At 48.7% G+C, this 57,671-nt stretch carries 55 protein-coding genes and 1 pseudogene (1 of these 56 running past the window's edge); 40 read left to right on the forward strand and 16 right to left on the reverse strand.

Annotation, left to right across the window (positions count from 1 at the left end):
- Nucleotides 1-40: 40 nt before the first annotated feature.
- From MNQ98_RS03990 to MNQ98_RS04000, 3 genes are all read right to left on the reverse strand, one after another.
- Nucleotides 41-1,321 (reverse strand): ArsB/NhaD family transporter, encoded by a 1,281-nt coding sequence (locus MNQ98_RS03990; RefSeq protein WP_241932022.1) that lies wholly within the window; start codon nucleotides 1,319-1,321, stop codon nucleotides 41-43.
- A gap of 310 nt (nucleotides 1,322-1,631) precedes the next feature.
- Nucleotides 1,632-2,111, reverse strand: coding sequence for a GAF domain-containing protein (locus MNQ98_RS03995; RefSeq protein ID WP_241932023.1), 480 nt, complete (start codon nucleotides 2,109-2,111; stop codon nucleotides 1,632-1,634).
- A 377-nt stretch (nucleotides 2,112-2,488) separates the two neighbouring features.
- Nucleotides 2,489-3,469, reverse strand: a complete 981-nt coding sequence (locus MNQ98_RS04000) for an alpha/beta hydrolase (protein ID WP_241933840.1) — start codon at nucleotides 3,467-3,469, stop codon at nucleotides 2,489-2,491.
- A 299-nt stretch (nucleotides 3,470-3,768) separates the two neighbouring features.
- On the opposite strand from MNQ98_RS04000, the gene MNQ98_RS04005 reads away from it, so the two are divergent.
- From MNQ98_RS04005 to MNQ98_RS04030, 6 genes and pseudogenes are all read left to right on the forward strand, one after another.
- Nucleotides 3,769-4,359 carry a GNAT family N-acetyltransferase gene (locus MNQ98_RS04005; RefSeq protein ID WP_241932024.1) on the forward strand — a complete coding sequence of 197 codons (591 nt, stop codon included), beginning with the start codon at nucleotides 3,769-3,771 and terminating at the stop codon, nucleotides 4,357-4,359.
- A 28-nt stretch (nucleotides 4,360-4,387) separates the two neighbouring features.
- Nucleotides 4,388-5,146: an energy-coupling factor transporter transmembrane component T family protein gene (locus MNQ98_RS04010; RefSeq protein ID WP_241932025.1), complete on the forward strand. Its 759-nt coding sequence runs from the start codon at nucleotides 4,388-4,390 to the stop codon at nucleotides 5,144-5,146.
- A gap of 147 nt (nucleotides 5,147-5,293) precedes the next feature.
- Entirely contained in the window at nucleotides 5,294-5,872 is a 579-nt protein-coding gene (locus MNQ98_RS04015; protein ID WP_241932026.1) for an ECF transporter S component, read from the forward strand.
- A 4-nt stretch (nucleotides 5,873-5,876) separates the two neighbouring features.
- Nucleotides 5,877-6,551: pseudogene (locus MNQ98_RS04020) on the forward strand (energy-coupling factor ABC transporter ATP-binding protein); the annotation flags it as partial.
- 312 nt (nucleotides 6,552-6,863) lie between these two features.
- Nucleotides 6,864-7,718 (forward strand): energy-coupling factor ABC transporter ATP-binding protein, encoded by an 855-nt coding sequence (locus MNQ98_RS04025; protein WP_241933841.1) that lies wholly within the window; start codon nucleotides 6,864-6,866, stop codon nucleotides 7,716-7,718.
- A 558-nt stretch (nucleotides 7,719-8,276) separates the two neighbouring features.
- On the forward strand, nucleotides 8,277-9,797 hold the full coding sequence (locus tag MNQ98_RS04030; protein ID WP_241932027.1) for an MDR family MFS transporter: 1,521 nt from the start codon (nucleotides 8,277-8,279) through the stop codon (nucleotides 9,795-9,797).
- Nucleotides 9,798-9,970: 173 nt separating this feature from the next.
- Here MNQ98_RS04030 and MNQ98_RS04035 read toward each other — a convergent pair whose 3' ends face one another.
- Complete coding sequence (locus MNQ98_RS04035) at nucleotides 9,971-10,438, reverse strand: MarR family winged helix-turn-helix transcriptional regulator (protein ID WP_208920745.1); 468 nt, start codon at nucleotides 10,436-10,438, stop codon at nucleotides 9,971-9,973.
- 241 nt (nucleotides 10,439-10,679) lie between these two features.
- Here MNQ98_RS04035 and MNQ98_RS04040 point away from each other — a divergent pair, with 241 nt between their 5' ends.
- From MNQ98_RS04040 to MNQ98_RS04050, 3 genes are all read left to right on the forward strand, one after another.
- Nucleotides 10,680-12,008: an MFS transporter gene (locus MNQ98_RS04040; RefSeq protein ID WP_241932028.1), complete on the forward strand. Its 1,329-nt coding sequence runs from the start codon at nucleotides 10,680-10,682 to the stop codon at nucleotides 12,006-12,008.
- A 96-nt stretch (nucleotides 12,009-12,104) separates the two neighbouring features.
- Complete coding sequence (locus tag MNQ98_RS04045) at nucleotides 12,105-12,830, forward strand: ABC transporter ATP-binding protein (RefSeq protein WP_241932029.1); 726 nt, start codon at nucleotides 12,105-12,107, stop codon at nucleotides 12,828-12,830.
- Nucleotides 12,831-12,846: 16 nt separating this feature from the next.
- Complete coding sequence (locus MNQ98_RS04050; RefSeq protein ID WP_241932030.1) at nucleotides 12,847-14,118, forward strand: ABC transporter permease; 1,272 nt, start codon at nucleotides 12,847-12,849, stop codon at nucleotides 14,116-14,118.
- 98 nt (nucleotides 14,119-14,216) lie between these two features.
- Here the strand turns inward: MNQ98_RS04050 and MNQ98_RS04055 are convergent, their stop codons facing one another.
- Nucleotides 14,217-15,494 (reverse strand): BaiN/RdsA family NAD(P)/FAD-dependent oxidoreductase, encoded by a 1,278-nt coding sequence (locus MNQ98_RS04055; protein ID WP_241932031.1) that lies wholly within the window; start codon nucleotides 15,492-15,494, stop codon nucleotides 14,217-14,219.
- Between the two features lie 205 nt (nucleotides 15,495-15,699).
- Here MNQ98_RS04055 and MNQ98_RS04060 point away from each other — a divergent pair, with 205 nt between their 5' ends.
- From MNQ98_RS04060 to MNQ98_RS04150, 20 genes are all read left to right on the forward strand, one after another.
- Nucleotides 15,700-17,388 (forward strand): two-component system sensor histidine kinase NtrB, encoded by a 1,689-nt coding sequence (locus MNQ98_RS04060; protein WP_241932032.1) that lies wholly within the window; start codon nucleotides 15,700-15,702, stop codon nucleotides 17,386-17,388.
- Between the two features lie 308 nt (nucleotides 17,389-17,696).
- A complete protein-coding gene (locus MNQ98_RS04065) occupies nucleotides 17,697-18,131 on the forward strand; it encodes a BrxA/BrxB family bacilliredoxin (protein ID WP_208915847.1) in 435 nt (144 codons plus the stop codon).
- 100 nt (nucleotides 18,132-18,231) lie between these two features.
- A complete protein-coding gene (nadE, locus tag MNQ98_RS04070) occupies nucleotides 18,232-19,041 on the forward strand; it encodes an ammonia-dependent NAD(+) synthetase (protein ID WP_241932033.1) in 810 nt (269 codons plus the stop codon).
- Between the two features lie 140 nt (nucleotides 19,042-19,181).
- Complete coding sequence (locus MNQ98_RS04075) at nucleotides 19,182-19,373, forward strand: helix-turn-helix transcriptional regulator (RefSeq protein WP_208915845.1); 192 nt, start codon at nucleotides 19,182-19,184, stop codon at nucleotides 19,371-19,373.
- Between the two features lie 41 nt (nucleotides 19,374-19,414).
- Complete coding sequence (locus MNQ98_RS04080; protein WP_241932034.1) at nucleotides 19,415-19,825, forward strand: hypothetical protein; 411 nt, start codon at nucleotides 19,415-19,417, stop codon at nucleotides 19,823-19,825.
- Between the two features lie 185 nt (nucleotides 19,826-20,010).
- Complete coding sequence (gene acpS / locus MNQ98_RS04085; RefSeq protein ID WP_241932035.1) at nucleotides 20,011-20,403, forward strand: holo-ACP synthase; 393 nt, start codon at nucleotides 20,011-20,013, stop codon at nucleotides 20,401-20,403.
- A 35-nt stretch (nucleotides 20,404-20,438) separates the two neighbouring features.
- Complete coding sequence (gene mutY, locus MNQ98_RS04090; RefSeq protein ID WP_241932036.1) at nucleotides 20,439-21,635, forward strand: A/G-specific adenine glycosylase; 1,197 nt, start codon at nucleotides 20,439-20,441, stop codon at nucleotides 21,633-21,635.
- Between the two features lie 177 nt (nucleotides 21,636-21,812).
- Nucleotides 21,813-21,941: a hypothetical protein gene (locus MNQ98_RS29605; protein ID WP_277883726.1), complete on the forward strand. Its 129-nt coding sequence runs from the start codon at nucleotides 21,813-21,815 to the stop codon at nucleotides 21,939-21,941.
- Between the two features lie 173 nt (nucleotides 21,942-22,114).
- Nucleotides 22,115-23,347 carry an MFS transporter gene (locus MNQ98_RS04095; RefSeq protein ID WP_241932037.1) on the forward strand — a complete coding sequence of 411 codons (1,233 nt, stop codon included), beginning with the start codon at nucleotides 22,115-22,117 and terminating at the stop codon, nucleotides 23,345-23,347.
- Nucleotides 23,348-23,559: 212 nt separating this feature from the next.
- Nucleotides 23,560-24,096, forward strand: coding sequence for a DUF2249 domain-containing protein (locus tag MNQ98_RS04100; RefSeq protein WP_241932038.1), 537 nt, complete (start codon nucleotides 23,560-23,562; stop codon nucleotides 24,094-24,096).
- A 13-nt stretch (nucleotides 24,097-24,109) separates the two neighbouring features.
- Nucleotides 24,110-25,339: a hypothetical protein gene (locus MNQ98_RS04105; protein WP_241932039.1), complete on the forward strand. Its 1,230-nt coding sequence runs from the start codon at nucleotides 24,110-24,112 to the stop codon at nucleotides 25,337-25,339.
- Nucleotides 25,340-25,390: 51 nt separating this feature from the next.
- Nucleotides 25,391-25,708 carry a metal-sulfur cluster assembly factor gene (locus tag MNQ98_RS04110; protein ID WP_241932040.1) on the forward strand — a complete coding sequence of 106 codons (318 nt, stop codon included), beginning with the start codon at nucleotides 25,391-25,393 and terminating at the stop codon, nucleotides 25,706-25,708.
- A 25-nt stretch (nucleotides 25,709-25,733) separates the two neighbouring features.
- The gene (locus tag MNQ98_RS04115) at nucleotides 25,734-26,705 is read left to right on the forward strand and encodes a multicopper oxidase domain-containing protein (RefSeq protein ID WP_241932041.1); all 972 of its coding nucleotides are present in this window, start codon (nucleotides 25,734-25,736) and stop codon (nucleotides 26,703-26,705) included.
- Nucleotides 26,706-26,983: 278 nt separating this feature from the next.
- A complete protein-coding gene (locus tag MNQ98_RS04120; protein ID WP_241932042.1) occupies nucleotides 26,984-28,018 on the forward strand; it encodes a LacI family DNA-binding transcriptional regulator in 1,035 nt (344 codons plus the stop codon).
- Nucleotides 28,019-28,111: 93 nt separating this feature from the next.
- Nucleotides 28,112-28,762 carry a histidine phosphatase family protein gene (locus tag MNQ98_RS04125; protein ID WP_241932043.1) on the forward strand — a complete coding sequence of 217 codons (651 nt, stop codon included), beginning with the start codon at nucleotides 28,112-28,114 and terminating at the stop codon, nucleotides 28,760-28,762.
- A gap of 29 nt (nucleotides 28,763-28,791) precedes the next feature.
- Nucleotides 28,792-29,415 carry a histidine phosphatase family protein gene (locus MNQ98_RS04130; RefSeq protein WP_241932044.1) on the forward strand — a complete coding sequence of 208 codons (624 nt, stop codon included), beginning with the start codon at nucleotides 28,792-28,794 and terminating at the stop codon, nucleotides 29,413-29,415.
- Nucleotides 29,416-29,448: 33 nt separating this feature from the next.
- A complete protein-coding gene (locus tag MNQ98_RS04135) occupies nucleotides 29,449-30,735 on the forward strand; it encodes an extracellular solute-binding protein (protein WP_241932045.1) in 1,287 nt (428 codons plus the stop codon).
- Nucleotides 30,736-30,822: 87 nt separating this feature from the next.
- Nucleotides 30,823-32,124 (forward strand): carbohydrate ABC transporter permease, encoded by a 1,302-nt coding sequence (locus MNQ98_RS04140; protein ID WP_277883727.1) that lies wholly within the window; start codon nucleotides 30,823-30,825, stop codon nucleotides 32,122-32,124.
- Nucleotides 32,124-32,966 carry a sugar ABC transporter permease gene (locus MNQ98_RS04145; RefSeq protein WP_241932046.1) on the forward strand — a complete coding sequence of 281 codons (843 nt, stop codon included), beginning with the start codon at nucleotides 32,124-32,126 and terminating at the stop codon, nucleotides 32,964-32,966. The genes MNQ98_RS04140 and MNQ98_RS04145 overlap by 1 nt, the downstream gene beginning before the upstream one ends.
- Nucleotides 32,967-33,048: 82 nt before the next feature.
- Nucleotides 33,049-33,756 carry an MgtC/SapB family protein gene (locus MNQ98_RS04150; protein WP_241932047.1) on the forward strand — a complete coding sequence of 236 codons (708 nt, stop codon included), beginning with the start codon at nucleotides 33,049-33,051 and terminating at the stop codon, nucleotides 33,754-33,756.
- A 71-nt stretch (nucleotides 33,757-33,827) separates the two neighbouring features.
- On the opposite strand, the gene MNQ98_RS04155 is transcribed toward MNQ98_RS04150, so the two are convergent.
- Both MNQ98_RS04155 and MNQ98_RS04160 read right to left on the reverse strand, forming a co-directional pair.
- Nucleotides 33,828-34,874 carry a LacI family DNA-binding transcriptional regulator gene (locus MNQ98_RS04155; protein WP_241932048.1) on the reverse strand — a complete coding sequence of 349 codons (1,047 nt, stop codon included), beginning with the start codon at nucleotides 34,872-34,874 and terminating at the stop codon, nucleotides 33,828-33,830.
- Nucleotides 34,875-35,311: 437 nt separating this feature from the next.
- A complete protein-coding gene (locus tag MNQ98_RS04160; protein ID WP_208915830.1) occupies nucleotides 35,312-35,920 on the reverse strand; it encodes a superoxide dismutase in 609 nt (202 codons plus the stop codon).
- 339 nt (nucleotides 35,921-36,259) lie between these two features.
- Between MNQ98_RS04160 and MNQ98_RS04165 the strand changes: the two genes are divergently transcribed.
- The 9 genes from MNQ98_RS04165 to folE all read left to right on the forward strand — a co-directional run bounded on the left by MNQ98_RS04165 (nucleotide 36,260) and on the right by folE (nucleotide 46,604).
- A complete protein-coding gene (locus tag MNQ98_RS04165; protein ID WP_241932049.1) occupies nucleotides 36,260-38,824 on the forward strand; it encodes a hypothetical protein in 2,565 nt (854 codons plus the stop codon).
- A gap of 28 nt (nucleotides 38,825-38,852) precedes the next feature.
- The gene (locus tag MNQ98_RS04170; RefSeq protein ID WP_241933843.1) at nucleotides 38,853-39,620 is read left to right on the forward strand and encodes an ABC transporter ATP-binding protein; all 768 of its coding nucleotides are present in this window, start codon (nucleotides 38,853-38,855) and stop codon (nucleotides 39,618-39,620) included.
- Nucleotides 39,617-40,987: an ABC transporter permease gene (locus MNQ98_RS04175; protein ID WP_241932050.1), complete on the forward strand. Its 1,371-nt coding sequence runs from the start codon at nucleotides 39,617-39,619 to the stop codon at nucleotides 40,985-40,987. Before MNQ98_RS04170 ends, MNQ98_RS04175 begins: the two co-directional genes overlap by 4 nt.
- Before the next feature lie 36 nt (nucleotides 40,988-41,023).
- The gene (locus MNQ98_RS04180) at nucleotides 41,024-42,175 is read left to right on the forward strand and encodes an efflux RND transporter periplasmic adaptor subunit (protein WP_241932051.1); all 1,152 of its coding nucleotides are present in this window, start codon (nucleotides 41,024-41,026) and stop codon (nucleotides 42,173-42,175) included.
- Nucleotides 42,176-42,505: 330 nt separating this feature from the next.
- Nucleotides 42,506-42,931 (forward strand): GNAT family N-acetyltransferase, encoded by a 426-nt coding sequence (locus tag MNQ98_RS04185; protein ID WP_208915827.1) that lies wholly within the window; start codon nucleotides 42,506-42,508, stop codon nucleotides 42,929-42,931.
- A 195-nt stretch (nucleotides 42,932-43,126) separates the two neighbouring features.
- Nucleotides 43,127-43,729: a signal peptidase I gene (lepB, locus tag MNQ98_RS04190; RefSeq protein WP_241932052.1), complete on the forward strand. Its 603-nt coding sequence runs from the start codon at nucleotides 43,127-43,129 to the stop codon at nucleotides 43,727-43,729.
- Nucleotides 43,730-43,757: 28 nt separating this feature from the next.
- On the forward strand, nucleotides 43,758-45,599 hold the full coding sequence (gene queG, locus MNQ98_RS04195) for a tRNA epoxyqueuosine(34) reductase QueG (protein WP_241932053.1): 1,842 nt from the start codon (nucleotides 43,758-43,760) through the stop codon (nucleotides 45,597-45,599).
- A 128-nt stretch (nucleotides 45,600-45,727) separates the two neighbouring features.
- Nucleotides 45,728-45,961, forward strand: coding sequence for a YneF family protein (locus MNQ98_RS04200; RefSeq protein WP_241932054.1), 234 nt, complete (start codon nucleotides 45,728-45,730; stop codon nucleotides 45,959-45,961).
- 49 nt (nucleotides 45,962-46,010) lie between these two features.
- The gene (gene folE / locus MNQ98_RS04205; protein WP_241932055.1) at nucleotides 46,011-46,604 is read left to right on the forward strand and encodes a GTP cyclohydrolase I FolE; all 594 of its coding nucleotides are present in this window, start codon (nucleotides 46,011-46,013) and stop codon (nucleotides 46,602-46,604) included.
- A gap of 88 nt (nucleotides 46,605-46,692) precedes the next feature.
- Here folE and MNQ98_RS04210 read toward each other — a convergent pair whose 3' ends face one another.
- A complete protein-coding gene (locus tag MNQ98_RS04210; RefSeq protein ID WP_241932056.1) occupies nucleotides 46,693-47,874 on the reverse strand; it encodes a Fe-Mn family superoxide dismutase in 1,182 nt (393 codons plus the stop codon).
- Between the two features lie 150 nt (nucleotides 47,875-48,024).
- Complete coding sequence (locus MNQ98_RS04215; protein ID WP_241932057.1) at nucleotides 48,025-49,026, reverse strand: alpha/beta hydrolase; 1,002 nt, start codon at nucleotides 49,024-49,026, stop codon at nucleotides 48,025-48,027.
- Between the two features lie 212 nt (nucleotides 49,027-49,238).
- Between MNQ98_RS04215 and MNQ98_RS04220 the strand changes: the two genes are divergently transcribed.
- Nucleotides 49,239-49,979 (forward strand): IclR family transcriptional regulator, encoded by a 741-nt coding sequence (locus MNQ98_RS04220; protein ID WP_241932058.1) that lies wholly within the window; start codon nucleotides 49,239-49,241, stop codon nucleotides 49,977-49,979.
- A 55-nt stretch (nucleotides 49,980-50,034) separates the two neighbouring features.
- Here the strand turns inward: MNQ98_RS04220 and MNQ98_RS04225 are convergent, their stop codons facing one another.
- The 5 genes from MNQ98_RS04225 to MNQ98_RS04245 all read right to left on the reverse strand — a co-directional run bounded on the left by MNQ98_RS04225 (nucleotide 50,035) and on the right by MNQ98_RS04245 (nucleotide 53,795).
- A complete protein-coding gene (locus MNQ98_RS04225) occupies nucleotides 50,035-50,217 on the reverse strand; it encodes a DUF2524 domain-containing protein (protein ID WP_241932059.1) in 183 nt (60 codons plus the stop codon).
- 91 nt (nucleotides 50,218-50,308) lie between these two features.
- Nucleotides 50,309-51,112 (reverse strand): phosphonate ABC transporter, permease protein PhnE, encoded by an 804-nt coding sequence (gene phnE, locus MNQ98_RS04230; RefSeq protein WP_241932060.1) that lies wholly within the window; start codon nucleotides 51,110-51,112, stop codon nucleotides 50,309-50,311.
- Entirely contained in the window at nucleotides 51,109-51,900 is a 792-nt protein-coding gene (gene phnE, locus MNQ98_RS04235; protein ID WP_241932061.1) for a phosphonate ABC transporter, permease protein PhnE, read from the reverse strand. Before phnE (MNQ98_RS04235) ends, phnE (MNQ98_RS04230) begins: the two co-directional genes overlap by 4 nt.
- Nucleotides 51,897-52,670: a phosphonate ABC transporter ATP-binding protein gene (gene phnC, locus MNQ98_RS04240; RefSeq protein ID WP_241932062.1), complete on the reverse strand. Its 774-nt coding sequence runs from the start codon at nucleotides 52,668-52,670 to the stop codon at nucleotides 51,897-51,899. The genes phnE (MNQ98_RS04235) and phnC overlap by 4 nt, the downstream gene beginning before the upstream one ends.
- A 138-nt stretch (nucleotides 52,671-52,808) precedes the next feature.
- Complete coding sequence (locus MNQ98_RS04245; protein ID WP_481856757.1) at nucleotides 52,809-53,795, reverse strand: phosphate/phosphite/phosphonate ABC transporter substrate-binding protein; 987 nt, start codon at nucleotides 53,793-53,795, stop codon at nucleotides 52,809-52,811.
- 215 nt (nucleotides 53,796-54,010) lie between these two features.
- Between MNQ98_RS04245 and MNQ98_RS04250 the strand changes: the two genes are divergently transcribed.
- Complete coding sequence (locus MNQ98_RS04250; RefSeq protein ID WP_241932063.1) at nucleotides 54,011-55,600, forward strand: bifunctional metallophosphatase/5'-nucleotidase; 1,590 nt, start codon at nucleotides 54,011-54,013, stop codon at nucleotides 55,598-55,600.
- An 18-nt stretch (nucleotides 55,601-55,618) separates the two neighbouring features.
- Here MNQ98_RS04250 and MNQ98_RS04255 read toward each other — a convergent pair whose 3' ends face one another.
- Together MNQ98_RS04255 and acnA are read right to left on the reverse strand one after the other, a co-directional pair.
- Nucleotides 55,619-55,783 (reverse strand): hypothetical protein, encoded by a 165-nt coding sequence (locus MNQ98_RS04255; RefSeq protein ID WP_241932064.1) that lies wholly within the window; start codon nucleotides 55,781-55,783, stop codon nucleotides 55,619-55,621.
- A 201-nt stretch (nucleotides 55,784-55,984) separates the two neighbouring features.
- Nucleotides 55,985-57,671 carry the 3' portion of an aconitate hydratase AcnA gene (gene acnA / locus MNQ98_RS04260; RefSeq protein WP_241932065.1) on the reverse strand. Its footprint extends 1,034 nt past the window's final position, so 1,687 of the gene's 2,721 nt are visible here — the last part of the coding sequence; its start codon lies off the right edge, out of view; the stop codon is at nucleotides 55,985-55,987.

Genomic DNA, 57,671 nt, shown 5'->3' on the forward strand with positions numbered 1-57,671 from the left:
GCCCAAAGGTTAGTAAACCTGTTGGACACCCCATTTTCTATTACATCAAATACCGAATGAATATATAAACCGATGAGATTACGATGGACAATATCATAAGCGGAAAGCCGTATTTTAAATACTCCATAAACTTGATCGGATGCCCTTCTTTCGCTGATAGGCCTGCCGTGACAAGATTAGCGCTTGCACCGATTAGTGTTCCGTTGCCGCCGAGGCAGGCACCGAGAGCAAGGCTCCACCATAAGGGTTCAAGATTGCTTATTCCGCCCTGGCCCATCTCCTGAATGAGAGGGATCATAGTAGCCACAAACGGAATGTTATCAACGAATGCAGATGCGATACCACTGAGCCATAAGATCAGCATAGAAGAGGCTGTAAGATTGCCTCCAGTCCATTCGAGCGCTTGTTCAGCCAATCGGGCGATGACGCCAGTTTCAATCAGCCCTGAGACGAGTACGAACAATCCTACAAAGAAAAAGATGGTTGTCCACTCCACTTTTCCGATGGCCTGTTCCATCATATGTTCTCCTGTCAGCAGCAATAGAATGAATGCACCTGTGAGAGCAACTGTGGCAGATTCCAGATGAATCAGCTGATGCAGAAAAAAACCAGCGATGGTGAGCGCAAGTACGGATACCGACTTTATGAGCAGCTTTCGGTCGGTGATCATATCTTTCTCATTTAGCTCCATCACCTGGCGCATAAGCTCGGGTGTTGTCTTGATCCGTTTGCGGAACATGAGCACAACCAGGGGCAGTATAGTCGCCATAATGAGGATGATGATAGGTGTTAAGTTCTGGATGAAGGCCATAAAGGTCAGTTCCGGAACCCGGCTGCCGATCATAATATTCGGCGGGTCGCCAATCATGGTTGCCGTCCCGCCGGTATTCGAAGCGATGATGATAGCAATCATGTACGGAATGGGGTCGACGCGTAGTTGGCGTGTAATGCTATATGTAACGGGTACCATGAGCAGCACGGTCGTCACATTGTCGAGAAAGGCAGAGCCCACCGCAGTGATAAGTGATAAATAGATCAGAATTTTGACCGGATGACCTCCGGCTTTTTTGGCTGACCAAACAGCCATGTACTTGAAGAGTCCTGTCTCCGCCGTAATATTAACAATAATCATCATACCGATCAGAAGCCCAAGGGTGTTAAAGTCGATATGGTGCAGAGCGGTTTCCTGATCCACTATACCAAACATGACCATGAGTACTCCGCCCAGCATGGCCGTAATAGTCCGGTGTATTTTTTCACTAATAATGATGGCATATACGATTAGAAATATGGCAATGGCCAAAATAGCTTGCTGTTCCATAAAGCGCCTCCAATAAGAGTTCAGGGTAATCTAGACGACAAAAGGAGCCTGCAAACAGGCAGGCCCTCTTACGTATTTCTTCGCCGAACATCGTTTGTGTCCATGATTATACGCCCAGACTTTTTCTTTGTAAAGAAGCTGTCGGGCTGTAAAAAAGTTATGCTGGATATCATCCACAGCTGGTAGATTTTTTGCGTGACGGTATCAAAATTTATGAATATCATCAGCTATAATACTAGATAACATGATGAATCATTTACAGAGTGAAAGACAAAAGACGCCCATCATTAGAGCTGTCAAAAGACTAAGACTATAATTGACCTTCCAAAATTTGAACAAACTGCTCCAAAAATTCGCGGTCTTCCTGATCGAAGCGCTTTACGAGTGGACTGTCGATATCCAGTACGCCGTATAGCTGTCCATCCTTTACTACTGGGACAACAATTTCACTATTGGATGCAGCGTCACAGGCGATATGGCCGGGAAAGGCATGTACATCCTCTACAACGAGTGTTTTCAGTTCAGCTGCAGCGGTTCCGCATACACCGCGGTTTAGCGGGATACGAATGCAGGCAGGGAGGCCTTGGAAAGGTCCAAGAACAAGCTCTTTCCCGTCATAGAGATAGAAACCGACCCAGTTAATATCTTTCAGAAAATGATTCAGCAAAGAAGAGGCGTTGGCCAGATTGGCTACAGCATTCGGCTCATCATGTATAAGTGCCTTTAACTGATTGAGCACCTGGGCGAATTGTTCGTTGCGGGTACCTTCATAGGGTATATTTTGAAACATGGGCGATCCACCTCTCTTACGTTTGATTCTCTATTAATTTTATTAAGATAGTACAAGGCCGGAACTCCGTCAAGCTTCACGGTCGTTTCGAACCAGGCTATGGCTAAAAATGGATGATGAGTGCAGATGTGAAAAACTTGTTTATTGGCATCCATTTGCTCTATCACGCCCATCAGCGGGATTTCACAATCAGTGATATACAACCCAAAACCAGAGTAAGACGAAGGAATTGTGCAGCGAAGTGCTTAAGCCAGTACAACGGAAGTAAGCAGATACCATAGCATAAAGAAAACAGGTCTGCGGACAGAGGTCCATAGCAAAAATAGCCTCCGGAGTGAGCGTCATACACCTCTCCGGGGGCTATTTTTTATACGGGATTATACGGATTCAAGGGAATTGTCCTTAAAAAACTCGAGCCGTGTTGGTTCAGTAGCAGTCTTTATTTCGGGTTTCCCCATATGTTCGTGCAGGAAAGATCGGATTTCCTGACGATATTTTTGGGGATCGATATGATAAGCATTGGCGTGAATAGCGCCTTGGATCAGAACAAGCTTTTTGGGCTCAGGCTTCGCATCGTACATCTCCTGGCTCATATAGGTTGGTACGTAGGTGTCGTTCGTTCCATGAATGAACATGACCGGAAGATGGCTTTCCCGTACGGAACGGATCGGGCTGACCTGCTCAAAGCTGAAGCCAGCTTTTTTACGGATCCGGTTATGAACCCAACGGAAAAAAGGTACGGCGGGAACTTTGTTAAGTTTCGTTATTTGGTATTTCATCAGATCTGTGAGATCAGAATAAGGACAGTCCGCAATAACAAGTTTAACCTGCGGAGCAGCGATAGAAAGATATTCTAGAACAGTTCCGCCACCAAGGGACTGACCGTGGAGGCCGATCTCGGTATCCTTGCCGTGCTGTTCGACAAGCCAATTAACCCATGTCTGAACATCATATTTTTCATAAAATCCATATGTGGTGTAGCGCCCTTCACTCCGTCCGTGACGACGCTGATCGATAAGCAGCACATTATAGCCTTCGTCCGTAAACATATCGATAAATTGGGTGGAGAAGGCGCGGGAGCCAGTATATCCGTGTACGATGATCATCCAGCGTTTGGAGTCCGGATAAAGCTCAATCGCAGCTCCGCTCAGCTTTAGTCCGTCGACGCTTGAGAGGATAATTTCTTTTTTGACCAGAGCTTCGTAGCGATCCTGGCTGTACAGACCAAGACTTTCAAGTACGGTGAACAGGCTGAGGTCATTCTTGACTTTCATTTGTGTGATCTGCAGGAATCCAAAATGCGTAATACCTGCCGCGAGAATGGCCAAAAACAACAGTATTATGATCGTGATATACATCAAGAATACTCCTCCTCTTCTTCCGTTTTACTTCAGCGGGGTGGAGGGATCTAATATTGACGGGAATGTGCCGCGTGACTCAATATAGAAGCATCTGCCCCGGTGACTGACCCATGAATCATGCAAATTCAAAACGATCAAATGTAACTATATACATGATCGTAGTATCACCTAAAAGGTCAAGGATAAGTCAAATTTTTTAAACACACAAGGCTTTCATTGAACCACCAAGCTGGCTGGCTGCTGTTTAGGGGGATTGTGCTTTGTAGTTGAAATTGGAGGACAGGAGTGACTTTCTTATGTACCAGTGCAAGGGTATTATCCCCGAGCTAAGAGGGACAACCGTACGACTGAGAAAAATGTCTCCCCGCGATGCCGATGATCTGTATCAATGTTGGTCCGATGAGCGGACAGCAAGATATTTGTATCTTCCATCCATGAATGGAAGACATGATGCAGAAGCTCTAATCCTGCTGCTCAATGAGCTATCGGAGTCTGAAGATTCGTTACGATGGGGAGTTGAACATCTGGACAGCGGCATAATGATCGGTAGCTGCGGATTCAATGGGTGGCAGATTCAAGGGGCTTTCCGGGGAGAATTCGGCTGTGAGCTTGCGAGTTCGTATTGGGGTAACGGATATATGCGAGAAGCGGCTGCGATGGCACTCGAATACGGATTCCGTGTAATGGGCTTAAACCGAGTGGAGGCTTTTTCGGATATACACAATGAAAGAGGTGCCGAATTTTTTCGGAAAATCGGCTTTGAGTACGAGGGAATTCTTCGGGAATACAAGCATACTTCGACAGGCTATATAGACGTTAATATATTTTCGCTGCTCCGACGGGACTGGAATCGTGAGAATATTAGTGATCAGGATATTCGGGGATAACCAAAATGTTGAGGAAGGAAGCGGATGAATGTTAATTCAATATGAACAGGGAAACTCACTTCTGCATCGGTGGGACCCATTAAGCAAGCTGGCTGTCCTGATGTGTACCGCTGTAGTGGCCATGCTATGGGACGGAGCCCTTTTACAAGCAATTCTTCTAGCAGGGTGTATCATCGCGGCGAGATGGGCTGGAGGATTATCTTTACGTCATTTGCTCCGGGGAATCAAGCTTATTGCCGTGGTTGCTATCCCTTATTTTGTCTTAACGTCTCTGACTGTGCCTGGAGAGACGGTATGGTTTCAGTGGGGACCTATAAGATTGACGGCTGAATCGGTTAATCAGGCAGGCGAGATGAGTCTGAGGATGATCACCTTATTTTTGTCATCGCTAGCTTATATCGTAAGTACAGATCCGCAGGAGCTGGTAGCTGAAATGGTTCGAAGGCTGCGGATACCGTACCGTTTTGCCTTCGGGATTTCGGCGGCACTGACGTTTCTTCCTACACTGGAGGAGGAGGGGGCGAGCATTCGCGCTGCCCAGCAGGTTAGGGGGCACCGGCCTCCGAAGGGGATTGCTGGTAGGTTGTCATGGTGGGGCAGATTTGTTGCTGCGGTGCTGCTTAATAGTTTACGAAGGGTTCAGCAAACCGCTGGAGCGATGGAATCGAAAGGCTTTGGAGCCTACCCGAAACGTACGTTCCGAAAGGAAGTCGTTGTACCTTTTTGGGGACCTGCAGCAGCCATAATAGCGGTCGTTCTTACCGCATGGTCGTGGTGGACCGTCTAAATTGTTAACCATGTTACAATAAATTTTGGTTGACGAATTGCTGGCAAGAAGGCAAAATATGATCATGGCCCATTCGGCGAGAGATGTTAATGCTCTCTAATGGGTCTCCCGCACAATATTATTTGGTTATCGAAAGAGAGGGTTCTCATGAAAACATCATCCCGCAATCGATTCACAACACAGGACATCGTGCTAATGGCCATGCTTGCTGCCGTCAACGCCGTACTCACCGTGTATCTTGGCCCGGTCAACAAGCTTCTCGGCAGTTTGGGCGGTCCCATAGCTACCTCCGTCACGACAGGATTGTACATCGTTTACGGTTTGCTAGCTTATTACATCATTCGTAAACCTGGCACTGCAGCGATTACATACGGTATTGGAGGAACGATCCAGGCACTGACCGGTCCGGTATATGGAATAGCGTCATGTTTTGTCGCAGCGGCTTGTTATATGATTGTCGCGGAAGCTTTGTTCGCTTTCTTCCGGTGCAAGCGGTGGGGGACGGGAGTATTGATGCTCGTAGGAGGGGCGATGGTACCTTTATGGTTTCTGTTTGCCGCTAATATGTTCGGATATACGGCTTGGCCGACCAGTGTGCTCATCATTGCGCTGCTCGTCCGCATCCTAAGTGGTGTACTGTTATGCGGCCTTCTGGTCAAGGTTTTGGGGGACGCATTGAAGCGTACGGGTCTTTTACGCCGATTCGCCCTTGGTATGAAGGTGTAACCAGATGACGGGAACGAGAGTGACCTGTGAAGATATAACGTATATCTATGAAGGTGAAGATCTTCCCGCAGTAAAACATATTTCCTTAGTGATTCCGGCTGGCCAGTGGACCGCTGTAATTGGCGCGAGCGGCAGCGGTAAGTCGACGCTATGTCAGCTTCTGAATGGTCTCCTTCCACGCAGCGGAGGCGGGAGCAGGGAAGGAATATTGCTGCTGGACGAAATGGATCCGGCGGGAGCAGCGTTGGCAGAGGTCACTCAGGCCGCCGGCGTCCTGTTTCAGGATCCGAACGCCCAATTGGTCCAAGGGGTCGTAGAGGACGAGGTCGCCTTCGGTCCCGAGAATATGTGTGTGCAGCCGGCGGAAATCGAGCGCCGGATTGTGAATTCTCTGGAGGCCGTCGGCTTGACCGGCCGTCGCCGAGATCATGTGCGCAGGCTGTCCGGCGGACAGCGTCAGCGCACCGCTATAGCCGCCGTGCTGGCACTCCAGCCGCGGCTTTTCGTCTTCGACGACGCCTGCGCCAGCCTGGATGCTGCGGCGCAGGCGGACTTCCTGCAGCTATGCAGAGCGCTGCAGGGGGAGGGCCGGACGGTGGTCACCGCGTCCGGCCGCTTTGACGATGCCGCGCGCGCAGCGCAGCGCGTCATCGTCATGGACGGCGGCACCGTCGTGCTCGACGGGCCGCCGGAGGCGCTGCTGCGCCGCTGCGGTGAGCAGCTGGCGGAGCTGGGGCTGCTGCCTCCCCAGCGGGGGGAGGCAGGGGCATGGCCCGCACTTGGCGAAGCGCTTGCGCTCGCCAATCCATCCGCACCCGCCAAACGGCCCTCAGCTAGCGATCGGTCCGTGCTCACCGAGGCGCCTGTACCTAGCGAAGCGCCCGTACCCGCCAAACGGCCCTCAGCTAGCGATCGGTCCGTGCTCACCGAGGCGCCTGTACCTAGCGAAGCGCCCGCACCCGCCAAACGGCCCTCAGCTAGCGATCGGTCCGTGCTCACCGAAGCGTCTGTACCTAGCGAAGCGCCCGCACCCGCCGAACCGTCCTCGCCCGGTAATCCGCCCGTGCTCGTCGAACCGCCCACGCCGGCTGCCTTTCCAGCCGCGCGCGCTGCGCTTACAGCACAGGACTCCGCCGCCATCTCCCCTAGCAGCACACTGCTGGAGGTGAAGTCGCTCGACTTCACCTATCCCGGGGGCAGGCAGGCGCTCCAGGACGTTCATTTTAGCCTGCGCAGCGGCGAGTGGGCACTCCTCACCGGAGCGAACGGCTCTGGCAAAACAACGCTAAGCCGCCTCTTGATGGGTCTGCTGCCCGCACCCAAAGGATGTATAACGTGGCAGGGAGAAGACACAGCCGGCGTTCCAGTTTACCGTATGGCTGAGAAAATCGGTTATGTCTTTCAGCAGCCGGAACATACCTTTACCGCCCCAACAGTGTGGGAAGAACTCACTTACAGTCTGCACGGCGGACTTCCGCAAGCCAGGCGCCCGGAACTTACGGCAGATGAGAAACGGCGTGCAGATGATCTGCTCCGGACTGCCGGTCTTCATCATAAGAACGATGTGTCGCCTTATCTGCTCAGCGGCGGGGAGAAAAGGCTGTTAAGCGTCATCAGTCAATTGATCGTACCCAAAGAGCTTTATATTCTGGATGAACCGACGTCCGGGATGGACTATGCGGGGATAGCCAGACTGATCACATTGTGTCGTTCAACTTGCAATCAGGGCGCGGCTTTGCTAATGATCACACATGATCCAGAGTTGGTGGAAACCGAAGCTGATACCTTGTTGAAATTGCAGGATGGAAAAATGATGTCTGTCCTTCTTGCATCCGAACTACTATAATAGAAATGTTGCGCAAGAAAAAATTCTCTTATTTTTGAAGGGCTTATCCCAAAAATAAGTGCTTGACGATTATAAATTGAATGGGCTACTACAATGATCAAATATGATGTGATATGTAATTTTGTATGTTATACAACATGGGATGAACAGAATGCTTGAATCTATAGATATTGTTGTAGATTTTACAACAATCCTTCATAGGAAGAGGTGAATAAACGATTCCCTCTCCCTATTATTGTATTGCATACAACAATTCGTCTTTCGTCGCTATATCACGGAACAATGTTGTACTTTATACAAAATTCACAGTGTTTGATGATATGAGTAGTCACAGTCACATTCCAAACGTATAGAGGTTCATTCAAGTACCGATATGTCTTAAACATATGGACCGCTGCCATCGTCAGCACTATATTTCGAGTAGAGCCTTGACAAGGAGTCTTTATACTTTCCATTACTATGAGAAGGTCTTTTTACTTGCGTTGTTTCAACAGCCGCTCTTTTTCGAATTTACGAAATACCGAGATGGCTGTTCTTATAGTAAAGGGGACTCATCTAGTGAATACTTTAAACCAGACTAAACGCAGCTATATTCTTGCAGGCATACTGCTGTCGACGTTTCTTGCGGCGATTGAAGGCACGGTTGTGGGACCCGCAGGCCCTGCTATTATCGGTAATTTCGGCAGCGTCAGCCTGATGAGTTGGATTTTCACCTCCTACCTGCTGACGATGGCAGTAACAACTCCGATATTCGGCAAAATCAGCGATTTGTACGGCCGGAAACCTGTATTTTTGTACGGCTCTATGCTGTTCTTGCTCGGTTCTCTACTGTGCGGATTTTCGCAAAGCATGACCCAGCTAATTGTGTTTCGGGCAATTCAGGGTATTGGCGCAGGTGCGGTCATTCCCGTAACCTTTACGATTATAGGGGACATTTATAAACTGGAGGAGCGGGGTAAGATTCAAGGTCTTCTCAGTTCGGTATGGGGGATATCTTCATTGGTAGGCCCGCTGCTTGGAGGCTATTTTGTAGATTACTTGTCCTGGCGCTGGATTTTTGGATTTAACGTGCCGTTTGGGCTCGTTTCCATTTGGCTGATATATCGTTATCTCGATGAAAAGAGGGAGCATCGGCGCGTATCGATCGACTACGCGGGAGCCGGATTGTTTACGGTCGGAATGACTTTGCTGCTCTTCGCTCTAGCAGCTGGCGGACAGACGTATCCATGGTCTTCGCCAATGATGCTTAGCATTATTATTACATCGGTTGTACTGCTGACGGCCTTTCTGTTCGTTGAAGCGCGGGCGAAAGAGCCGATGGTGCCTTTGAAACTGTTCCGAATCCGAGATATCTCGGTGTCTACTCTCGCGAATTTGCTGGTCAGTGCACTGCTGATCGGTCTGACTACCTATTTGCCACTTTGGATTCAGGGTGTCAGGGGCGGTAACGCAACGTTGTCGGGATTGACGCTTGCTCCGATGTCTATCGGTTGGCTAATTGGATCTGTGGCAAGCGGAAGGCTTATCATGAAGGCGGGGTCACGCAAAACAGCTCTCATCGGCGTGATCGGACTTGCCGCAGGCGCTACGGGTCTTGCCTTTACCCATGAGGGAACTCCATTGGTAGCCTTGCTGCTGTATACCTTTGTATACGGTTTGGGCTTCGGTTATATTTCTACGTTGTTCTCGATCATCGCCCAGTCCTCCGTCGGTTATGAGCTGCGTGGAGCTTCCACGGCGCTTAACACGTTCATCCGGACATTGGGGCAGACTGTAGGGGTTGCCGTGTTCGGTACTTGGCTTAACAGCGGTATTGCAAGAAGGATTGCCGAGGAGCCGGCAGGAGCCGGAATCAGCAGCGACGATATTAACAAACTGCTTTCGCCGCATGGCGAGATGAGCCTTCCGGCAGAATCCGGAGGCTTGGTGAAGCAGGTGCTGGAGAGCAGCCTGAACTCGCTTTTTATTTTAATGGCAGTCATTGCACTCGTCTGCTTTGTCATTGTTGCCCGTTACAATAATAGGCCTCCTGAGCCTGAGGACAACACCGAAGAAATCAGAGCTTCAGCCGCTCTCTGATTCAGAATATTATTCATGTAGAAAGGCCGATCCTCTAATTCCTGATTTGGAGTTTAGAGGATCGGCCTTTTGTATGTAATGATAGCGAATTGCTCCTGAAAGCAGTAACCTTTTATGAACAAGCAGTGCCAAATCCGGCGAGGATTCCCCGCCGGTTTGGTTTGTGTATTTTTTCACTTACGCAGTAATGGTGACAATTTTTCCGCCTGTTTCCCAAGTCTTTTCAGAAGGTGGATCATTTGATCCTTCTCTTCTTCAGATAACCCGCTGAGTGCAAAATGAATCCGTTCCGCATACTGAGGGTATTGTTCGTTCATCAGCGCTTCCCCTTCAGGAGTCAGCTCGGCATAAATCACTCTGCGGTCCTTAGGACAAGGCCTACGAAGCAGGTACCCGCGGCTTTCTAGTTTGTCGATTACATAAGTGACGTTTCCGCTTTGCAACAGCAGTTTAGCACCAATTTGTTGAATGGGTTGGGGCCCTTTGTAATATAGCACTTCCATAACCGCAAAAGCTGTTGGATTAAATCCTTCGATTTTGCTGCCGGCTACGGCATGCTCACTTACACTTTTAAATGACTTGGCAAAAACCCGATATAGGTGCAATGACAGCTGTGTATCGCGTTCATGTGACAGAATCATGCTTCTTCCCGCCTTTTTGGTCATGCCATAGATTTCTTGAATATAGATTACTCTAATCTTGGGAATAGAAACATGTGATTTATCACAATTAGACTCTATTTTAGTATTTAAAAATAGAAAGGCCTCATTCCATTTCATTCCTCCGGTCGGTAACAACCTCCTTCCCGAGACCGATCCAAAGTCAGATGTCGATTCATATAATGACATTATTGGTGTTAGAAACGGCAGGGAGAGAAGAATAATGAATCCAAATCTACAAGGGACTGTTAAAGGCGGGCTTACCCGCAATCGAAATTATATGATGCTGATGGCAGCACAGCTCATATCTAATCTGGGAGAGTGGTTATATATTATAGCTCTTCTGACCATGGTAGGATTCAAGTGGAATGCGACCCCGTGGGAGATTACGGCGATAACATTAAGTATGGCGATTCCTGTGCTCATCGGCGGTCCGGTGGCGGGAGTCATCGGTGACCGGTTTGACCGCAAAATGCTGATGATCGTCTCCGATTTGACCCGAGCGCTGATTTTGGTAGGTATCATGTTCTCCGGAAATCTGTGGCAGATTTACGTTCTTCTCGTTCTTAAAGGCATGATGGACGTTCTGTTCTCGCCGGCGAAGAGCGGTAAAGTGAAAGAAGTCGTGCCACCTCAGCACTTGGAGCAAGCCGTAACGATCAGTTCTTCGATGGAGCAGATGATGAAGATAGTAGGGCCGGCACTGGGCGGACTGGTGATGGCGGCTTTTGGGATACAGCAGTGTTTTGTGGTGACTTCCATCACCTTTGTGATATCGGCACTGTTTTTGATCGGAGTTCAAGGGAAGAAGAAGGGCGAATCTTCAGATCTGTCAGCCAATACTTCAGGATCTGAAACCACATCCCATGAGAAGAAGACGTTCCTGCAAGAACTCAGCACTGGTCTATCCGTCATTTACAGTATGCCGCTTCTTCTGAGTGGTCTTGTTACTCTTTGTTCCGTTATGCTGGTGCTTCAGATGGCGGACACCCAGACAGTTACACTGTTCCGAATCATTCCTGGTGTTTCCGATGATCTTCTGGGGTACTGCATTTCAGCTAGCGGATTCGGTACACTGCTCGCGGCACTCATCGTCCGTAAAATATCATGGAGTACGCTGAATAAAATGGGTGTCGGAGCGGCCGCAACAGGTATCGTGTTTGCTTTAGCGGCAGTAGCCGTCGTATCTTCTTTGCCGGAAATGATGGTGTACGTGATTCTCTTTACTGCGTTCTTTCTGGCTGGAGCAGGGGGCGGATTCGTATTTATCCCGTTTCAAATGCTGCTGATGAAGCGGACTCCTGAGCATATGACAAGCCGTGTGTTCGGCACAGTGGGGAGTCTTACGAGTGCAGCTGTCATTGTGGGACCGATGCTTGGAGGCATGCTGGTTACAATGTGGGGTCCGGTCACAACGTTCATCATTTCAGGTTTGGGGACTGCGCTTTTGGGCATGACGCTGCTGATATTAAAAGGACGGATCGAACAGAGAGACCATTCTACCACGAGTGAAAGAAGCCCGCTTCAGGCGGTTACAGAGTCATCACTTTAACTTTTGTTGTAACCGGAATTCTTCTCCTGCGTAATAACTAGAAAATACTTTGTTATGAAACCATAAATTAACAAAATATGAGCAGGAGAGAAGTAGATGATGGAATTCGACAGACAGCACCGGCCGCCGGTGCTGGAGATAGATATTGAGGAAGCTGGTTATGAACCGGGCCGTCCGCGGATTCATGATGTGCATTTTCAAGTGTCTGCAGGAGAGCTGCTTGGCTTGATCGGACCGAATGGAGCAGGGAAAAGTACAACCATCAAGACGGTCATGGGCCTGCTTAAAGACGCTAAGGCTGCTGTGAAGATTGCGGGTGATCCTCCAAGATACGCATATGTGCCTGAACAACCGGTCTTTTATGAAGATCTGACGCTGTGGGAACATCTCGACCTAGCGGCGGCAGCCTTTGGGCTGGAGGAGGAGCGTTTCGAGAAGCAGGCCAATTCTCTATTACAGCAGTTCGGAATGGATCATGTCCGTGACGGGCTGCCTGGTGGATTTTCCAAAGGGATGAAGCAAAAAATGATGCTGATGATCGGGTTTATGGCTCAGCCGGATATTTATATTGTAGATGAGCCTTTTATCGGCCTTGATCCCCGGGCGACTAAAGACTTTCTGGAGCTACTAAACCAGGAGAGACAGCGGGGAGCAGGTATTCTGATGTCCACCCATGTATTGGATACTGCCGAGAAAATTTGTGATTCCTTTGTTCTTATCTCAGGAGGTCGTGTTACTTCCCAGGGAAGCTTGGACGATATTCGTAGTTCCGCCGGATTGCCGGAGGGTTCGTTGTTCGACTGCTTCGATGCCCTGACATGAGGGGAGGAGCATGAAAATGAAAGAGATAGTGGAAATACGACGGAAACCACGTATTCTTTATCCGGGGCAGCTTTTTAGACGAAGAGTGCTTAGCCACTGGAAACATCAGATTTCGGTTATGAAATCGGTGGCAGATTGGACTGTCATGCTGTACATAATTATTCCAGGTCTGCTCCTCGGCGGTGGACTTTATATGGAGCTTTGGACCTCACCACTTCCGGCATGGGTGGAATGGATACCTCAGCAGGCTGCTGCGGCTGCTCTACTGTTTATGTTCTCGGGCAATGTTCTACTGTTTGTTGAGGAAGGTGACATGCTGTTTCTAAGACAGCAACCCCGCTGGATGAAAGGGCTTATGCTAAGGGGAATGGTTTACAGCATAACGGCAACCACCTTAAAAGGTTTGCTGTTCCTGCTTATTGCGCTGCCATTTCTGTACCGGGGATTTCAGCTCGATGCCTGGACTTTGATTGCATGGGGACTGTTAGCCGCCGGAACCGCTTGGTGTAGCAATTTAATGGTTCAGCGAATCCGGGTACGTTTTCTAGGCTTCAAAAAATGGTTATTCTCCAATTTCATGAGATGGTTATCCTATGCCTTCTACCTGACTATATTTACGCTTCTGCCGGGTATGCCGGCATCCGCTGCTGTAACAGGACTGCTCTTGATGGCAGTGGCTGTGTTCCTTATGCGGCTTCGTCTTTCCATGCAGGGAAGCTTTACTGCTGATACGAGGGAAGACGCCCGCATCCGGTTGTGGCTTACGGACAAAGTTCTCGTCCAAGCGGTGGGCAAGCCGCCCCGGATACGCAGTAAGGCATGGCTATTCCGTAGATCCCGCCGGATTTACCGGTCTAATGCTCCGGAAAAGCGGTTTGCTGGAGCAGGTGTCAAAGCCTTTCTCAGGAATCCGGAAAACCTGCTGCTCTATGTCCAATTCTCTGTTGTTGCCATTCCGGCTGTTCTTTTTCCGCCCATTGTTATCAAACTGATTATGTATGGAGCTCTGATGCTTCTTGTATCTTATCTGCTACGTATCAAATGGACCGCTTTTGCGGAAGCAGAGTTCTCATTGGTTCTTCCATTCAGCGGCACACAGCAGATGTCTGCTGGTACTCTGGCAGTCCGTACATTAATGCTCATTCCGGCATTGATCATCTCGCTAGCTTTCAGTTTCTCGATATGGCCGAGCTGGATTGGTCTACTGTCGGCGGTTCCACTGACTCTGATATCTTCTTTTTCTGTTCCTATACTATTTTCTCTGCCATCACTGAAGCGGAAACATTAAACAAGAAAATTGTACGGATTGATTTCGGTTAAATGAACAAGACGCGCCTTCTTCCGCTTGTGCGGACGTAAGGCGCGTCTTTGTTTTAGAGATAAGAGTCAGTTGCGATGCATGGCTGCCGTCTCTGCGGCATGTTTGCCTGCCGTATAACCGGTCGAGAAAGCGGCAGTAATATTGTATCCACCCGTGTAACCATGTATATCCATCACTTCACCACAAAAGAAGAGGCCTGGCATAAGTTTTGATTCCATCGTTTTAGGCTGAATCTCTTTAAGGCTCACACCACCTCCGGTTACGAACGCTTCTTTCAACGAACGGGTGCCACAGGCACGGAAGAGAAATTTCTTCAGGACGGCAGCGAACGAAGAGACAGACGTTTTGGACAAGCCGCTGCAGACCGTATCTCCGTCAATTGTGGCTTTGGAGAGCAGAAGAGGAATCATACGTTCCGGGATCCATCCTTTTATGGCATTTTTAACAGCTTTCTTAGGTTCTTGTTCCAGTCGTTCTTTAAAAGCCGACTCTACTTCACTGAGAGCAAGGTCCGGAAAAAGGTCGATGGCCAGATCGACATTGACGGTATCAAATTTACGCTGGACTTGCCGGATAAACTGGCTGCACCGCAGTGCGATGGGTCCTGAAACACCGAAGTGTGTAAACAGCATATCTCCCCTGTGAGCAATGACTCGTTTGCCTTTAGGGTTCCAGACGGATAGCTCCACATCCCGCAGTGACAGTCCTTGAAGCTCTTTTGAAGCGATCCATGTCTCGGTGGATACAATCGGCACTTCTGTCGGGTACAGCTCTGTTATCGTATGTCCCGCTGTAGCGGCCCAGGGATAACCGTCGCCGGTGGAGCCAGTCTGAGGGACGGATTGTCCTCCTGTAGCAATGATAATGCAGGGTGATTTATAAACTTTCCCCGATTTTAATTCTACTCCGGCAGTCTGCCCGTTCCCATATAAGACCCGCTCGACAGGGCTATTTGTCTTGATTTCAGTGCCGAGCTCCTTTACCTTGCCGACCAGAGCGTTGACCACGCTTGATGCCTTGTCCGAGACGGGGAACATTCGGCCGTTGTCTTCTTCCTTCAATGGAATCCCAAGTCCTTCAAAAAAGGACATAATATCACGGTTGTTCCAGTGCTGAAACGCACTATATAAAAATCGGCCGTTTCCCGGAATATGGGCAATCAGCTCATCGGTTTCCTTAGCATTGGTGACATTGCAGCGTCCGCCTCCGGAAATGCCTAACTTGCGTCCGAGCTTGTCTCCTTTATCAATCAGTAGGACGGATGCACCCCGTTCGGCAGCGGCTACACAAGCCATAAGTCCAGAGGGGCCTCCCCCTACAACAATAACATCGTAATGTGACATGTTTGTTCATAGCTCCTTTGGGGGTGATTCACTAATACATAACCTATTATAAACATATTTCGAGCATATCCCAACCCTTGCGTCTGGGACTGAAGCATGAGGATCCTTTTATTTCCGCATAAATTTACAAGTATTGTAATCTGATGTCGCCTGTGATTTAATCAACAATATCAGAGGCACTGATCAATTGGGGTGATGACGCGTTGTGTTGAATGCATTGAAGGACATTTTGCTGCAGATCATGCTGTCCGGCTTGTTTACCTTTCAGATTCCACTGCTTTTTAGTAAACATCTCAAGCCGCATGGTAAGGATGATAGACTGCAATACCGAAATCTTGTTGTGATAACCTGTGCTATCAGCATTTTGTTTTGTTTCGGTCTGTCCGCAACTTATAAAGGTATGATTCCGATCAACCTGAGTATTCTGCCGCTGTTTGTAGGTATTCTATATGGCAGCAGAACGGCCGGCTTACTATTATCACTTCTTAATATTGGTTGTCATGAGCTTATTTACGGATTTTCCATTTCTGGAATGGTTCTGCATACAGGCCTTCCTGTGTATCCTCTTTTGTTCTTATTTTCTTCCCGATTTAAACGAAGTAACGTAATGGAGAAAATAGGATGTTTATGGACAGGACTCATCCCTGCCCTGATTGTCATCGTAGCTTCCCCCGTTTTAGAAGATGGGATCAGTAACACCTCACACAATTCAGAAACAATCCTAATGACTCTCTTGTATGTTCTTCTCAGTATTTTTAATGGAGCACTTCTTATTTATTTTATTGAATTAATGTATAACCGACTATTCATAAATCTCCCGGAAGAGTTTGACCCTTTGCTGCAGCAAATAATAGACATGGTGCCTTTGGGAGTGGCTGTTGTGGACAGGAAAGGGAATGTCGCCATGTTGAACGAGCAGCTGGTTATTAGTTACAAGCAGACTTATCCTCATGCCAATGGTGATAATATTATCGGTCGGGCTTTTTATGGGATGTTTGAAGGCACCACGCAGCAAGATTATTTGAAACGCAGAATCGTTCAAGCTCTTCAAGGATTTCGTTCTAGTGAAGAGATTGTACGCAATGGTATGAATATATACTCAATAGGAGTCTTTCCGCTTTTTAATGAAGGAACACAGCAAATCGAAGGTGCAGTAGCGATCATACATGATATTACTGAACTGGAGAGGCTTAAGAGTGAGTTCATAAATATTGAACGGCTTAGCTTGGTCGGACAAATGGCTGCCAGCATTACACACGAAATTCGAAATCCTATGGCCGTGGTAAGAGGCTTTCTTCAATTGATGAAAGAGAAGAGTCCGGATACGTTAGATCATTATTACCGGATCGTGATGGAGGAGCTGGACCGTGCCAATGGAATTATTAGTGATTTCTTATCTTTGGCTCAGAACCGGATTGCTGAAAAGGAAGAATGTCATCTCCATGATATCATCCATGAACTGAGTCCTCTGTTGTGGGCGGATGCCAACCTTCGGGGACAGAGCATTGATCTGAGGCTAGGCAGCTATATTCCGAGCCTTCATCTTAACTCTAAAGAGATGAAACAGCTGATCTTGAATCTATGCCGTAATGGCATGGAAGCTATGGATGATAAGGGAGTGCTGACTATCGAGACACACTTGGTCGGGGAGACAGTGGAGATGCGTGTGAAAGATACGGGGCCCGGCATTCCCAAGGATAAGCTGGATCGTTTATTTGAGCCTTTCTTTACGACGAAAAGCAAGGGAACGGGTCTGGGTCTCGCTCTATGCATGAGCATTGTGCAGCGTCATCATAGTACCATCTCCGTACAATCAGAGGAGGGAGTAGGTACTATATTTACGGTCTCCTTTCCGATAGCCGAAACGGATAAAGAACCTTTACTAAAGCCATAATAAGGCGAGAATATCGGTAAAGGAGGTCATGGCATGAACAAGAATGATTCCAAACAGCAGGAACAACAGAAGCAAGAGAATAAGCACCGCAAGGGTGAAACGATTACAGACAAGAAGCTGGATGGCATTAATCATCCTTCAACTTAAGACGTCAAGCGATCAAATAAGTAGGATAGGGCGGAATCCTTTCATGAGTACCGCCCTGTTTTCTGCTTATCTTGCTTTCATCCATCGGGATTGTATAATATAGAATAGCGGAAAGCTGTTATTATATTTGACAACTTGTTTATATAAGGAGTGAAAGTAGCATGGGTATGTCTTTTGACCGGTATATGCGTGATATGGTTCAACCGATGCGGGATGAACTGACGGAACTAGGTATCCGGGAATTGAAAACACCGGAAGAGGTAGAGGAAGTATTGCCAACGGCGAAGGGTACGACCCTTGTTGTTGTTAACTCGGTCTGCGGATGTGCTGCAGGTCAAGCGCGTCCGGGTGTAGCCCACGCGCTCCAGCACGAAGTGAAGCCGGATCATCTGTGTACGGTTTTTGCCGGCCAAGATAAGGAAGCAACAGCGAAAGCACGTGAGTATTTCGCTCCATATCCGCCTTCTTCACCTTCAATTGCTTTATTAAAGGATGGAGAACTGGTACATTTTATCGAGCGTCATCAGGTAGAGAATCGTTCTGCTGAAGAAATTGCAGCGGATCTCACGGATGCGTTTGATCGTTACTGCCGTTAATCGTCAGTGATCATTAGGCCCCGGAGCATTCGGCAATATTCGAAGCCTCGGGGCTTTTCTGGTTCATCCGCTGTTGTTCATTATGAAAGGAGTTCTGGACATGAGCTTACAAGAACAAATCATTGCCGAATTAGGTGTGAAATCTTCCATTAATGTGGAGCAGGAAGTAAGGAAACGGGTCGAATTTTTGAAATCATACGTAAAAGATTCCGGAGCATCCGGATTACTGATTGCCATCAGCGGTGGGTTGGACAGCGCTGTCGCAACCGGGCTGTGTAAGCGGGCCACGGATGAGCTTACAGAAGAACTGGGCAAGGAGTACAAAACCCTTGGCGTGTTTCAACCATACGGGACACAAGCAGATATTGAGCACAGCTATGAAACGGCTAAAGCGTTTGACCTTAAATATACGGTGGAAACAAATATCGAGGATGCGGTGAACGAGGTTGCGCTTGAGGTGGAGCACGGTTTGAAAAATATAGGGGTTCACCAGCATATTAGCATTCCCGGCAAGGGGAATGTGAAGGCTAGAATCCGGATGGTTGTACAATATGCGTTGTCGTTTGAGCAAAATTTGCTCGTTGTCGGTACCGATCATGCCTCGGAAGCAATTACAGGATTCTATACCAAGTGGGGAGACGGCGCTGTTGATATTACGCCGCTCAGCACGCTGAACAAGCGCCAAGTGAAGCAGCTCGGCTCTTATTTGGGTGTACCGCAGTCGGTGCTGGATAAAGCACCTACAGCAGGCCTGTGGGAAGGACAGACCGACGAGAAAGAACTGGGTATTAGCTATGAGGATAATAGTGATTACCTTGAAGGAAAGGAAATCGCTCCTGAAGCCCGCGAGAAATTGGAGAGCTTTTTCCGTAGAACGGCTCATAAACGAAACGCCATTCCGGGAATCTAATACCGATTCCCGACAAAGGCCCCGGGAGATATTCTTCCGGGGTTTTATTTTTGCTTATAAAAATGTAAAATATCTTTGACATTTTGGAAGTTAATATGCTATGATCGGAATGTAAAAACTTTTTGACATTGGAGTCTGCCATGGAAAACCGAATTCACGAATTGCGTAAACAAATCCGAATGTCGCAGGAAGAACTGGCAAAGGCTTGCGGAGTATCACGTCAGACGATTAATGCCATTGAAAATAACAAGTATGACCCAAGCCTGCAGCTTGCCTTTCAGTTGTCCAAAACGCTTGGTATTACCGTTGACGATCTGTTTCGGCCTGATTAAAGGTCAGGCAGCGGATATGTTCTGAAGACAGGGGGATGTATATGGGGAAAAGTATGAAAAAATTCTCTACCAAAGGATGGGTCGTACTTGTTTTTGGTGTGACGTCTCTGATTGTTATCGGCTTTACACTCTGGAAATGGCTGAGCGGTCAAGAAGTCGGGTTTAACGAGTGGGGCAGCATCGCCATTGTACTTTCCGCTTTTTTGGGTGCCATGACCTGGGGGTCGAAGGGAGATCCTGAGCACATTTCACCGGAAGAAGAACTTGGGCGGCATATCTCTTCGCAGAGCTTCAAGGCTTCATACTTTATTTTGCTTGCCTTGGCTCTGATCGTACTTGTTATTGAAAAGATAGCATACGCTCATGATAATATCGGAGTCATTGCTGTGCTGTTACTGGGTATTATTGTTCTGCCGGCAACAGAGTATGTCGTTTCGCGAAAGTTCCGATAAACCTGTTTGATGTATAAGGGGAAGACTGCCGTCCAAGTAGTCTTCCCTTTTGATTGAAATGCAGTTTGCTTATTGTATTATATTGACAAATATAGTTGAGGCTCTCGCGTAGATAACAGGTGACTGTTACAATAGGAAAGTATGTATTAATTAAGACCGGATTTTAAAGGGAAGGAGCGATAACGGTGATTTATGGAATCGGACATGATGTGCTAGAAATAAGGCGTGTTGCTCTGCTGATGGAAGGCCCCCACGGTCAAAAGTTTATGGAACGTGTCTTGACAAGAGCAGAACGTACTTTAGCTGAGAACAAGGGTGGAAGCCGTACGGAATTTGTTGCCGGACGTTTTGCAGCAAAGGAGGCCGTAAGCAAGGCTTTTGGCTGTGGAATTGGGAGTATGATCGGTTTTTGGGATATAGAGATACTGCCGGACAAGCAGGGAAAGCCGGTTGTCACGTTATCAGCTTCAGCTTGGTCCCGATTGGGAATTAGCGAACCGGGTCATTATGCGCTGCATTTGACCATCTCGCATCAGACTGAGCTGGCGTCTGCTTTTTCGGTCGTCGAGAAGCTCTAGGATAAGTAAGGTTGCACAAAAGGAGATAACAACAGATGAATAACATAGAGCAACAACGATTTTTCAGTCGAGAGCTGCTGGACTGGTATGGGCGCAACAAAAGGGATTTGCCCTGGAGGCGGCACCGTAATCCATACTACATTTGGATCTCGGAAATTATGCTGCAGCAGACCCGTGTGGATACGGTCATTCCTTATTTCAACCGGTTTATTGAAAGGTTCCCAACGGTAGAGTCGTTAGCTGATGCGCCGGAGGACGAAGTCCTTAAATGCTGGGAAGGATTAGGATACTATTCGAGGGCCCGCAATTTGCAGCATGCTGCCCGGCAGGTGAAAGAGCAGTATGGTGGAATCATGCCGAGTGGCAAGGAGGAAGTGTTCGGGTTGAAGGGAGTAGGCCCGTATACAGCCGGAGCGATCCGGAGCATTGCCTTTAACATTCCGGCACCTGCCGTGGACGGTAATGTGATGAGAGTGCTGTCCCGCTATTTTTTGATTGAAGAAGATATTATGAAGGGAAGCACCCGTTCACATATGGAGGATCTCGTCGTCCGTTTGATCCCGGAAGGCAGGGCATCTGATTTCAATCAAGGACTGATGGAGCTCGGAGCGCTCGTATGCACACCGAAATCTCCGAAATGTCTCACCTGCCCGGTGATGGAGCACTGTGCTGGTCGTATAGAAGGGAAAGAGGAGTCACTTCCGATTAAGACCAAAGCCAAACCTCCCCGCCCTGAGTATCGGGTGACAGCGATTGTTGAAGGCAAGGATGAGCATGCAGGGAAGGTATTCATTCGCAAGCGCCCGGCAACCGGTCTGCTGGCTGGGATGTGGGAGCTGCCTCATGTGTCCGTTTCGCCGGAAGGAGGGGCAGCACTCGCTTCCCTGCCGGACGAAGCTGCTATGGACAGGCTTGCCGGAGAGCTGAAGGGCGAAGGTATCCCGATTACACCGATTGCTCATTTTATGAACGCTGAGCATACGTTCAGCCATATTCATTGGAATATGCGGGTATTCCGCTGTCAGTGGCGCGATATAGGGAACAACCATTTGTATGCTGCTGAAAGTGCAGCTTCCTATGAGGTGGACTTAACCCTGGTAGGAGCGGCTGAGGGAGAGTCCGGCAGAGACGTTCCATTTCGCTGGATTTCTCCGGACGACATGGAATTTTACGCTTTTCCGAATGTGTTCCTTCGAATATTAAATCAATATTTTTCATCTATGCAGAAATAACTTGGTTAAGAGAGGACATGGCAGGTAGCAAGAGATCCGCAATTGATATATCTAATATTTGAATGAGCTGCTGTTATGATCAAGCATGATGGGCTAAGTGGGGGTGTCCCAAAAGGTCCATTGAATTGGGACGCCCCCTCTGTCATGTTGTATTTTATACAACATTGGAGAAGCAAAATGCCTGAACCTACTGATATTGGTGTAGATTATACAACAATTCCTCCTGGTAAGAGGAAAATCAATGATTTCCAATCCGGATTGCTGTATTCCATACAACAATTCGGCCTTCGCCGCGGTATGACGTAATAAAGTTGCATTTTATACAACATTCGCACCGCGTCCAGCTCCCAGCGCAGCGGTGATGTTGTTACATTACGATGATCGACCCCAAATCCTGTTGAAAGACTAAATTCGTTATACTGTCATCTTTAACATATACATAGCATTGTTATAGTTCAACATGGGGAGAAGTGGTACCTATGCATGGATGGAAAAACCCGCTGCTGTACATATTCGGAATTGGTGTGTCCAACCTGGGAAATTGGATTTACTTGGTGGCTATAAACCTGTTGGTATTAAGAATAACCGGCTCACCGGCCGCAGTGGCTGGCATGTTCATTATCAGGCCGCTGGCTGTACTGCTCACAAACTCCTGGTCTGGCAGCATCATAGACCGGGTTAACAAGCGAAAATTAATGATAGCAGCTGATTGTATAAGGGGTCTGCTCATTTTTGTTATCCCTTGGCTGGATTCGATATGGGCTATTTACAGTATTATGTTTTTAATCAGCATCACCGGTGCGTTTTTCGGTCCGACCTCCATGACGTACGTTACCAAACTGGTGCCACCGGAGAACCGCAAACAGTTTAATTCCTGGTTCAGCTTCACAACTTCGGGAGCCGCGCTTCTCGGACCGGCAATTTCTGGTCTGCTTATTATGTATATGGATATTCGTGTAAGTATTATCATCAATGCGGTTTCATTTTTCGTTTGTGCGTTGGTGATCTACTTTCTGCCGGACGTGGACCAGGGGGATGATGCTGTGAAAATAAGTGATCGGATTAGCCTGCGAACGATTATTGGGGATTGGGCACGGGTTATTAGCTATGGGAAATCAGCTAAATATTTCATTCTCATTTATTTATTGTTCCAGTCGGTTATGATGTTCAGTTTTGCGCTGGATTCCCAGGAGGCTACCTTTATCAAGCAGGTGATACATCTGGATGACCGGAATTACGGATTGCTGATCAGCGTGGCCGGCGCCGGATATTTAGCCGGCTCCACGGCTGCCGCACTGACCTCCCGGCGGATGTCGCTGAGGATGATGATCAGTCTGGGGATTTTGTTCTCTAGCGTAGGATATGCGATGTTTTATTCTGCTTCCGGCTTTGTCATGGCGGCAATAGGATTTATCGTATTCGGTTTTTTCTCATCTTTCGCGAATACCGGCTACTCCACGTTTTTTCAAAATAGCGTTCCGGTAGAGATGATGGGCAGATTTAGCAGTACGGCGAGTCTTCTGGAAGGGATTGCCCAAATCCTGCTAACTCTCCTATTGGGCTTTGCGGCAGAGCTGCTGTCGGTTCAGGTCGTGTGCCTGATCGGAGCGCTCCTTGCGACTGTCATTTCCGCTTTCCTGTGCTTCGTGATCTATATTCCGTCAAAAAGCTCTCATTACGAGACCCAAACATCAAGCGCGAACGCTACGTAAATTCTTAGCAATTCGAAGATGATCAGAGCCGCCGACACTTCGGTCATTACGCTTAACTGCGTAAATGACCGGAGTGTTTTTTTAGCCGAAAAAACATAAAAAATAAAATTAAATTTTAAACCATATCTATGTGACTCAAATCACAAGGCTTGAATTCATTCAAATCTACAATGAGGTTAGTAAATGATAAGCATTCTCATGGAGGGAACAGTATGGATAATCCGAGAACGATTGAATTGGACGTGCGCCCGCATTTAAAAAACAAAATTGAACCGTTGCAAATCATTATGGATACCGTAAAATCCTTGAATAAAAACGATACATTCGTGTTGCATGTTACTTTTAAACCGACACCGCTTCTGATGTTGATGAAGAGAAAAGGATACCAGCACACGGTCCAAAAAGCAGAAAAGGATCATTGGATTGCAACCTTTGTCCATAAGAGTTCAAATCTGAAGGAAGCAGGTGGAATTCAAGAAAAGGAAGCGGCTCCGCAAATGGAGCATTCCGATCCGACCGGAAACGGACAGGGAGAGGTTTACTTTTTGGATAACCGCGGTCTTGAGCAGCCGACACCGATGATACGAACGCTCAAGCAGCTGGAGAAAGCGAAGTCGGGAGATAAGGTTACGATTCACAATGATCGAGTACCCATGTTTCTTATAGAAGAGCTGCAGTCACTCGGATATGCTTATGAGATTGAGGAGCAACAGGACGGGACTGCCGTGGTGACCATTCACAAAACGTGATGGGGTGAAGGATATGTTTCGATTGCCGTTTACATTTATAGTCACGGGCATGATCAGTTTCGTGCTTTTTCATTTTCTTACTTTCGCCGATTTTTCGGGATGGATCCAGAGCGAACCCAGATCCCCGGACGGGTGGTTTCATATCCACCTGCTCGTCTTGGGATGGGCGACCATGATTGCTATGGGCGCAGTATACCAGCTGATCAATGTGGTCCTGCAGACCAAACTGCACAGCAAGCGATTAGGTTATATACATTACGGTCTATTTACAATTGGAACATTGGGGCTTCTTGCCGGTTTTGATCATTTTAACACCAAATGGATTGCGGCATTTGCAACCTTGGCTTTTGCGGGCATTCTTCTGTTCGCCTGGAACGTAGGCGCTACGATTATAAAAGCGAAACAATGGAACCCGGTAACCATCAGCACGGCATGCGCGATCATTTATTTATGCCTTGCCGCCTTAACCGGAATGCTGATGGGGATGGATTTTAAATTCAATTTCCTGGGCATCTACCACATGAAGCTGCTTGGGGCTCATATTTGGCTTGGCACCATAGGCTGGTTCGGCTTATTGGTTACGGGCTTCAGCTATAAATTGCTTCCTATGTTTTATTTGGCACACCAGTATCCGGTATCTTTGCAAAAATGGGTGCTGGGCTTCTGGAATGCCGCTGTTTGGCTGGGCTGTTACGGATTCTTAAGCGGCAAAGCCATGTTTAATGCGGTTGCTTTCATTGTCCTGATCGTCGCTTTGTCCCTGTACAATGTCCACATTGGGCAAATCATGAAACACAAGCATAAAAAATCAGCCGGTGCAGGCATTGAATGGACGGTATGGTCGGCCAGAGTGCTGCTGGTACTTGTCATTATGGGGACGGCGGCCGTCCTGTATAACGCTGAGCTGGCTCATCAAACCTCGTTCATTGTGTTTATGCTCTGGTCCTATTTATATGGCTGGGTAGCGGTCACCATTATGGGATATCTTTCGAAAATCGTTCCTTTTCTCTGGTGGACCTACAAGTATGGACCTAAGGCGGGAAAAACAAAGGTGCCGACCATGGCCCAGCTGCTGCCGGAAAGACCCGTCCATATCGGTTTGTCGGCAGTCGTGCTGTGCATGGCCGGATTACTGGCGGGTTTAAGCACGAACAACCCGGTCATGATTATGATTTCGGGAATGTTGCTCTCGGTTGCGGCAGTAATGTACATGATCCGGATCGGATATGTTTTCACAAGATAAGTCATGAGGATCGATGAAATTATTAACTAAATGAAGAGGTGTGGTTTATATATGCTGACAATATATAGTGATTCCGGGCGTATGGAGCGTATTTTGGACCGTTTGCGTGAGGTCTACGACCCTGAACTGGGGATCAATATCATTGACCTGGGCCTGGTTTACGAGGTTCGCTGCGCTCAAGAAGAGGTTTGTGTGGTCATGACTCTGACCACTCCGGGTTGCCCCATGCATGACATGATGGTGTCAGGTGTTGAAAGTGCGTTAAGTGAACTGCCGGATGTCGCTGACGTTCATGTCCAGGTCGTCTGGGAGCCGCAGTGGACTCCCGAAATGATGTCGAATGATGCGAAAGAGGAACTAGGGTTTTAAACCTTTATAGAAAGGAGGAGCGGGCATGTTAACTTTCAAACGGGCAGCTGCCATTATCATCCTTCTTTCGATGTGCTCTGCTGTTATATTGGCTTGGAAAGAGGCTGAATTGGATAAAACCGTGCAGCCGGCCGATACAGCATTGAATCAGACTCCCGTCGATCCGGAGATCTACCGGGAAGGGAACGATGTCTTTATTGAGATGACGGCTCATGTGACCAATATTGAAATATCCAAAGGGGTTACCTATAACGCCTGGACATTTAACGGAACAGTTCCTGGTCCGGTACTGCGAGTAAAAGAGGGGGATACGATTCACTTCACACTTCGGAATCTCGATCCGGATACGCCGCATTCCATGGATTTTCACGCAGTACATGCATCCCCGTCGAAAAAGTTCATCGATATCCATCCCGGTGAAGAAGGCACGTTTGAATATAAGGCCGAAAACCCCGGCGTATTTATGTACCACTGTGGGACGAAGCCGGTTCTGCTTCATATCGCTAACGGAATGTATGGGATGATCATTGTCGAACCCAAGGACGGTTATCCGACGGATGCGGAAATCGATCGTGAGTATACGATCGTGCAGAGCGAGTTTTATACAGGCGACGTCTATAACAGCTCCCTGCATGAGGATCCTGCCTATGTTGTTTTTAACGGTAATGACTATGGGCTTAAGGAGCGTCCGCTTCTTGCAAAAACCGGGGATAAGGTTAGGCTGTATGTGAACAATGCCGGACCGAACCAGGTAAGCTCTTTTCATATCATCGGAACCGTGATGGACAGGGTCTACGTAGACGGTAATCCACGAAACGTTTTGGAAGGAATACAAACTGTTATACTGCCGGCCAGCGGCGGAGCGGTGGTCGAGTTTACGGTTATGGAGGAGGGAGACTATCCCATAGTTACCCATCAGTTTAAAGACGCACAGAAAGGAGCCGTTGCCATCCTTCGGGTAACCAAAGACGGGAAGGATTCAAGAAAGACGGAATAAACCAAGTTAATGCAGATATTCGCCCAGTTCAATTTGAAACGATGAAATCACCTCACTGTCATTTTGCACAGGAGGTGATTTTGTTTCACTAGAAATGAAACAAAGTTGTATTTGTTTCATAAAAACAACAAGTAAACACCTTTTTTTTTATGTAATATAAGAATTTAACCCAAAAACGACATTTTATCTTTTCAAACTAGAAGAAGTGTGGTTTAATATGAATGAATCGCGTTTCATTTGTTTCAGAAGTTGTTTCAGGTAGTATCAGGGGGGATTTCGTGGCCAACATCAAGGATGTCGCAAAATTGGCTGGCGTATCTCCAGCAACCGTATCAAGAGTGTTATCGAATAAAGGCAATACCTCGGAAGACGTCCGGGCAAGAGTCCAGATGGCGATTCGGAAGACGAACTATGTTCGCACCGGAGGCGCCAGGCCTCTCATCGCCAGCAACAGGACCATTTGCTTGACTATCGCCCGAAACTCGACGCATATCTTCGGTAACCCGTTCTTTGACAGCGTGCTGTACGGGGTATCGAGCGCTGTTGAGCAGCATGGCATGGACTTGCAGCTGGCGGTGTTCCACAACGTCGATCGGCAGATCGAGAAATGCTTGCAGCTGTACAAGCAAAACAAGGTCGATGGGTTCATCTTGACCGGGATTTTGTCGGCTGACAAGGATCGGCTACTGCGAACCTTTCATGAGGAGCATATTCCGTTCGTCATTATCGGCCGCACGTTCCGCCATGACGTATTCTCCGTCCATAACGATAATATGCGGGACGGATATATGGCCGCCCGGCATCTGATTGACACCGGATACCGGAATCTCGTTGTATTGACGCAGGACACGCAGTTGGATGTTTTCGCGGCGAGAATATCCGGTTATAGCCAAGCAGTACAGCAAGCCGGACTGGACGCGAGCCCCGAGCGTATCGTGCAGGCGGGACCGGAAGAAGAGGATATCATGGATGCGCTGCAGCGTCTCTTTGATGAAAACTTCGCCGTTGACAGCGTTATCACGATGGACAGCGTTATGTCGCTTAGTGTATTAAAGTTCTACCAATTGAACGGTCTGTGCGTTCCGGAGGATGTGGGAATTATCGGATTCAATGACGCTCCTTATCTGGTCAAGGTATCCCCGACATTAAGCTGTGTGGAGATGAACGGGGCCAACCTGGGGGCGGAAGCGTTTCATTTGCTGAACGAGATCATGAATGAACCGCAGACGATGAGTCTCAAAAAAAACGTGACGCTTCCATCTAAGCTAATGATTCGTCAATCGACCGCAAGAACTTCCTTGCAGGTCAGATAGAGGCACTTAGGCACAGATCTGCGGGAATGCGACAGGCCCGCAGATCGGATTGCATGTGGTTTCAAAGATTACAGGGCAAGCGAAGGAGCAATTATGGAGTTATTTCTAGTACGGCATGGACAATCAGTCGGCAATACGCAGCCGGACCGGGATATGCCAGATTCGCCGCTGACCGAGCAGGGCCATGCTCAAGCCGCTCGCGTGGCGATCTATTTGCGGGAGCGTGGCATCCGTGCCATTTATGCCAGCCCATTGATTCGGGCGATGCAGTCGGCGCAGCCGCTGGCAAGACTACTCGGTCTGCCGATTCATGTGATGAAAGCGTTGTATGAAGTGAGAGAAGGCAGCCGATTTATCGGTCTTTCCCAGCAGTCATTATTGGAGAGCGTCCCGGAAGCTATATTCGAGGACACGATGGAGACGGATGGATGGGAATGCCTGGGGGGAGATCGCCCCGAGACCGTCGGGCGGCGCGCGCAGGAAGCGCTGCGGCAGCTCCGGGCGTGCAGAGAGGAGCGGATTGCGGTATTCTGTCACGGCAATTTTAATGAATATCTTCTCCGCGAAACGCTCGGCATTCCATCAGCCGCACATATCCGTTTTCCTCAAGAAAATACGGGGGTAAACCATATCGTTTTTGGTGAGGAAGAGACCGAACTGCTGAAGTTGAACGATACGGGGCATCTACGGATCGGGGAGTACGAACGGGCAGGCTTGGCTGCCGGCAGCTTTCGGAGCGGATAAATCTAACAACACAGAGGAGAACATGATCTATGCACTTATATGTCATTCGCCATGCACAATCGACGATGAATATTGGACAAGGAGGCGGGCCGAACTGCAGTTTGTCGGAAGTAGGACGATGGCAGGCGGAGCAGATCCCTTTGTTTTTTAAGGATATCAAACTGGATGTGATATTTTGCAGCCCGCTGCGCAGAGTCATTCAGACGGCGACACCTTTTGCTAAGGACCAGGGTCTAGGGATTGTACTAATTCCTGAAATGTCCGAGATTTTCAATGAGGAATGGAAAGACTACCGGGATTACGATTGGGAAGCCTGCTCGCAGATTGTGGAGGACTTCCCGCATACGAAATTCGTGGAATATCAGGATATGCAGCAAAAATGGTGGCCGACCTGGCCGGAGAATCATGCGATCGTACGCAAACGCGTCCAGAAATTTGTTGATGCGAAGCTGACCTCTTATTACGGAACCGACGCGCATATTGTAGTATTCGGACATGGTCAGTCGACCTCGGATTTGAAGCAAATCGTCAATCCTGGGGACATTCATCCCGTATATAATGCGGCGATTGTGCACTATGTTCTCGGTTCGCAAGGCCAATGTGAGCGTGCATCGTTGCATAAAGACCATCTTGGTCCGCACGTATACGAATAGATTTCAATCATAAACTCAAGGGGGAACTTAAGTATGGCAAAGAAAATGTTATTGCTGCTGCTCTCATTTACCGTCGTTTTGTCGCTTGCGGCCTGCGGGCCGAAGCGTGATGCGGAACAGGCCAAACCGGATACGGCCCAGCAACAAGAAGGGGGGATGCCGCCGAAGCCGGACCGTCTGAAAATATGGGGACCTGAAAATGAGCCTGAATTAAATTCAATGCGGGCCATTACGAAAAAATTTACCGAGAAGACGGGCATTAACGTGGAAGTCATTCCGTTCAACCCGCGCGAACAAGCGAAAGCGTTCTCACTCGATGGACCGGCCGATCGCGGGCCTGATCTGTGGAGCGCCACCCATAATTCCATGGGCCGCAACGTGCTGCAAGGGCTGGCCGAGCCGTTCCAGATCAGCGAAGAGCAGATTAGCGAGTATTCGCCTGAGGCGATCCAGGCTGTAACCATTAACGGCGAAATATATAACCTGCCAATGGTTATCGAGACGACAGCCTTGTTCTACAACAAGGAGCTTATGCCGAAGGCGCCGGAAACATGGGAAGAACTGGAGAAATTCGCTTTGGAGTTCACCGATGTATCGAAGGATGAATATGGATTATTGTTCGATGCTACGAATTTCTATTACGCCAACATGTTCCTGCAGGGCAATGGCGGTTATATTTTCGGATATGACAAAGATACAGGCTATAACGTGGACGATATCGGCCTGAATAATGAAGGCGCTGTCCAAGGCGCAAATCTGATCAAATCATGGTTCGAAAAGGGGCTTATTCCGGAATCGATTAATGGTGACGTGATCGACGGCTTGTTCAAAGAAGGAAAGGTTGGTGCCGTCGTCTCGGTGCCATCATCGATCAAAAATTATGAATCGGTGCTTGGAGATAAGTTGGGTGCCATGCCGCTGCCGAAGCTTGCTAACGGTAAACGTCCGCCTTCCTTCCTGGGTGTCAAAGGACTGGTGCTGTCCCCATTCTCTAAAAATAAGGAATGGGCGACCGAGTTAGCTCTGTTCATTACCAATGACGAGAACGGCGCGAGCCATTTCGAAACGGCAGGAGAAATTCCAGCGCGTCCTGGGATTTTGGAAAGCGATCTCATTACGAAGCACCCTTACTTCTCGGCTGTGGCGGAGCAGTCCAAATTCGCTACACCAACACCGAATAATCCGGAAATCTCCCAGACATGGGAACCGATGAAAAATGCGCTCGTGTTCCTGGCAAAAGGTCAGGACACCAAAGAGGTGCTGGATGAAGCAGTCGTCCAAATCAAAGAACAAATCGCGATCAACAACGCCAATAAATAAGGAATGATGATCGGATTGGGGTGCGGGTTTCGCACCCCAATCCACTTGACGTTGCATTGCGGATGTCAACGAGGAGGCTTGATTAGATTGGGAGAACCGCAGACACGAACCGACAAGCCGAAAACCAGTTCGCATAACCCAAAGTTGGCGATGCTGATGTCCGGTATTCCGGGGCTTGGGCAACTGTATAACCGGAGATATATAAAGGGTTCATTATTTTTTATTTTATTTTTATCTTTCTTTTTCGTTTTCGCTGATTTTTTGAACATCGGGTATTGGGGGCTTTGGACGCTGGGCACGTTGCAAGGTGTAGACGACTCACGTTCCTTGCTCATTCAAGGCATTATTTCGATCATATTGACCATTTTCTTTGTTGTTTTCTACTGGATTAACCTGACAGATGCGCGCAATGACGCTCAGAAAATCCGCGAAGGCTGGAAGGTAACGACGATCCGCGAAGGCTATAAGCAGGCATGGGATAAAGGGGTTCCATATCTATTCGTCGGGCCCGGCATCTTCATGGTTACGTTCGTGCTTATTTTGCCGCTATTGTTCATGGTCTCCTTGGCATTTACAAATTACAACATTTATAATTCGCCACCCCGTCATTTGCTGGATTGGGTAGGGTTTGAAAATTTCAAAAATATTTTTTCCATTCCGATTTGGCGCAATACGTTCTTCTCCGTGCTGTCGTGGACGCTCGTATGGACGTTTGTCGCGTCGACGCTGCAGATTGCGCTCGCCTTGTTTTTGGCGGTGATCGTGAACGACAAGCGCGTCAAATTCAAAAAATTCATTCGGACGATGCTCATTCTGCCATGGGCCGTTCCTTCATTCGTATCCATCCTCGTGTTTGCCGCGATGTTCAATGATCAATTCGGCGCGGTGAACCGGCAAATATTGGGCCCGTTAGGCTTGTCCATTCCGTGGATGTCCGATCCGCTATGGACGAAGGTAGCCATTATTATTATTCAAGTTTGGCTGGGCTTCAGCTTTGTGTTCGCCTTGTTCACGGGGGTGCTCCAAAGTATATCAGGCGACTGGTACGAGGCGGCGGAGGTTGACGGAGCGAGCAAGTGGCAAAGATTCCGCTTCATTACGCTCCCACATGTCCTGTTCGCGACAGCTCCGCTGCTCATTATGCAATATACGGGCAATTTCAATAACTTCAACTTGATTTACTTGTTCAACCAAGGCGGTCCGCCGGTGCGCGGCCAGACGGCAGGGTCGACGGATATCGTCATTTCATGGGTGTACAAGCTAACCTTTGAAACGTTGAACTACAATATGGCAGCCGTCATTTCCATTATTCTGGGTCTGATTGTGGCAACCGTCGCCTTTTTCCAATTCAGGAGAACCCGATCGTTCAAGGAAGGGGGCAACATCTAATGAGTACGAGATGGAAATCAAGATTGGAGCTCACCGGCATTTACGCGTTCATTTTGTTCATGTTCGTCGTGATTGCGTATCCGCTAGTATGGGCTATGGGCGTCTCGCTAAATCCGGGGACCAGTTTATACAGTGCAAAAATAATTCCGGAGAACTGGTCGACGGAGCATTACTCCTGGTTGTTCTCCAGTCCGGACAGTCAATATGCGCTGTGGTACAAAAATACGCTGATTGTCGCCAGCTGGAAGACGGTGCTGTCGCTTATCGTGACGACGTTCCTGGCGTATGCGTTCTCGCGTTATAACTTCAGAGGGCGCAAGAACGGTCTGTACGCGCTTCTGCTGATCAAGATGTTCCCTGTATTGATGGGGATGGTCGCGATTTATATTTTGCTCAACCTCTTAGGACTGCTGGATACGCTGGCTGGCTTGATTCTGGTCTACGTCGGATCCTCCATTCCAATGCACGCGTTTTTGATCAAAGGCTATTTCGACACGATCCCGCGGGATTTGGACGAGTCGGCCAAGATTGACGGAGCGGGCCATTTCCGGATTTTCTTCCAGATTATTTTGCCGCTGGCGAAGCCGATTCTGGCCGTGGTTGCCTTGTTCAATTTTATGACGCCGTTCATGGACTTCCTGCTGCCGCGGATCGTCATTCGAAGCTCGGAGAACTATACACTCGCCGTCGGCTTGTTCAACCTGGTCAATCAGGAATTCAGCAACAATTTCACTCGGTTCGCAGCGGGATCGATGCTTATCGCCATTCCGATTGCCGTGGTGTTCCTGTTCCTGCAGCGTTTCCTTATTTCCGGGCTGACTGCGGGGGCAACGAAAACATAGGGAAGCGAGCTAGAGTTAGAACCTGTGGGAGTTTATATGTGCAAATTAGATTAGAACAGTAGTGACGAGAGGGGGAGATACGGTGACAAGCCCTTGGACGTTGGACACGGCAAGTATATGTCTGCGATTGCTTCTTGCGCTTGTGCTTGGAGGCATTATCGGCTTCGAGCGGGAGATGAATCAGCATGCTGCCGGATTCCGCACCAATATTTTGGTATGCATCGGCTCTTCGCTCATTATGCTGCTGTCCATTTATGGCTTCAACGCCTTCGTCGATGAGCCGAATGTTCGGATTGATCCGGCCCGTCTGGCGGCACAGGTCATCAGCGGCATTGGCTTCCTCGGCGCGGGGACGATTATTCGAACAGGCATGTCCGTCAAAGGACTGACTACGGCCGCTACGCTCTGGGTAATGGCCGCGATAGGACTTGCGGTAGGCGCAGGATTTTATCTCCCGGCCATTTTAACCTGCGGGCTCGTGTTCGTCTCCTTGCAGGTGCTGAACAAAATCGAGCTTCGTTATCTGGTAGCAAATAAGGCGCTGTTGGTAGAAGTAACCTGTTCCGGAGGCCCGGATACGCTGGGCATGATTTCGAAGCAACTGATTGCGGAGCAGGTGGAGATCCGGAACATGAACGTGGCCGATGCGGAGTCGCCGGAACCGATGGAAGAGGCAGCTCCACCGCTGCAGATGATGATCACAATTGTGATGCCGAAAAAAAAGCTGATAAGCGATCTAGTTGAGCTCTTGAAGGCGATACCGGGCGTGACTGCTGTAAAAATAGAGTAACACTTGGATGAAAGGGAATTGAATTGAAGCCGGGAATGAGAGAGAGGGCGGAATATCCGCCCTCTCTTACTTCATGTATGGGATGAGGAATGTCTTGTCCGTTGTGTCGATTGGCGCACGATAAGCTCGGAAGGCAGCGTTACCGTCTTGTTCTTATTAATACGCTCAGGATCGTCCATCAGCTCGATGAGCATCTCCAGCGCTTCTAGACCGAGATGCTCCCCTCGAATGGTCGTGCAGCTGATCGCTGGGGAGATTTTGCTCAGAAAGGCGGCATCGTTGAAGCCGATGATGCCGACATCTTCCGGAACGCGCAAATCGCGCTCCCGGCAATACTTCAATACACCGAGCGCCAACACGCTGTCAGCGGCGATAATCGCGTCGAATGCTCTGCCTCCGGAGCTGTATTCGTCCAGAGCGGCAATCATGTCCTCTTCCTTCGAGCCGCACAAGACGACGTCGTCGTCTCCCGCCACTAGGCCGTTGCTGTGCAGCGCTTGCTTGTACCCTGCGATCCGGTCGCGTACGACATCGACGTCCAGACTCTCGGTCAGGAACACGATACGCCGGTACCCCTCGTCCAGCAAATGCTGGGCCGTGACATACCCATCCCGGAAATTATCGCTATGAATGCAAAAAACATTGTGCTGCAGACTGCGCCCGATCATGACGAATGGAATGGAATGCTGCTGCAGGCTTTGAATCAGCGAGCTTTTGTCCGCCGACATGACGCCGGATAAAATAAAGCCATTCACTCTTTTGTTCCGGTATAGCGCCAAGCATTTCTCGATTTGTTGATCGACAGAGCGAAAGGCGGAAATCTGCAATTCATATCCGTATTTTTGAGTAGCGTTGGATAAACCAAGGAGCACATTGGAATAGTACGGATTCCCGAAAATTTCGCTAGGTTCACGTGCGATTGTATAGCAGATGGTGCGGGATTCGCCGCCTGGAGCGTTCGGCTTCGCCTTGGGGTTGTGCACATACCCGAGCTCCCGTATCGCTTTCTCTACTTTTTCATTCACTTCGGAGGATGTGTTTCCTTTGTCCGTAAGAACCCGCGATACGGTCGCCGGCGATACACCCGCTGCACGTGCTATATCTCTTACCGTTGGCAAGTCCCCGCCTCCTCTTCTACGGAATCATAATAATCGCATTGCCTCTTTTTGGCTCATCATTTTATAATACGACGAAAACGTCCGGTAATTCAACATGGGGACAAATAAAAAGCCGCCGTATGAGCAGGTCAATACGAGCAGCTTGTTGATACAATGAGTTTATATCACGGTGACGGAATAACTTAGCTGCGAAGCACTCTATCGATAATCAAAATGGCCCTTTAAACACGATATGCATGCATTGCGAAGGACAAGAATCGTATCTTTATCATATCTGATTTCCAGTTAAAAATCAAAGATGGTCAAACTTTTATTCCAACTTTTTGGTGCCGCTATCCGGGTTGATGCGACTTGGCTTATATTTTTCGCAAAAAAAACGCTATCGTTCATAGAGAAGAACGATAGCGTTTCAACTTGTATGTGGTTTTTAGCGGCAATTACTTCGCGTTGTCGTAGCGTTTGCCAACTTCTTCCCAGTTTACAACATTCCAGAAAGCGGAGATGTAATCTGGGCGTTTGTTTTGATATTTCAGGTAGTAAGCATGCTCCCAAACGTCCAATCCAAGGAGAGGAGTTTGACCTTCCATGATCGGGCTGTCTTGGTTAGGAGTGCTGGTTACAGCCAGTTTGCCGTCTTTCAACACGAGCCATGCCCAACCGCTTCCGAAGCGGGTAGTAGCTGCTTTTGCGAAGTCTTCTTTGAACTTATCGAAGCCGCCAAGCTCGCTGTCGATCGCTTCAGCCAAAGCGCCGGTAGGATTGCCGCCGCCGTTTGGTCCGATAATTTCCCAGAAGAGGGAGTGGTTTGCATGGCCGCCGCCGTTGTTGCGAACAGCAGTGCGGATGCTCTCTGGAATAGCGTCAAGGTTACTGATGAGTTCTTCCAGCGATTTGTTCGCAAATTCAGGAGCGTTCTCAAGCGCTGCATTCAAATTGGTAACATAGGTGTTATGGTGGCGATCATGGTGAATCTCCATCGTCTGTGCGTCGATGTGAGGCTCGAGCGCGTTGTTTGCGTAAGGAAGCTGTGGTAATTGAAATGCCATAATGAAAATACCTCCTGTAAATATAGTTTTTTTTTGGTTATGATTAAAGGGCCTTCCTAGATCTGGAAGCCTTTATCACCCGGAGAAATAAAATATGTAATTCGGCTACATACATATATTAAACCGTTCGGGGGGATTAAATCAACTTTTATGTTTGAAAAGTCGGAGGTGAACCCGTTTTTAACACAAAAACTTGTATAAAGACATCTTTCGATACATATAACACGCAAACTTTATGACGAAACCTTTCGTTACATGTATAACCGTAAACAAATCCATTAACCTGACCATGAAACTTGGAGAGTGGATATGGCGGATCTGAAGGGAGTATTTCTATAAATGAATACTAAAATGGTCAAAGTGACAGCCATTTTGCTAGGCGCGATGTTGGCTGCTTCACCGCAAGCCGATGCGGCAGCCGGAAAGACGCAAACCGTGCCGGTCTCGGCAAAGAAAACGTTAACTCCGATCGGGAACATAGGGCTCGGTAACAGTGTCTCTGCAGCTCTAGAGCATGCAGATGTCTGGCAGCAGAACGGCAGCCATGTGGCTGTCTTTACGCTGAATTATAAAAATAAGGGCAAAAGCACAGCACGGCTTGTAACTTATTTTCCTAGAGTGGTGCTGCCCGACGGTTCTGTGACCGCAGCAAATCCGGTTACCCGCGACATCACTAAAAAAGGGGTTGAACCCGGCCAAAGTTTAAGCGTGACCTACTATGCCAAGATTAGTACAAGCTCCTTATCCGGCATGAAGGTGGCTATGGATGTATGGAATCCGAAAGTCAAAGGCTATCTGCAGCGTGTAGGAGCGTATAAATTACCGACAAACTATTCACCCGCTGTGGCACCCGGGACGAGCACTATGCTGAAGCTGGGCGGAACACCGGTTACCGTTCAGACAGAGTCTCTGCAGATCATTAAGTATAACGGCAAAGTAATGGCTAAAGTCGGCATGTACATTACAAATCGCGGTGGAATGGCATGGACAGATAGCAGTTACAATCCGTATTTGGTGACAGGAAGCGGCACATCTTTTCTTCTTCAACGGGAAGCCGGAAAAGATGGATCACCAGTTCAACCGAAAGAAAAGAAGCTCGTTTATTACATAACTGAAATTCCTTCATATCTTAAAACAACGGATCTGCGCTTTCAGTGGACGGAAAACGACGAGACACTAAAGCTAGCTCTGCCAGTCGCAGCATTCAAGCTTCCTGCCGCCACAGCTCCCACATGGGATATAGCTCCGGGATCGGTTAAAACGTTGACACTCCAAGGGAATCGTGTTGACGCTAGAGTCCGTAAGGCTACTCTACGGGCATCCGATGATCAGGCCGTATGGAATATTGAAATAGCTTTTAAAAATAAGGGAAATAAACCGGCCCAGGTACCTGCCTACGAGTATGCAATTAAAGCTTCTGAAGGTTCCTTCCATCCTTACGTCCCCGCTGATAAAACAGCAGCGATAACACTCCGGCCTAAGGAAGAAAAAACGATTTCAATGGAAATTTCACTTCCACTCAATCTGAAGCAGGATCGGTTAAAGCTGCAAATGATTGAATCGTCTGGCTCCGATCTTCCGGCCAAACCGCCTGCCGATTCAGATGAATCTGGAAGCACGACAACTGCTACCGACAACTCCGGAAGAATGATTGTGCCGATTGCATACTTCAGCCTGTCTTACCAAGAGGAACATAAAGCATCCATCGGCGTGGAATACGACGCGCAGACAGCAAACGGGTTTGCATACACCGTGGAATCCATGCAGCGCCTGCCTTGGCAGGATACAGATCTCATTGTTGCCAAACTGCGTCTGCGTAATACACATGACTCGAACTCATCGCTGCTGCCTGAATTGAAAGTGAATGTAAAAGCGGATGAAAGAACGGTTTTGGCTGGCTCCGAGGTTATTGCGGACGAGCAGGGCTCCTTGATTGCCCCTGGGGGATCGGCCGAGGTGTATGTCATGACACGGATTCCGTATACCAAAAATATTCGTTCACTTCGCTTTGAGCTGTTTACCCAAAAAGACACGGCCAAATCGCCTTTCCTTACTCTGACCACATCAGGAACCATGCGGTCGATCGAGGCTTTGGAAAAAGGAAAGTCTTATTCCATCAAGACCCCGGGTAAACGGGCGGATGCCCAAGAACGGCGGACAGTCATATATGATGGCACGGACTCAGATATTATTTACACCGAGTTAACGCTCACAAGCGGCGAGCAGCGCCGGGTGCAGGCCGCGCGGCTGAAAGGATATTTCCAAAGCACAGACGGAAACATTTATGAAGCCGATACCGTACAGCCGGAAACCGCGCTTCAACCCGGTGCCAAGCAATCGGTTGTCTTTTGGGCAAGGGTGCCGAAGGGCGCAGCAAGCGATATAAGTCTTGCTGTGGGTACTGCGATGTCTGGAGGGAAGCTTGCTGAAACGGGCAAAGACATAACCGGTGTCCTGGCTGTGAAGAAGCTGCAGCTGAATCCGGTGAGACCGGCCGTAAGCTCGGGACTAACCCAGTTAGATTGGTTCCCTTACAAGGTTTCGGTTACTAACGCGGTGGGTCATCTTCAGGAAGGCAGTTCTACGATTTCGCTGAAGGTCACTTTTGACGTGAAGCGCAGTGAGAGCATTACGGCGGCTGATGCCGGTCACAAGCTGATTTTAATCATCACGGACCAGCTAGGAAATACACAGGAGCGCACGCTTACGCCGGGCACAGACATTCAGGTTCCAGGCACGCGGTCTGCTTCTTTTGAACTGACTGATGAGTTATATAAGAAGCTCAGAAGCGGCGGATTTAAGTTGACACTGGTGGATGAATTCCAGAATGAACGGATTACGCTTGGCAGCCAAAGTTATGGTCTGAAGGTGCAGCTGAACGAGGATCCGTATGAAGATAGGTAAAATCAAGGACCAGAAAGGAAACGCGAACATGCTGCGTTTGGAAAATGTATCGCATAGCTTCAAAAACGGCAATGAAGTGCTGCAGGTGCTTCATAACATTCAGTTTGAAGTCCAAAAAGGAGAGATGATTGCTCTTCTCGGGAGCTCCGGATCGGGCAAGTCCACTCTGCTCAATCTGATGGCAGGGCTGATGAAGCCGACAGAAGGCCATATTTATATTGCTGATCAGGATATTGTTAAATTTGGGGAAAACAAGCTCGCAGTATTTCGGCGCAAGCACATCGGATTTATTTTTCAGGCATATGAACTCATTCCTACATTAACGATTCGGGAAAACGTAGAGCTTCCGCTTGTGTTTCAGTCCGTTTCACCGTCTAAACGCCGCAAGAAAGCGATGGAGCTTCTTGAAATGACGGGGATTGGCGATAAGTCCGGAATGTATCCGGCCCAGCTGTCCGGCGGACAGCAGCAGCGTGTTAGTATTGCGCGTTCGCTGATCACTGAGCCTTCCGTTATTTTTGCGGACGAGCCGACAGGCAACTTGGATACTAAAACAGAAGAGGAAATTATCAGTATCATGATGAACCTCAACCAATCGATGAACACGACCTTTGTCATCGTAACCCATGAGATGGAAGTCGCCGCGCAGATGAAAAAAACGATCATGCTCCGTGACGGTTTTTTGGTGCAGCCGGAGGACTATCAGGCCCCCAAAACAGTTGATAAGGCGATGTATTCTGTCCCGGTTTTGTCCGGTGCCCCGGCCTGCGCGGATGAGGGAGGCGATGGCAAGTGAGACTTGCAGACAGTATGCGGCTGGCATGGGGTCAGATTAAGCGCCGTAAAGTAGTTACTGCCTTATGCATGACCGGTATTTCCATCGGCTGTGCGGCGATTATTGTTGCCCTTAGCCTCGGTAACTCCGCTCAGAGCTATTTGGAGAAAGAGATTATAGGGAGCCTGAAGCTTGACGAAATTAATGTTACCCCCCAAAGCTCGGGCGGTGGCGGTGGCGGTGGCGGTGGCGGTGCCAGTGGATCGGGCGAATCCGCCGGATGGGACCGCGGCTTGCTTACAGACGATAAGCTTGAAGTGATTAAAGGCTTTGATCATGTTAAATCCGCGATAGCTACTAAACGGGTCGGAAACTTTAGGTCCATATCGTCAGATAATTTAGTTAACCAAAACCTGTCTCTTGTCGCCATGGATCTCTCGCAGCTTAAAGAACAGGGGAATAAGTTTAAACAGGGTGGCCCTTTGGAGCAGCTTGGTGCCGTTGTGTTCAACTATGGAGCCACAACAGGGTGGATCGATAAGCAGACAAGTGAACGATTGAACCAAATGATGAGTACAGATCCCGAAAACCCGAAGCTGTGGGAAGAATGGCAAATGTATGAAAGCATGGTTTCGGATATGTACGGCAAAAACATTCAAATGGAGCGATGGGAGAACGAAAAGACAGTACTCAGCCCGCAGCTTTATGTAGGGGGCGTGCTCGATGTCCCCGTGGGAGAAAATGCTCAATTTGCTTTTTATGATCGTCAGGCATATGTATCTTTTGAAACCGCGGAATGGCTTAGCAACAGCCTAAGTCCACAGGGAGGCACGGCTCCGAAACAGCGGGTATACGATTCCCTTACGATTAAAGTGGATGATCTCGAAAGCATTAAGCCGCTGGAAGAATTGATTCAAAAGCTTTCGCTCAACGCGAGTGACAATTTGATGATGCGCGATCAGATTGCCTCTCAAATGAACACATTTAAGGCGATCGCACTGGGCGTTGGTGTATTCATTCTGTTATTGGCCTCCATATCTATTATTGTTGCCATGACGATGTCTACGCATCAGCGTCGACGGCAAATCGGCATTATGAAAGTGCTCGGGGCCAATATGCCGCAGATCCGCAACATGTTCATTGTTGAAGCCAGTTTGCTTGGGTTTTTGGGCGGTCTGCTTGGTATCGTATTCGCTAATTTGATTGTCACCGGGCTGAATTCATTCATTACAGCTTCTGCAGGCATGTCGGGGCTGCAGGTTATAGTTACACTGGACACGCTGCCCATTGGAATTGCATTCGCTGTGATGACAGGGGTCATGTCAGGTATTTATCCGGCGATCAGCGCCGCAAGAACCAATGCATTGCTCGCGATTAAGCGGGATTAGGATTATGAATTAGCATCGGAAAGGGAGCTAAGGAGCATGAAGAAGATCATAAAATGGACGGTGCTTGTCGCTGTTCTGGCCTTCGTGGGCTATTGGGGATATGGAAAGATGAAGCCGGCAGCACCTGTCGATCCCATGATGGAAGCGCCGCAGGTCATTTCATTTCCTGTAACCGAGGAAACCATCATGTCGACCGTTCAGGTCAAGGGCAGGTCCGAGTATGGACGGGAAACGAATGTATACACACCTTTTGAAGCGAAGGTGTCATCCTGGAAAGTAGTGAACGGCCAACAGATCAAGAAAGGGGACATTCTCTTTAACCTGGAGCAAAAAGAGCTGCGCCAGCAGCTTCAACAGAAGGAAGCAGAGCAGAAGAAGCGGAAGTTGGAGCAGGAGAAGAAGAAGCAGGAGCAGGAGAAGAAGAAGAAGGAGCAGGAACTAGAGGAGTTCATTTTGAATCAGGGTTTGGACAATGCCCCACTTGGAGCTACGGAAGCCGAACGACTTAAGGCGTTAGCCGAGCAACTTAAGACGTTAACCGAGCAGGAAAATGCGCAGCTGAGCAGTCAGCTGGAAGAAGTAAACGACATTATTGAACGTCAGGCGATGGCTGACTTGCATGACAAATTGAATCTGTCTACGTACAGATCACCGGATTCAGGGATTTTTCTGTTCGACAGCACGCAAAAGCCGCAGCCGCAATCGGTGACAGCGAATCAATATATCGGAAAAATAGTTGATTTAAACTCTCTGCGCTTTGTGGCATATGTAGATGAAAATGATGTATTCAGCATTAAACCGGGCATGGCTGTCGAGGTGAAGATGCCTTCCATTAAGGACCTGCGCCTAAAGGGAAAAGTGGTGGAAGTGGCAAAATTCGCTGAGGCGGTCACCCAGGAGAAGCAAACTTCCCAGACACCACAGTTTAAGGTTATCATCTCGCTACCTAAAAATGACCGCTTAATCGGTGGGTTGACGCTCAACGGTGAGATTGTAAGTGAACAGAAGGATAAAGCCATTGTTGTTCCGAAGCTTGCTGTTATGACTGAAGGCGGCGAATCGTACGTTATGGTGGACAAGGGAAATGGTCAAATTGAGCGGCAGGATATTAAGATCGGTATGGTAACGCTGGACAAAACAGAAGTTTTATCAGGACTTAAGGCCGGCGATTCAGTGGTCCTGCAGTAAAAGAAGATTCTATCTTAAAGAGCAGCGCTCTTCTCGGTATTTAGCCGGAAGGGTGCTGTTTTTTTTATAAAGTGAGTCCGGGATACGAATCCATTTTTTTGATTTGAAGGACAAAGATAGAAATTTAGCCAGCGATTAAATGTAACCGCTTCATATAAAGCGTTTTCAAAAGAAAACTCGTGAATTCTGGAGTAATATGTGGTTTAATGGACAAGAACGCAGGATTTTCGCATTTTTTGTAGTAATTATTAATGTTAGGTTTGCATCAACGGAATACTTAATTGTAAGCCGCGTAAACCGCATCATGCTAACGAAAAGGGAGATTTTGAGATGCATGTTCGTTCCTTTCAGTTGAGTGACTGTAACCAAGTAACTGAGCTTTTACAGATTGCTTTGTCGGAAGAATGCTACGAAAATACGATGGAACCTTTTTCCAGACAGCTTGCCTGGGATTCAGACCTGATTATGGTAGCAGAAGAAGATGGCGAAATTGTTGGTGCCTTGATTGGGACCATCGAACGCAATAGTGGGTGTTATTACCGCATTGCCATTCATCCCGATTACCGTAGACAAGGAATTGGAAAGGCCCTTGTCGAGGCTATGGAACAGCGGTTCCAATCCCGTAAGGTCAGCCGGATTCTCGTTGCCGGTGATGAACATAATGCAGCTGCGATGCCGTTGTATGAAGCGATGGGATACGGCGCAAATAAAATCCTGACAGCCTTCCAGAAGCTGAGCATAGTAGCTCAGCCGTAATGGTCAGATCGGATTAAACTGGTTTCACGACATGTGTCCAAATGGACGCGTAAAAGCGGGAAACGACATTTATTTCTATATGAAGCATATCTATCGACCGTTGCAAATGGGAGAGAGATATGCTTTTCTATTAATGTACCAATTTATATAGCGGTCTCCAAGTGGAGGCTAACTTGATAGTAAAGAAGGTGTAGCATGGGACAAGTAATTCCACCGGGTTCGAGCGAGAATGGAGATGCATCGAATTCCCAAGGGAAACCGGCCGAGAAGAACAGTTGGGCTGCTGAGCTGTGGGATTGGGTTAAGACGATTGCCATTGCATTTTGTATCATGGTTCTACTGAATATGTTTGTCTTTAATCTGTCTATGGTTAAAGGAGAATCGATGCAGCCAACACTGGAAGCGTCCGAACGGCTGTTTATCAATAAATTGGTATACCGCTTTGCTGATCCAAACCACGGTGACGTGATTGTGCTGAAGGATCCAAGCACCGGTCCGGACAGAAAGGAATTTCTTGTAAAAAGAGTTGTTGGCCTTCCGGGTGACACGGTCGAGGTCAAGGGACATATTCTTTATGTGAATGGTGAGGCGCAAGAGGAACCTTATACAGACGTTCCGATCGAAGATCCTGATTTTGGTCCGGTTACCTTAGAGGAAGGCCGTTATTTTGTCATGGGCGATAACCGCCATCTTCGAAAGAGCAAGGACAGCCGCGAATTCGGCAGTGTAAAGGAATCGGACATCGTAGGACGGGCGGAGTTTATTCTTTGGCCGTTGTCCAAAATAAAGGGACTGTAAAGCTCAAACAGGAAAGGAGGCGCTGGAGATGACTTCACGACTTGGAGCCTACGCTCCTTCGTCTTCCGTTTGGGAGGAACTGAAAGAGGAGCTGAAGCAGGCTGCGCCCAGCATGGGCATTGATGATATAGGGTTCGCTTCGGCAGACCCGTTTGTGTCGCTGAAATCGATTCTGCAAAAGCACCGGGATAAAGGGTATGAATCCGGGTTCGAAGAGCCTGATCTTGATAAAAGGGTAACTCCCTCACTACCGGGAACGACTCCGGCTTCGATCATTGCAATAGCTGTAGCCTATCCGTCCAAAATGAGCAATCCGCCCAAATCGGAGCCCGGTAAATATCGGGGGATTATGGCCCGCTCGGCTTGGGGTAGGGATTATCACCATGTGTTACGGGAAGCGATGGCGAAGCTTGAGGCATTCATCCGTGAACGTGTTCCGGATGCAGTCCTTGAGAGCATGGTAGATACCGGAGCTTTGGTTGACAGAGCAGTTTCACAACGGGCCGGAATCGGCTTCAGCGCTAAAAACTGTGCTATTATTTCTCCGAAATACGGTTCTTGGATTTACCTTGGTGAAATGGTAACCAGCATTCCTTTTCCGCCGGACTCACCGGTGACGGAAGACTGTGGAGAATGCACCAAATGTATTGATGCTTGCCCTACAGGTGCCCTAGTGGGACCGGGACAGCTTAACGCACAGCGATGTGTATCTTTTCTTACTCAAACTAAAGGATTTCTGGATGAAGAAGTGATGCGCAAAATCGGTAACAGGCTGTATGGATGTGATACCTGTCAAATCGTCTGTCCTAAGAACAAAGGCTTGAACTGGACACATCACGAGGAATTGCAGCCTGATCCCGAAAAGGCAAAGCCGCTTCTTCTCCCAATCCTTGATATGAGCAACCGCGAATTTAAGGAAACATTCGGCGATACTTCGGCAGCATGGCGCGGAAGGAAACCGATTCAGCGCAATGCCGTGATCGCCCTTGGCAACTTTAAAGACGCTTCGGCAGTACCGAAGCTCAGCGAGGTGCTGCTGAAAGATCCGCGTCCGGAGCTGCGGGGAACTGCCGCATGGGCTCTGGGCCGCATTGGAGGCGAAGAAGCTTTGAACAACTTAGAAAAAGGCATGAAATCGGAACAGGATCATAAAGTACGTAACATGCTGACACAAGCCTTGAATAAATTGCAGCCGGATACTAAGGCAGTAGCAGAGACAGAGAAACAAGAAGGCAGCCAGAATTCTTCTTCTCATAAATCAGAAGAAGTGCCGGTATTGGACAACCCTGCGGTCAACACTTCACCGAAGGGAGTAGAACCTATGGCTACCCCGACTATTGAAAGTGATGTTTTGTATTACAATGAGGTACACACGCCGATTGGAACATTGACGGTTGTTGCGTCTGATCTGGGGCTGTGTCTGATTGAGTTTGGCACATTTACCGTCAAAGAGGCTGTGCTGCAGCAGTGGTCGCGGACCTGGGCTGGAGGTGTCGGATATGAGCGCAATGAAGAGCGTCTGGCTGACGTTACATCTCAGATAAAGCAGTATTTTGAGGGGACATTGAAGGAGTTTACGATACCTCTTGATATGCGTGGAACTCAGTTCCAGCTGCAGGTATGGGAAGCCCTTAAGGAAATTCCTTACGGTGAAATCTGTTCATACAAAGATATTGCTGACGCCATAGAACGGCCGAAAGCGGTTCGTGCCGTCGGAGGCGCGAATAACAAAAATCCGGTTCCGATTATCATTCCTTGCCACCGAGTAATTGGAATGGATGGTACGCTTGTGGGTTACGGCGGAGGACTGGAGATCAAACGATCTCTGCTTTCGCTGGAAGGATCGATTCCGGAACGTAAAGGCCTTTAGAAATCAGGCGGTAAAAAGACCGAAGACCCACGGTTTTTTCATTTGCTGTCCTCAAAAGGACATGCTATGATAGGTTCGTATATGCGCCATTAAATGGTAAATATTAGTATGTAAAAGGTGGTCAAGTCATGGATATTGTTATTCCGATTATTACATTAATCGTGGGTCTGGTCGGCGGATTTTTTATCGGTGTGTTTTATCTCCGTAAACAGTTGGAGAAAATGCAAAGTGATCCGCAAATGCTGCAAAAAATGGCTAAACAGATGGGTTACAATCTGAACGGTAAACAAATGCAGAAAGCGCAGCAAATGATGAAAAACCAGCCTGCGCCGGGCAAAGGCCAAGGGCGCAAGCGTAAATAAACAATGAATAGTATAACCGTTTGTTTTTTAACGGAAAGGGGGATATACCGTGGCGGGCGTAAAAGATTATGTTAACAATAAAGTTGGGGAACATCGTGAGCTGATTGAATACCATGTAGAGCAAATTCTTAAGTTGATCGGTGAAGATACCGAGCGAGAGGGATTGCTGGAGACACCTGCCCGCGTGACACGGATGTACGAGGAGATTTTTGCCGGTTACGAGATCGATCCCCGTGACGTGCTCGGCGTCACGTTTGACGAGCAGCATGAGGAATTGGTTATCGTGAAGGACATCGTGTACTACAGCCAATGCGAGCACCATATGGCGCCGTTTTTCGGTAAAGTGCACATCGGTTATGTTCCTAGTGGCAAGATTGCAGGCTTAAGCAAGCTTGCACGCCTGGTAGAGGCGGTTACGCGCCGACTACAAGTACAAGAGCGTATCACTTCCCAGATTGCGAATATTATGGTTGAGGTGCTTCAACCACAAGGTGTTATGGTCGTAGTAGAAGGTGAGCATCTGTGCATGTGTTCTCGCGGCGTTAAGAAACCCGGCAGCAAGACGATTACTTCGGCGGTACGGGGAACATTCCAAAGCGATTCGGCACAGCGCGCCGAATTTATGTCGCTGATTAAGAACTAAGACTCATCTTAGATGAGTGATATAGAGAAGGCTCCGCCGGTTTTTCGGCGGAGCCTTTTTTTGAGAGATAAGAAAGTGATAGAGAGGTTTAGAAAGGCTGCCACATAAGTTTCTTCGCCTGCTCGAAGCGCTCCGCTGCCTCTGGCCAATATACGACGTTCCACCAGTCTTTGATGTAATCCGCGCGAAGGTTTTGGTGTTTGAGATAATAGGCGTGCTCCCATACATCGAGGGCGAGGATAGGGACGACATCCCACTGGGACAAGTTTTGATGTTTTTCAGCCTGCAGTATTTCTAGACGGTGGCTGCGGGGGCTCCAGACCAGGATCGCCCAGCCGCCACCCTCGACCTTGTCCGCCGCTTCCGTAAACTGCTTCTTGAATCGCTCGAAGCTTCCAAAGTCTTTTTTGATTTGCTGTGCAAGCTCTCCCTGGGGAGCTCCGCCGCCCTTCGGGTTCATGATGGTCCAGAATAAAGTGTGAAGATAATGGCCCGCGCCGTTAAACGCAAGCTCACGCTCCCAATGCTTGATCAGATCGAAATTGCCGGTTTTGCGAGCTTCCTCCAGCTTGGTCTCTGCCTTGTTAAGACCGTCAACATAGCTTTGATGATGTTTGTCATGGTGAATGCGCATGGTCTTCTCATCAATGTATGGTTCAAGAGCATTATACGGATAAGGAAGTGGAGGGAGGCGGTGACCTCCGATAGGGACAGGTTGTTGCTTGGAAGGGGGGGAGGAGACGCTTTGGATGACGGCTTCAATTTCTTCGAACTGAAACGGTGTGGCTACCGGATCCTTTGAAACACCTGGGATAAGATCAGGATGATCGATCAGGCGTCTCAGTACCCCGGGTTCGCTGAGCTCATTCAGAACCTCAATGAAATATTCCGACTCCCGGATAATGTGAAGCAGTACCGTATCGGCAAGGGGGACTTGCCTTACGGCAGCACTGTTGCTCTTCATCATATACAGATGGCGTATGAATTCCTTCGATTGTTCGAGGGAGACCCGCAGCAGCAGTTCGATCTGGGCGATAAGTTGTGGAGACAGCGGGCCAGGAGAAGCAAGGACTTGACGGAGCAGCTGATCCGCGGCCTTTTCCGTTTCTCCGAATACAACAGCCCAATCGTCTAGTAGTTTGACATAAGGAGCCTCGAGACCGGGGACAATCGCTTTAATGACTTCCGTATGTTCCATCTCCTGACGTTTCCAGAAGCGGATTTCTTCCAAAATCCTTGCCGGGAGCATCGCTCCGTAAATATACAGCATGAACTATTCCTCCTGTCACATTCCTTCACTATGAAACTATATTCGTATACCAGCCTGTATTATGAAGTTGAACAGCAGAAAAAAGCCCGCATCTGATACCATGAGGCGGACTTTGGGGTGGATCATATTAAGTTTAGCTGTACCAGTATATTATTCAGGCATAGGTCCGTCGGGAGATTGCAGCTTTCCGAGGAATGTGGACACTCGGCGTAAATACTCGCGTGGATATTCCCGGAATATGAGTTCATGACGTGAGCCCTCGACAATCCACGAATCGGAATCGGGATGGGTCTGGTTGGCCGCAATTTTTTCCGCGATCGGATAAGGCGCTTTGTCATCTTTCGTACCGTGTATGAATAGCGTCGGGAACGGATAGTCGTTCTTTTTAACTTCCGTGTAAGGAATTTGGTCGAGACTCGTGCCGTTCAAGACAGGAAACAACAGCTCCAATATTTCGAGTGACGGATGGCGGGGCAGATCAATCTGGTTTTTAATGTTGTGATACAGGGTGTCAGGTTCCAGCAAAAAAGAGCTGTCGAGTATCATTGCATCGACATCCTTGGTTTCCAAACCAGCCTGTAAAGCCGTTCCTGCTCCCATGGAGAAACCCCAGACGACGATTTGCTTCGCACCACGCTGCTTGGCCAGTTGAATGGCACCGAGAAGCTGCCGTTTCTCTTCTTTACCTCCAGTAGCAACCTCTTTGCTGGTCTGGGATGCAAAACCATAATCGAACATGAGCACATTAAAGTTCAGATTGTGCGCGTAGTGGGCAAGGTCGTACATCGGAATCCACGTTTCCTCACGATTGGCTCCGTAACCATGGCTAAATACGATCGTTCGCGAGGAGTTTTCCGTAGGAATGTACCAGCCGCTCATATTCTTTTTCCCGTCGATTGAAGGGAAAAGCACATTCTCATATTCCATATCCTTCGCAAGTTTCGGGTTGGAGTAGAGGGGGGCAACGGTAGGATTCGACAAAACCCAGGCGATATAGGCATGCAGAGCTATGAAGCAAAATACGAGAAAGAACACGACTGACAGAATGAGAGCAAGCAAAATATGTTTGAACCGGATCATACGGGTAGAAAGACCGGTCGTTGTATCGTTCATTTGGGAGAGTGGGGCGTTATTACCAGTGACCATGCTCATGAGTGGCCCCTCCTTACCATGAATTCTTTCATTAAAATGAAAATTTTTAAATTATATTTATCGTATGCCGGGACGAGATCAAAGTCAATGTAAATTAGGAGATTGTTAGACAAATGTAAAATGAGGAATTTCAGTTTACTTCCCGTCTTTTTTCTCATATAATTCTTGTAACCAGGTTTCATGTGATGAAACACGAGAGGAGGAAACCGGGTATGGAAGATCGCAAATTAACGGTGCGTGCCGTTGAACGGGCGCTTGATATATTAATGTGTTTTACAAAGAATCATGAATTGGCTTTAACGGAAATTTCCTCTCTCATTGGACTGCATAAAAGTACGGTACATCGACTGATGACCACTCTGGAGGAAAAAGGATTTGTCGTTCGGGACAGTCGAACGGACAAATACCGGCTAGGGATGAAAATATGGGAGCTGTCAACGCATTTATCGCACAGTGACGATCCGGCGGTATTGCTGCTGCCCGCCATGGAATCGCTTCGCGATCGGCTGGGGGAAACAGTAAGCCTGTATCTCCGGGATGGTGCGGAACGTATCCGTATACAGGCCGTACAAAGCAATCAGGCGATACGCCGGGTTGCCCAGGTGGGTACACGACTGCCGCTATCGGTAGGAGCATCCAGCAAAGTGCTGGTGGCTTATGCGTCTCCTTCGGACCAGGAAGAGCTGCTCAACTTGCCGAATTGGCCTGATGTGGTGGACAAGGAGCAGTACCGCCGTCAATTGGTTGAAATTGTGGAGAAGGGCTATGCGATAAGTATTGAGGAACGCGAGCCTGGCGCAGCGGCTGTATCCGTTCCGATCATAGACCGGAGCGGTAAAATTGCGGCGGCGTTGTCGATGTCAGGGCCGGTTAACCGTTTGTCCGCAGAGACGCTACGTGAATATGCCCCGGTGCTCAAGGAAGCGGCAAGAGAAATGGGCCTGATGATTTGATGATTCAGGAAACAAAACAACCGGACTTCCATATTTGGATGTCCGGTTGTTTGTTTTAACGGTTAATATCACACTTGTTCATAATGAACGAGATTTGATTCTCCATCCGGTTTATTCGTTCCTGAGTTTCCGTATCTTCTGCACCCAGGCCCCGAAGGGCTGCCAGCTCCTGCTTGAGCTGATGAAGGTCGTCTCCAGCCCGGGAGCAGTCATAATTACTTTCGAGGTTCTCCAGCATATCCAATCCTCCTTCATTCCATTATTTATACTCTTTCCCTATTATGGAGGATTCACCTCAACTTATTCATTGCCCCCAAGGTCTGACTAAACTACACTAGCTTCCTCCGAATTGCTCCCGAAATCATATCAATCACGGTAATCATAATGATGATTCCGAGCAAAATGATTCCGACGCGGTCCCAGTTGCGGGAGCTCAATGCGAAGATCAACGGAGTTCCGATGCCCCCTGCGCCGATCACACCGAGAATCGTTGCGGAGCGCAGATTAATCTCAAACCGGTATAACGTGTACGACAAAAAACCAGGCAGGACTTGGGGGATGACGGCAAACCAAAGGATTTGTAGACGGCTTGCTCCTGAGGCGATCAGCGCCTCTGTGGGACCATTGTCCATGTTCTCCACCTCGTCGGCAAACAGCTTCCCGAGCATCCCGACGGAATGTAGTCCGAGGGCTAACACGCCTGCAAAGGATCCGGGTCCCACTGCCTTGATGAACAGAATTGCCATGATGATTTCCGGGAAGGTTCGAATAAAGCTTAGAACCAGCTTACCCGATCCGGACACCCACTTTGACCGGCTCATATTGACTGCGGCCCAGAAGGCGAACGGAATACAGAGCACCGTAGAAATGATAGTGCCTAAAATAGAAATCGCCAGTGTGTCCAGCAGTCCTCGGAGCAAGTCCTCGCCATCAGGCAAGTAAACGTAATCCCAGTCAGGCGAGAAGATGCCGGACATAATCGCTGCTGTAATTTGACCTGCCGTTTCTTTGATTCCCGTATACGGGATGCCGGCAAAGGCCCAAATGTAAATTGCAGCAAGGAGTACATAGATAAGCCATCGATAACGGCTTTTTTTCGGTTTCAGTACAATTTCATTCCAGGATTTCGTCATAACAATTTCTCCCGCATCTTCGTGCTTATATAATCGATGATCAGAACGACAGCTAGTGTGAAAATAATAATCATGCACGTCTTGTCGTATTCCAGAAATCCTAACGTGACTTCATAATAATGGCCGATGCCCCCGGCGCCGACCAGGCCGAGAATCGCGGCCGCCCGAACGTTGATTTCGAATGTGTAGAGGACGAACGAGATGAAGTGAGCCTGAATCTGCGGAATAACGCCGTAAACGATACGCTGCACGGAGTTGGCACCGACAGAGGTCATCGCTTCCAGAGGTCCGCGATCAATGGTCTCCAGCGCTTCATAAGTGAGCTTGGCAATCAAGCCTAACGAGAACACAGATAGAGCGAATATGCCAGGTAAAGGTCCGAGCCCGAAAATGGCCACAAATATCGCGGCCAAGAGCAAATCCGGGATCGTCCGGATGAGATTTAATATAAGACGGACCGGGTGATGAACCCACTTGCTCTTTGTCAAATTGCTTGCGCACAGAAGGGCGACCGGAACGGCTGCAATCGCGCCGAGTGTCGTGCCCACTAACGCCATGCGGATCGTTTCCAGCATGGCGTCCAGGATATTGTCGAAGTAACTCCACTTCGGCGGGAACATTTCCTTGAGGAGATCCAGCATATTGGGTACTCCCTCGACAAGTTCCTTAATTGTGGCGTCCGTCTGAACGGCGCTTCCCCATAGCAGCAGAAGAATGACGGCCGCGGTCAAATAATGCTTCAGCTTGCTTGGGGCTTGAGGGCGTTCCGATTCCATCTTGATATTCATAGAATGGGTTCTCCCAACAATTCGTCCTGCTTCAGGGGGCGTCCGTAAATTTCCGCAAAACGCTCATCCGTCGCTTCCGATACGGGGCCGTCGAATACAACCTTCCCTGCCCGAAGGCCGATAATCCGCGTGGCGTATTGACGGGCTAAATCAACAAAGTGCAAATTCACGATCGTCGTGATGTCGAACTCCAGATTGATCCGTTTCAAGTCATCCATGACCTGCGTTGTGGTTAGGGGGTCCAAAGAAGCTACGGGTTCATCGGCTAAGATGTATTTGGCTTCCTGTGCCAGAACGCGGGCGATCGCTACACGCTGCTGCTGTCCGCCGGAGAGCTCGTCAGCTCGCGAATAGGCCTTCTCAACGATATTGACGCGGTCCAGTGCCTGAAAAGCCAAGTCGATATCCTTCTTCGGAAACAGTCCAAGCACCGTGCGCAGGGTAGAGTGATAACCGACGCGGCCCGCGAGTACATTGCGAAGTACGGTGGTGCGCTTGACCAGGTTGAAGCTCTGGAAGATCATGCCGATATCCCGGCGAATCTTCCGTAGCGGTTTGCCGGATGCTTTTGTTATGGATTTTCCGTCAATGAGGATGTCGCCTTCGGTAATGTCATGAAGGCGGTTCATGGAGCGTAGCAAAGTTGACTTGCCAGCACCCGACAGTCCGACAATGGCTACAAATTCCCCTTTGTCTATCGTCAGATTGATCTGGTTCAGCCCCTTTGTCCCATTGGGATATACCTTGGATACATTGCGCATCTCTATCACGTAAACACCATTCCTTTATGCATTATCGTAAAAAATAGCATAGCCAGCCACAGTGCAGATAGCACTCTGACTGGCTCTTCAAAAATACCCATCATCAACCTCGATTCCTCAATGCGATGAGGGGCCGGGTTCGTCAGACTATTCGGTCTTGACCTTCTCGCCATATTCACGGACGATTTCGAAGATACTGTCCTCCGATTTCACATAGCCCTCGTGCGTATAAATATCGGCAATAATGGCGTGGCCTTCGGTGTCCTTGCCGATCTCAATGAAGGCGTTTTGGAGCTTCTCGATCCATTCTGGGCTCATATCGGAGCGAACGGTAACGGTATCATTCGGAATTTTCTCGGTATAAGTCAGGACGCGAGTATCCTCAAAAACGTTCGGATAGTCGTTCTTCACGATATTCCGTGCATCCTGGAAAATCGCGGCTGCATCTACATCGCCGTTCAATACAGCGAGAACGCCTTGGTCATGGCCTTTTACGGTGATGGCTTCTACGTCTTTCAACGGGTCCAGTCCGGCCTCGATCAGCTCCCCAGCAGGCCATACATAACCTGCGGATGAGGTCACGTTCTGGTAGGCGATTTTTTTGCCCTTCAGATCGGCAACGGTCTTGATTTCGGAGTCTTTCTTTACGATGATCATCGCTTTGTAGAAGTCGACCAGCCCATCTGTTGGCTCACCGGTCTCATCTTTTACTCCATAGCGTTGGGCTTGAAGGATTACTTCTGCGGCGCCTTTTTCTTTAGCAAGGACATAAGCGGTTGGAGGAAGGAAGCCGACATCGACTTTTTTGGAAGCCATCGCTTCGATAATCGTGTTATAGTCGGTCGACACGCTCACTTTTACCGGTATGCCAAGCCGGTCGGACAGCAGCTTTTCCAATGGTTTGGCCTTGGCTTCAAGCGTATCCGCATTTTGGGAAGGGACAAACTGTACGGTGAGCTTTTCGGGAACGTAACCGGTGTCCGTCGTTGTTGCGTTATTCGAGGCGTTATCTTGCGGTTTGTCTTGAGCGGAGTTTGCCGCGCTATTATTAGCGGCCGCTTCTTTAGTGGTGCTGCTGGCCGGGGAGTTAGTCCCGCAACCGCTTATGACTGCGATGGATAAGAACAGGGGCATAACGAACTTCGCGATTTTTCTCAAACGATATGACCTCCACACATTCTATTTTTCATTACTTATATAACTATAAAAACAGTTTATTAATCTGTTGTTATCCGAATGATAATTTTTTGTAAAAGCATGTAATTTTAATATAAAACTTGATTTTACTTGATAAACTTTAAGAGTCCGGTAAGAAGGCTGGTCTAAACTAGGAATAAGGGAGTGCAGATATGGAGGATAACCATCAGATTACGTGCGAAATACTGGTTACAAGCGATATTCATGGGCATATATATCCGACGGATTACCGGACTCGCGAGGAGCGGAACTTCGGTCTAGCCAAAATAGCAACGATGATTCGTGCAGAACGGCTACGGGCGCCGGAGCTGCTGCTAGTGGACAATGGAGATTTGATTCAAGGGACTCCGCTCGCTGCATACGCATTGAAACATAGGGACGGTGTGTATCCTGCGGTAACCGTTCTTAATGAGCTACATTATAATGCTGCCGTGCTGGGGAATCATGAATTTAACTATGGAATGGATTTGCTGAAGCGGGTGATCGGCGAATCGGATTTTCCTTGGCTGTCAGCAGGAATTGTGGATTCGGAGACGGGTGAGCCTGCTTTTGGTAAACCGTATATTGTAAAGGTTGTAGGAAACGAAGTTAAAGTAGCGATTCTGGGCGTGACGACGCATTATATCCCTCACTGGGAGAATCCGGCACATATTCAGGGCCTGCAATTCAGAGATGCTCTAGAAACGGTCAGGGCCTGGGTCCCCCGCATTAGGCGAGAAGAACAGCCGGACCTGCTGGTGGTCACTTACCACGGCGGATTTGAACGCGAATTGCTTACCGGCGACCCAGCGAAGAGATTGACCAGTGAGAATCAGGCATACGTGATGTGCATGGAAGTTGACGGCATCGATGTGCTGATCACTGGACACCAGCATCGGCTTTTAGCTGGTCAGGCAGGGGGAGTTACTATCGTGCAACCGGGTTGCAACGGACAAGCGCTCGGCAGGATTACAGTTGATTTTGCCAGAAAGGCCGAGGGTGGATGGAGAATACAGGAGAAGAGGGCGGAACTGCTTATCCCTGATGAGACGGTAGAGGCGGATGATACGGTGTTAGAACTGACACGTGAGATCGAGACCGAGACGCAGGACTGGCTCGATCGGCCGATAGGTCATGTGATCGGCGATCTGACGATATCCGACCCGCTGGCCTGCCGATCTGCCGATCACCCTTTCATTGAGTTTGTAAACAAGGTGCAAATGGATGTGGCGGGGGTGGAGGTATCGAATACGGCACTGCTGAATAACGAGTCGGCGGGGTTCGGGCCCGTGATTACGATGAGGGATGTCTTAACGAACTTCATGTACCCGAATACGCTGACTGTATTGAGGCTAACCGGCAGGGATATCCGGGCGGCGCTGGAGCAGACCGCCGCTTACTTCATGCTTGATTCGGGCGGACGACTGGGTGTGAGTCCGGCTTACTTAGAGCCGAAGGCGCAGCATTACAATTACGATATGTGGGAAGGCATCGAATATGAATTGGACGTCTCCAGGCCAATCGGCCGGCGAGTAGTCAAGCTAAGCCGGGGCGGGGCAGCGCTCACGGAAGAGATGGAACTTGATGTTGTCATGAACAATTACCGTGCCGGAGGGGGTGGGGATTACGACATGTACAATGGGAAGCCAGTCATAAGGGAGATTCAAATTGATATGTCTGATCTGGTAACCGACTATATAGTGAAGCAGGGGACCATAACTGCAACATGCAATTCCAACTGGAGAGTGATCGCGGGGCGGTGACCGGTATCACAGGTACGGTTAACGGTAAATATTAACGTTTCGTTTTTTTTCATTCATTTGTTGTTTCAGAATTTCATGAAAGGTAATGCGCTTCTTCCCAGTCTGTTCCCTCTTGATGGTATTAACGGTTTGCGGCCGCGGGTACTGGTGATGGAACGGTGTCATTGTATGTATAGTCAGCATGTGACAATCCTCCTAATGCCGGGATTTGTATAGATATACCGGATTTGAATAAATGATTTTTTACATTTTAACCACCTGCGATGAGTTTTGAAACGTTTTTTACCAAAAAGGGGAGAAAAGTCTTAGCAAATACAAAGATCCCCACCTTCCTGAAAAGAAGATGGGGATTTTTCACTAAGGCTAAAGCGCCGGTCGTGTGTGTTATTTCTGGTTATTTGCGATCATCTGACGAAGCACCGTTTGCAGGATACCACCGTTATGGTAGTAGTCCACATCGACCATGCTGTCCAGACGAGCAATGACAGGGATTTCGAAACGAGTGCCGTCTTCGCGGGTGGCGACAACGATCAGCTCTTGACCCGGCTTCACGTTGTTGTCCAGGCCGAGAACATCAAATGTCTCACGTCCGTTCAGCCCAAGGTTCTGCCATCCATGTCCTTCCTGGAACTGAAGTGGCAGAACACCCATGCCTACAAGGTTGGAACGGTGAATCCGCTCGAAGCTTTCTGCCAGTACAGCTTTGACGCCAAGCAGGTAGGTACCTTTTGCCGCCCAGTCACGGGAGCTGCCTGTACCGTACTCTTTACCCGCAATAACGATCAGATTCTGACCGCCATCTTGGTAGTTCATCGAAGCGTCGTAGATGGACATCACTTCGTCGGTTGGCAGGTAAGTCGTCACGCCGCCTTCTGTACCTGGAGCAACCTGGTTGCGGATCCGGATGTTAGCGAAAGTACCGCGCATCATGACTTCGTGATTACCACGGCGGGAACCGTAGGAGTTGAAGTCTTTACGTGCAACACCGCGTTCGTTCAGGTAAACGCCTGCTGGGCTGTTCACTGCAATGTTACCGGCCGGAGAGATATGATCCGTTGTTACGGAATCACTCAGCAAAGCAAGTACACGAGCTTCGCGGATATCTTGAATATCGTTCAGGCCGTTTCCAAGATCTTCGAAGAACGGAGGATTCTGAATGTAGGTGGATTGGTTATCCCACTCATACAGCTCGCCTTCTGGTACAGGAATCGCGTTCCAGCGCTCGTTGGCAGTAAATACGTTCGCGTATTTGCTGCGGAATGCATCCGCGCTTACGGATTGGCCGATCGCTTCGCGGATTTCCGCACTTGTTGGCCAGATATCCTTCAAATATACCGGTTCATTGTTCGGATCGTAGCCGATTGGATCGTTCTGCAGATCGATGTTTACCGTACCAGCCAGCGCGTAAGCTACGACGAGCGGCGGCGAACCCAGGTAGTTAGCTTTGACCTGTGCGTGAACACGACCTTCAAAGTTACGGTTACCGGAGAGTACAGCCGCAACAGTCATGTCATTATCTGTGATAGCCTGGCTGACTTCGTCCGGAAGCGGACCGGAGTTACCGATACAAGTTGCACAGCCATAGCCGGCAACGTAGAAGCCGAGTGCTTCCAGATAATGCAGAAGGCCTGCCTTCTCCAAGTAGTCTGTAACAACAAGAGAGCCTGGGGTCAAGCTGCTCTTCACGTAGCCTGGTTTTTTCAGACCACGCTCAACCGCTTTTTTCGCTAGGAGACCTGCACCCAGCATAACGCTCGGGTTGGATGTGTTAGTACAGCTCGTGATCGCTGCAATAACAACCGCGCCGGCTCCCATTTCACTAGTTGTGCCGTCTTTATGGCTAACAGTTACTTTCTGCTCGATTTTCTCATCGCTTAGACCGTAACCGCCTTTATCGATCGGGGTACGGATAATGTCGTTAAAGTTGTCTTTCATATTCGTGAGCTCAATACGGTCCTGTGGCCGTTTAGGACCAGCCAAGCTTGGTACAACCGAAGCCAGATCCAGCTCGATAACATCTGTAAATTCCGGATCAGCTGTTTCAGCTGTGCGGAACATATTCTGTGCTTTA

Source organism: Paenibacillus sp. N3/727, from assembly GCF_022637315.1.
In the GTDB taxonomy this organism is placed as follows: domain Bacteria; phylum Bacillota; class Bacilli; order Paenibacillales; family Paenibacillaceae; genus Paenibacillus_AQ; species Paenibacillus_AQ uliginis.

Excerpts from the sequence above, each read along its gene's own strand:
- MNQ98_RS04045 (WP_241932029.1), top strand. The coding sequence starts at position 12,105 with ATGATGGAATTCGACAGACAGCACCGGCCGCCGGTGCTGGAGATAGAT.
- MNQ98_RS04015 (WP_241932026.1), top strand. The coding sequence starts at position 5,294 with ATGAAAACATCATCCCGCAATCGATTCACAACACAGGACATCGTGCTA.
- MNQ98_RS04215 (WP_241932057.1), bottom strand. The coding sequence starts at position 49,026 with ATGAGCATGGTCACTGGTAATAACGCCCCACTCTCCCAAATGAACGAT.
- MNQ98_RS04165 (WP_241932049.1), top strand. The coding sequence starts at position 36,260 with ATGAATACTAAAATGGTCAAAGTGACAGCCATTTTGCTAGGCGCGATG.
- MNQ98_RS04185 (WP_208915827.1), top strand. The coding sequence starts at position 42,506 with ATGCATGTTCGTTCCTTTCAGTTGAGTGACTGTAACCAAGTAACTGAG.
- MNQ98_RS04000 (WP_241933840.1), bottom strand. The coding sequence starts at position 3,469 with ATGTATATCACGATCATAATACTGTTGTTTTTGGCCATTCTCGCGGCA.
- MNQ98_RS04115 (WP_241932041.1), top strand. The coding sequence starts at position 25,734 with ATGTTAACTTTCAAACGGGCAGCTGCCATTATCATCCTTCTTTCGATG.
- MNQ98_RS04110 (WP_241932040.1), top strand. The coding sequence starts at position 25,391 with ATGCTGACAATATATAGTGATTCCGGGCGTATGGAGCGTATTTTGGAC.
- MNQ98_RS04065 (WP_208915847.1), top strand. The coding sequence starts at position 17,697 with ATGGGTATGTCTTTTGACCGGTATATGCGTGATATGGTTCAACCGATG.
- lepB (WP_241932052.1), top strand. The coding sequence starts at position 43,127 with ATGGGACAAGTAATTCCACCGGGTTCGAGCGAGAATGGAGATGCATCG.
- MNQ98_RS04135 (WP_241932045.1), top strand. The coding sequence starts at position 29,449 with ATGGCAAAGAAAATGTTATTGCTGCTGCTCTCATTTACCGTCGTTTTG.
- MNQ98_RS04255 (WP_241932064.1), bottom strand. The coding sequence starts at position 55,783 with ATGCTGACTATACATACAATGACACCGTTCCATCACCAGTACCCGCGG.
- MNQ98_RS04225 (WP_241932059.1), bottom strand. The coding sequence starts at position 50,217 with ATGCTGGAGAACCTCGAAAGTAATTATGACTGCTCCCGGGCTGGAGAC.
- MNQ98_RS03990 (WP_241932022.1), bottom strand. The coding sequence starts at position 1,321 with ATGGAACAGCAAGCTATTTTGGCCATTGCCATATTTCTAATCGTATAT.
- MNQ98_RS04010 (WP_241932025.1), top strand. The coding sequence starts at position 4,388 with ATGTTAATTCAATATGAACAGGGAAACTCACTTCTGCATCGGTGGGAC.
- nadE (WP_241932033.1), top strand. The coding sequence starts at position 18,232 with ATGAGCTTACAAGAACAAATCATTGCCGAATTAGGTGTGAAATCTTCC.
- MNQ98_RS29605 (WP_277883726.1), top strand. The coding sequence starts at position 21,813 with ATGCCTGAACCTACTGATATTGGTGTAGATTATACAACAATTCCTCCT.
- MNQ98_RS04145 (WP_241932046.1), top strand. The coding sequence starts at position 32,124 with ATGAGTACGAGATGGAAATCAAGATTGGAGCTCACCGGCATTTACGCG.
- MNQ98_RS04160 (WP_208915830.1), bottom strand. The coding sequence starts at position 35,920 with ATGGCATTTCAATTACCACAGCTTCCTTACGCAAACAACGCGCTCGAG.
- MNQ98_RS04125 (WP_241932043.1), top strand. The coding sequence starts at position 28,112 with ATGGAGTTATTTCTAGTACGGCATGGACAATCAGTCGGCAATACGCAG.
- MNQ98_RS04095 (WP_241932037.1), top strand. The coding sequence starts at position 22,115 with ATGCATGGATGGAAAAACCCGCTGCTGTACATATTCGGAATTGGTGTG.
- MNQ98_RS04130 (WP_241932044.1), top strand. The coding sequence starts at position 28,792 with ATGCACTTATATGTCATTCGCCATGCACAATCGACGATGAATATTGGA.
- MNQ98_RS04210 (WP_241932056.1), bottom strand. The coding sequence starts at position 47,874 with ATGCTGTATATTTACGGAGCGATGCTCCCGGCAAGGATTTTGGAAGAA.
- MNQ98_RS04005 (WP_241932024.1), top strand. The coding sequence starts at position 3,769 with ATGTACCAGTGCAAGGGTATTATCCCCGAGCTAAGAGGGACAACCGTA.
- MNQ98_RS04200 (WP_241932054.1), top strand. The coding sequence starts at position 45,728 with ATGGATATTGTTATTCCGATTATTACATTAATCGTGGGTCTGGTCGGC.
- MNQ98_RS03995 (WP_241932023.1), bottom strand. The coding sequence starts at position 2,111 with ATGTTTCAAAATATACCCTATGAAGGTACCCGCAACGAACAATTCGCC.
- MNQ98_RS04055 (WP_241932031.1), bottom strand. The coding sequence starts at position 15,494 with ATGTCACATTACGATGTTATTGTTGTAGGGGGAGGCCCCTCTGGACTT.
- MNQ98_RS04250 (WP_241932063.1), top strand. The coding sequence starts at position 54,011 with ATGGAGGATAACCATCAGATTACGTGCGAAATACTGGTTACAAGCGAT.
- MNQ98_RS04100 (WP_241932038.1), top strand. The coding sequence starts at position 23,560 with ATGGATAATCCGAGAACGATTGAATTGGACGTGCGCCCGCATTTAAAA.
- mutY (WP_241932036.1), top strand. The coding sequence starts at position 20,439 with ATGAATAACATAGAGCAACAACGATTTTTCAGTCGAGAGCTGCTGGAC.
- phnE (WP_241932061.1), bottom strand. The coding sequence starts at position 51,900 with ATGAATATCAAGATGGAATCGGAACGCCCTCAAGCCCCAAGCAAGCTG.
- queG (WP_241932053.1), top strand. The coding sequence starts at position 43,758 with ATGACTTCACGACTTGGAGCCTACGCTCCTTCGTCTTCCGTTTGGGAG.
- MNQ98_RS04105 (WP_241932039.1), top strand. The coding sequence starts at position 24,110 with ATGTTTCGATTGCCGTTTACATTTATAGTCACGGGCATGATCAGTTTC.
- MNQ98_RS04220 (WP_241932058.1), top strand. The coding sequence starts at position 49,239 with ATGGAAGATCGCAAATTAACGGTGCGTGCCGTTGAACGGGCGCTTGAT.
- MNQ98_RS04040 (WP_241932028.1), top strand. The coding sequence starts at position 10,680 with ATGAATCCAAATCTACAAGGGACTGTTAAAGGCGGGCTTACCCGCAAT.
- MNQ98_RS04075 (WP_208915845.1), top strand. The coding sequence starts at position 19,182 with ATGGAAAACCGAATTCACGAATTGCGTAAACAAATCCGAATGTCGCAG.
- phnE (WP_241932060.1), bottom strand. The coding sequence starts at position 51,112 with ATGACGAAATCCTGGAATGAAATTGTACTGAAACCGAAAAAAAGCCGT.
- MNQ98_RS04035 (WP_208920745.1), bottom strand. The coding sequence starts at position 10,438 with ATGATTCTGTCACATGAACGCGATACACAGCTGTCATTGCACCTATAT.
- MNQ98_RS04080 (WP_241932034.1), top strand. The coding sequence starts at position 19,415 with ATGGGGAAAAGTATGAAAAAATTCTCTACCAAAGGATGGGTCGTACTT.
- MNQ98_RS04050 (WP_241932030.1), top strand. The coding sequence starts at position 12,847 with ATGAAAGAGATAGTGGAAATACGACGGAAACCACGTATTCTTTATCCG.
- MNQ98_RS04245 (WP_481856757.1), bottom strand. The coding sequence starts at position 53,795 with ATGCCCCTGTTCTTATCCATCGCAGTCATAAGCGGTTGCGGGACTAAC.
- MNQ98_RS04180 (WP_241932051.1), top strand. The coding sequence starts at position 41,024 with ATGAAGAAGATCATAAAATGGACGGTGCTTGTCGCTGTTCTGGCCTTC.
- MNQ98_RS04170 (WP_241933843.1), top strand. The coding sequence starts at position 38,853 with ATGCTGCGTTTGGAAAATGTATCGCATAGCTTCAAAAACGGCAATGAA.